Annotated in this window: 57 protein-coding genes and 1 other RNA gene (2 of these 58 cut by a window edge); 13 read left to right on the top strand and 45 right to left on the bottom strand. The window is 44.4% G+C overall.

Features of this window, described 5'->3' with window-relative positions:
• From ACWQAU_RS12030 to ACWQAU_RS12020, 3 genes are all read right to left on the bottom strand, one after another.
• Positions 1 to 97 carry the beginning of a bifunctional DNA primase/polymerase gene (locus tag ACWQAU_RS12030; RefSeq protein ID WP_027821886.1) on the bottom strand. It extends 704 nt beyond the left edge of the window, so the window shows 97 of its 801 coding nt (coding positions 1-97); its start codon is at positions 95 to 97; its stop codon lies beyond the left edge, outside the window.
• A 13-nt stretch (positions 98 to 110) separates the two neighbouring features.
• On the bottom strand, positions 111 to 341 hold the full coding sequence (locus tag ACWQAU_RS12025) for a hypothetical protein (protein WP_021357488.1): 231 nt from the start codon (positions 339 to 341) through the stop codon (positions 111 to 113).
• A gap of 270 nt (positions 342 to 611) precedes the next feature.
• Complete coding sequence (locus ACWQAU_RS12020) at positions 612 to 794, bottom strand: MerR family transcriptional regulator (RefSeq protein ID WP_027821885.1); 183 nt, start codon at positions 792 to 794, stop codon at positions 612 to 614.
• A gap of 177 nt (positions 795 to 971) precedes the next feature.
• Here ACWQAU_RS12020 and ACWQAU_RS12015 point away from each other — a divergent pair, with 177 nt between their 5' ends.
• From ACWQAU_RS12015 to ACWQAU_RS12000, 4 genes are all read left to right on the top strand, one after another.
• Positions 972 to 1,622, top strand: a complete 651-nt coding sequence (locus tag ACWQAU_RS12015; protein WP_050482352.1) for a helix-turn-helix domain-containing protein — start codon at positions 972 to 974, stop codon at positions 1,620 to 1,622.
• Positions 1,623 to 1,672: 50 nt separating this feature from the next.
• Positions 1,673 to 2,830, top strand: coding sequence for a site-specific integrase (locus tag ACWQAU_RS12010; protein WP_027821884.1), 1,158 nt, complete (start codon positions 1,673 to 1,675; stop codon positions 2,828 to 2,830).
• Between the two features lie 491 nt (positions 2,831 to 3,321).
• On the top strand, positions 3,322 to 3,555 hold the full coding sequence (locus ACWQAU_RS12005) for a hypothetical protein (protein ID WP_003642773.1): 234 nt from the start codon (positions 3,322 to 3,324) through the stop codon (positions 3,553 to 3,555).
• 24 nt (positions 3,556 to 3,579) lie between these two features.
• On the top strand, positions 3,580 to 3,852 hold the full coding sequence (locus ACWQAU_RS12000) for a hypothetical protein (protein WP_003642772.1): 273 nt from the start codon (positions 3,580 to 3,582) through the stop codon (positions 3,850 to 3,852).
• 48 nt (positions 3,853 to 3,900) lie between these two features.
• Here the strand turns inward: ACWQAU_RS12000 and ACWQAU_RS11995 are convergent, their stop codons facing one another.
• The 21 genes from ACWQAU_RS11995 to ACWQAU_RS11895 form a co-directional block, all read right to left on the bottom strand.
• The gene (locus ACWQAU_RS11995; protein ID WP_003642771.1) at positions 3,901 to 4,386 is read right to left on the bottom strand and encodes a MarR family winged helix-turn-helix transcriptional regulator; all 486 of its coding nucleotides are present in this window, start codon (positions 4,384 to 4,386) and stop codon (positions 3,901 to 3,903) included.
• 54 nt (positions 4,387 to 4,440) lie between these two features.
• Complete coding sequence (locus tag ACWQAU_RS11990) at positions 4,441 to 6,417, bottom strand: coiled-coil domain-containing protein (RefSeq protein ID WP_003642770.1); 1,977 nt, start codon at positions 6,415 to 6,417, stop codon at positions 4,441 to 4,443.
• A gap of 99 nt (positions 6,418 to 6,516) precedes the next feature.
• Positions 6,517 to 9,291 carry a MucBP domain-containing protein gene (locus ACWQAU_RS11985; protein WP_027821883.1) on the bottom strand — a complete coding sequence of 925 codons (2,775 nt, stop codon included), beginning with the start codon at positions 9,289 to 9,291 and terminating at the stop codon, positions 6,517 to 6,519.
• 314 nt (positions 9,292 to 9,605) lie between these two features.
• Entirely contained in the window at positions 9,606 to 9,737 is a 132-nt protein-coding gene (locus ACWQAU_RS11980; protein WP_003642767.1) for a hypothetical protein, read from the bottom strand.
• Between the two features lie 78 nt (positions 9,738 to 9,815).
• Positions 9,816 to 9,947, bottom strand: a complete 132-nt coding sequence (locus tag ACWQAU_RS11975) for a hypothetical protein (protein ID WP_003642766.1) — start codon at positions 9,945 to 9,947, stop codon at positions 9,816 to 9,818.
• Between the two features lie 32 nt (positions 9,948 to 9,979).
• Entirely contained in the window at positions 9,980 to 10,111 is a 132-nt protein-coding gene (locus ACWQAU_RS11970; RefSeq protein ID WP_011101806.1) for a hypothetical protein, read from the bottom strand.
• A gap of 32 nt (positions 10,112 to 10,143) precedes the next feature.
• Complete coding sequence (locus ACWQAU_RS11965; protein WP_011101806.1) at positions 10,144 to 10,275, bottom strand: hypothetical protein; 132 nt, start codon at positions 10,273 to 10,275, stop codon at positions 10,144 to 10,146.
• A gap of 32 nt (positions 10,276 to 10,307) precedes the next feature.
• On the bottom strand, positions 10,308 to 10,439 hold the full coding sequence (locus tag ACWQAU_RS11960; RefSeq protein ID WP_011101806.1) for a hypothetical protein: 132 nt from the start codon (positions 10,437 to 10,439) through the stop codon (positions 10,308 to 10,310).
• 30 nt (positions 10,440 to 10,469) lie between these two features.
• Positions 10,470 to 10,613, bottom strand: a complete 144-nt coding sequence (locus ACWQAU_RS11955; RefSeq protein ID WP_003639252.1) for a hypothetical protein — start codon at positions 10,611 to 10,613, stop codon at positions 10,470 to 10,472.
• Positions 10,614 to 10,784: 171 nt separating this feature from the next.
• The gene (locus ACWQAU_RS11950; protein ID WP_003642764.1) at positions 10,785 to 10,916 is read right to left on the bottom strand and encodes a hypothetical protein; all 132 of its coding nucleotides are present in this window, start codon (positions 10,914 to 10,916) and stop codon (positions 10,785 to 10,787) included.
• A gap of 636 nt (positions 10,917 to 11,552) precedes the next feature.
• On the bottom strand, positions 11,553 to 13,316 hold the full coding sequence (locus tag ACWQAU_RS11945; protein ID WP_003642763.1) for an ABC transporter ATP-binding protein: 1,764 nt from the start codon (positions 13,314 to 13,316) through the stop codon (positions 11,553 to 11,555).
• Positions 13,288 to 14,865, bottom strand: a complete 1,578-nt coding sequence (locus ACWQAU_RS11940; RefSeq protein ID WP_003642762.1) for a glycosyltransferase — start codon at positions 14,863 to 14,865, stop codon at positions 13,288 to 13,290. Before ACWQAU_RS11940 ends, ACWQAU_RS11945 begins: the two co-directional genes overlap by 29 nt.
• 17 nt (positions 14,866 to 14,882) lie before the next feature.
• A complete protein-coding gene (locus tag ACWQAU_RS11935) occupies positions 14,883 to 16,877 on the bottom strand; it encodes an ABC transporter ATP-binding protein/permease (protein ID WP_003642761.1) in 1,995 nt (664 codons plus the stop codon).
• 404 nt (positions 16,878 to 17,281) lie between these two features.
• Positions 17,282 to 17,473, bottom strand: coding sequence for a hypothetical protein (locus ACWQAU_RS11930; RefSeq protein WP_003646619.1), 192 nt, complete (start codon positions 17,471 to 17,473; stop codon positions 17,282 to 17,284).
• A 425-nt stretch (positions 17,474 to 17,898) separates the two neighbouring features.
• Entirely contained in the window at positions 17,899 to 19,251 is a 1,353-nt protein-coding gene (locus tag ACWQAU_RS11925; RefSeq protein ID WP_003642759.1) for a glucose-6-phosphate isomerase, read from the bottom strand.
• 220 nt (positions 19,252 to 19,471) lie between these two features.
• Positions 19,472 to 20,329: a GRP family sugar transporter gene (locus tag ACWQAU_RS11920; RefSeq protein ID WP_003642758.1), complete on the bottom strand. Its 858-nt coding sequence runs from the start codon at positions 20,327 to 20,329 to the stop codon at positions 19,472 to 19,474.
• 234 nt (positions 20,330 to 20,563) lie between these two features.
• Complete coding sequence (locus ACWQAU_RS11915; RefSeq protein WP_027821882.1) at positions 20,564 to 21,745, bottom strand: class I SAM-dependent methyltransferase; 1,182 nt, start codon at positions 21,743 to 21,745, stop codon at positions 20,564 to 20,566.
• 295 nt (positions 21,746 to 22,040) lie between these two features.
• Positions 22,041 to 23,564 carry a sensor histidine kinase gene (locus ACWQAU_RS11910; protein ID WP_003642756.1) on the bottom strand — a complete coding sequence of 508 codons (1,524 nt, stop codon included), beginning with the start codon at positions 23,562 to 23,564 and terminating at the stop codon, positions 22,041 to 22,043.
• A complete protein-coding gene (locus ACWQAU_RS11905) occupies positions 23,561 to 24,289 on the bottom strand; it encodes a response regulator transcription factor (RefSeq protein WP_003646617.1) in 729 nt (242 codons plus the stop codon). The genes ACWQAU_RS11910 and ACWQAU_RS11905 overlap by 4 nt, the downstream gene beginning before the upstream one ends.
• A 372-nt stretch (positions 24,290 to 24,661) precedes the next feature.
• Complete coding sequence (locus ACWQAU_RS11900) at positions 24,662 to 26,005, bottom strand: PFL family protein (protein WP_003642754.1); 1,344 nt, start codon at positions 26,003 to 26,005, stop codon at positions 24,662 to 24,664.
• A 9-nt stretch (positions 26,006 to 26,014) separates the two neighbouring features.
• Positions 26,015 to 26,284, bottom strand: coding sequence for an ACT domain-containing protein (locus tag ACWQAU_RS11895; protein ID WP_003646616.1), 270 nt, complete (start codon positions 26,282 to 26,284; stop codon positions 26,015 to 26,017).
• Positions 26,285 to 26,480: 196 nt separating this feature from the next.
• On the opposite strand from ACWQAU_RS11895, the gene ACWQAU_RS11890 reads away from it, so the two are divergent.
• Positions 26,481 to 27,419 (top strand): DMT family transporter, encoded by a 939-nt coding sequence (locus tag ACWQAU_RS11890; RefSeq protein ID WP_011101810.1) that lies wholly within the window; start codon positions 26,481 to 26,483, stop codon positions 27,417 to 27,419.
• A gap of 82 nt (positions 27,420 to 27,501) precedes the next feature.
• Positions 27,502 to 27,873, top strand: a transfer-messenger RNA (tmRNA) gene (ssrA, locus tag ACWQAU_RS11885).
• Between the two features lie 302 nt (positions 27,874 to 28,175).
• On the opposite strand, the gene ACWQAU_RS11880 is transcribed toward ssrA, so the two are convergent.
• The 7 genes from ACWQAU_RS11880 to ACWQAU_RS11850 form a co-directional block, all read right to left on the bottom strand.
• On the bottom strand, positions 28,176 to 28,736 hold the full coding sequence (locus tag ACWQAU_RS11880; protein ID WP_003642750.1) for an ECF transporter S component: 561 nt from the start codon (positions 28,734 to 28,736) through the stop codon (positions 28,176 to 28,178).
• A 75-nt stretch (positions 28,737 to 28,811) separates the two neighbouring features.
• Positions 28,812 to 29,129 (bottom strand): hypothetical protein, encoded by a 318-nt coding sequence (locus tag ACWQAU_RS11875; RefSeq protein WP_027821881.1) that lies wholly within the window; start codon positions 29,127 to 29,129, stop codon positions 28,812 to 28,814.
• A gap of 213 nt (positions 29,130 to 29,342) precedes the next feature.
• Positions 29,343 to 30,530, bottom strand: coding sequence for an MFS transporter (locus ACWQAU_RS11870; RefSeq protein ID WP_024521739.1), 1,188 nt, complete (start codon positions 30,528 to 30,530; stop codon positions 29,343 to 29,345).
• A 105-nt stretch (positions 30,531 to 30,635) separates the two neighbouring features.
• Positions 30,636 to 31,379: an NUDIX hydrolase gene (locus ACWQAU_RS11865; protein ID WP_079111827.1), complete on the bottom strand. Its 744-nt coding sequence runs from the start codon at positions 31,377 to 31,379 to the stop codon at positions 30,636 to 30,638.
• Positions 31,380 to 31,437: 58 nt separating this feature from the next.
• Positions 31,438 to 31,602, bottom strand: coding sequence for a hypothetical protein (locus ACWQAU_RS11860; protein WP_003642746.1), 165 nt, complete (start codon positions 31,600 to 31,602; stop codon positions 31,438 to 31,440).
• 561 nt (positions 31,603 to 32,163) lie between these two features.
• On the bottom strand, positions 32,164 to 33,027 hold the full coding sequence (locus tag ACWQAU_RS11855; RefSeq protein WP_027821880.1) for an alpha/beta hydrolase: 864 nt from the start codon (positions 33,025 to 33,027) through the stop codon (positions 32,164 to 32,166).
• A 66-nt stretch (positions 33,028 to 33,093) separates the two neighbouring features.
• The gene (locus ACWQAU_RS11850) at positions 33,094 to 33,987 is read right to left on the bottom strand and encodes a C40 family peptidase (protein ID WP_021356572.1); all 894 of its coding nucleotides are present in this window, start codon (positions 33,985 to 33,987) and stop codon (positions 33,094 to 33,096) included.
• Positions 33,988 to 34,208: 221 nt separating this feature from the next.
• Here ACWQAU_RS11850 and ACWQAU_RS11845 point away from each other — a divergent pair, with 221 nt between their 5' ends.
• Complete coding sequence (locus ACWQAU_RS11845) at positions 34,209 to 34,673, top strand: Lrp/AsnC family transcriptional regulator (protein WP_003642743.1); 465 nt, start codon at positions 34,209 to 34,211, stop codon at positions 34,671 to 34,673.
• 146 nt (positions 34,674 to 34,819) lie between these two features.
• On the opposite strand, the gene ACWQAU_RS11840 is transcribed toward ACWQAU_RS11845, so the two are convergent.
• A complete protein-coding gene (locus tag ACWQAU_RS11840; protein ID WP_003642742.1) occupies positions 34,820 to 35,041 on the bottom strand; it encodes a hypothetical protein in 222 nt (73 codons plus the stop codon).
• A gap of 25 nt (positions 35,042 to 35,066) precedes the next feature.
• Complete coding sequence (locus ACWQAU_RS11835; protein ID WP_003642741.1) at positions 35,067 to 35,297, bottom strand: hypothetical protein; 231 nt, start codon at positions 35,295 to 35,297, stop codon at positions 35,067 to 35,069.
• Positions 35,298 to 35,520: 223 nt separating this feature from the next.
• On the opposite strand from ACWQAU_RS11835, the gene ACWQAU_RS11830 reads away from it, so the two are divergent.
• Positions 35,521 to 36,711 carry a GGDEF domain-containing protein gene (locus ACWQAU_RS11830; protein ID WP_079111828.1) on the top strand — a complete coding sequence of 397 codons (1,191 nt, stop codon included), beginning with the start codon at positions 35,521 to 35,523 and terminating at the stop codon, positions 36,709 to 36,711.
• 260 nt (positions 36,712 to 36,971) lie between these two features.
• On the opposite strand, the gene ACWQAU_RS11825 is transcribed toward ACWQAU_RS11830, so the two are convergent.
• Positions 36,972 to 38,525 carry an ABC-F family ATP-binding cassette domain-containing protein gene (locus ACWQAU_RS11825; protein ID WP_003646605.1) on the bottom strand — a complete coding sequence of 518 codons (1,554 nt, stop codon included), beginning with the start codon at positions 38,523 to 38,525 and terminating at the stop codon, positions 36,972 to 36,974.
• 84 nt (positions 38,526 to 38,609) lie between these two features.
• Positions 38,610 to 39,197 carry a GNAT family N-acetyltransferase gene (locus ACWQAU_RS11820; protein WP_003642738.1) on the bottom strand — a complete coding sequence of 196 codons (588 nt, stop codon included), beginning with the start codon at positions 39,195 to 39,197 and terminating at the stop codon, positions 38,610 to 38,612.
• 968 nt (positions 39,198 to 40,165) lie between these two features.
• On the opposite strand from ACWQAU_RS11820, the gene ACWQAU_RS11815 reads away from it, so the two are divergent.
• On the top strand, positions 40,166 to 40,615 hold the full coding sequence (locus ACWQAU_RS11815; RefSeq protein WP_011101813.1) for a VOC family protein: 450 nt from the start codon (positions 40,166 to 40,168) through the stop codon (positions 40,613 to 40,615).
• Between the two features lie 86 nt (positions 40,616 to 40,701).
• On the opposite strand, the gene ACWQAU_RS11810 is transcribed toward ACWQAU_RS11815, so the two are convergent.
• The 8 genes from ACWQAU_RS11810 to ACWQAU_RS11775 all read right to left on the bottom strand — a co-directional run bounded on the left by ACWQAU_RS11810 (position 40,702) and on the right by ACWQAU_RS11775 (position 50,345).
• Positions 40,702 to 40,974, bottom strand: coding sequence for a hypothetical protein (locus ACWQAU_RS11810; RefSeq protein ID WP_235851286.1), 273 nt, complete (start codon positions 40,972 to 40,974; stop codon positions 40,702 to 40,704).
• 265 nt (positions 40,975 to 41,239) lie between these two features.
• The gene (gene nagE, locus ACWQAU_RS11805) at positions 41,240 to 43,228 is read right to left on the bottom strand and encodes an N-acetylglucosamine-specific PTS transporter subunit IIBC (protein WP_027821877.1); all 1,989 of its coding nucleotides are present in this window, start codon (positions 43,226 to 43,228) and stop codon (positions 41,240 to 41,242) included.
• A 189-nt stretch (positions 43,229 to 43,417) separates the two neighbouring features.
• The gene (locus ACWQAU_RS11800) at positions 43,418 to 44,392 is read right to left on the bottom strand and encodes a ketopantoate reductase family protein (RefSeq protein WP_013355767.1); all 975 of its coding nucleotides are present in this window, start codon (positions 44,390 to 44,392) and stop codon (positions 43,418 to 43,420) included.
• A gap of 605 nt (positions 44,393 to 44,997) precedes the next feature.
• Positions 44,998 to 45,894: a DegV family protein gene (locus tag ACWQAU_RS11795; RefSeq protein WP_003644677.1), complete on the bottom strand. Its 897-nt coding sequence runs from the start codon at positions 45,892 to 45,894 to the stop codon at positions 44,998 to 45,000.
• Between the two features lie 150 nt (positions 45,895 to 46,044).
• Positions 46,045 to 47,325, bottom strand: coding sequence for a homoserine dehydrogenase (locus tag ACWQAU_RS11790; RefSeq protein ID WP_079111829.1), 1,281 nt, complete (start codon positions 47,323 to 47,325; stop codon positions 46,045 to 46,047).
• A gap of 50 nt (positions 47,326 to 47,375) precedes the next feature.
• Entirely contained in the window at positions 47,376 to 48,662 is a 1,287-nt protein-coding gene (locus tag ACWQAU_RS11785) for an O-acetylhomoserine aminocarboxypropyltransferase/cysteine synthase family protein (RefSeq protein ID WP_003642732.1), read from the bottom strand.
• 2 nt (positions 48,663 to 48,664) lie between these two features.
• Complete coding sequence (locus ACWQAU_RS11780) at positions 48,665 to 49,540, bottom strand: homoserine O-acetyltransferase/O-succinyltransferase family protein (RefSeq protein ID WP_027821876.1); 876 nt, start codon at positions 49,538 to 49,540, stop codon at positions 48,665 to 48,667.
• Positions 49,541 to 50,210: 670 nt separating this feature from the next.
• Positions 50,211 to 50,345 (bottom strand): hypothetical protein, encoded by a 135-nt coding sequence (locus ACWQAU_RS11775; protein ID WP_003642730.1) that lies wholly within the window; start codon positions 50,343 to 50,345, stop codon positions 50,211 to 50,213.
• Between the two features lie 618 nt (positions 50,346 to 50,963).
• Between ACWQAU_RS11775 and trpX the strand changes: the two genes are divergently transcribed.
• The 4 genes from trpX (at position 50,964) to ACWQAU_RS11755 (ending at position 55,267) form a co-directional block, all read left to right on the top strand.
• On the top strand, positions 50,964 to 51,962 hold the full coding sequence (gene trpX / locus ACWQAU_RS11770; protein ID WP_003644679.1) for a tryptophan ABC transporter substrate-binding protein: 999 nt from the start codon (positions 50,964 to 50,966) through the stop codon (positions 51,960 to 51,962).
• Entirely contained in the window at positions 51,959 to 52,867 is a 909-nt protein-coding gene (locus tag ACWQAU_RS11765) for an ABC transporter permease (RefSeq protein ID WP_003642727.1), read from the top strand. The genes trpX and ACWQAU_RS11765 overlap by 4 nt, the downstream gene beginning before the upstream one ends.
• Positions 52,854 to 53,636, top strand: a complete 783-nt coding sequence (locus ACWQAU_RS11760) for an ABC transporter ATP-binding protein (RefSeq protein WP_003642726.1) — start codon at positions 52,854 to 52,856, stop codon at positions 53,634 to 53,636. Before ACWQAU_RS11765 ends, ACWQAU_RS11760 begins: the two co-directional genes overlap by 14 nt.
• 275 nt (positions 53,637 to 53,911) lie before the next feature.
• Positions 53,912 to 55,267, top strand: coding sequence for an FAD-dependent oxidoreductase (locus ACWQAU_RS11755; RefSeq protein WP_011101823.1), 1,356 nt, complete (start codon positions 53,912 to 53,914; stop codon positions 55,265 to 55,267).
• Positions 55,268 to 56,450: 1,183 nt separating this feature from the next.
• Here ACWQAU_RS11755 and ACWQAU_RS11750 read toward each other — a convergent pair.
• Both ACWQAU_RS11750 and ACWQAU_RS11745 read right to left on the bottom strand, forming a co-directional pair.
• Positions 56,451 to 57,311, bottom strand: coding sequence for an NAD(P)-dependent oxidoreductase (locus tag ACWQAU_RS11750; protein ID WP_033608051.1), 861 nt, complete (start codon positions 57,309 to 57,311; stop codon positions 56,451 to 56,453).
• On the bottom strand, positions 57,308 to 57,671 hold the final stretch of the coding sequence (locus ACWQAU_RS11745; RefSeq protein ID WP_003642722.1) for a TerC family protein. Its footprint extends 410 nt past the window's final position; 364 of the gene's 774 nt are visible here — the last part of the coding sequence; its start codon lies off the right edge, out of view; the stop codon is at positions 57,308 to 57,310. The genes ACWQAU_RS11750 and ACWQAU_RS11745 overlap by 4 nt, the downstream gene beginning before the upstream one ends.

The following is a 57,671-nucleotide window of genomic DNA, read 5'->3' as shown; positions in this document are numbered from 1 at the left end:
CTTTAGGTGGCTTCTTCGTATTCTCAATCAATGGGTAAACCGCATAGCCTCGCTGGGCCAGCTCAATGGCTTTATCAAGCGTTGCGAAATCTTTCATTGTTCATCACCGCCTAATCTTCGGGACAAATGTCATTGCTAACTGCCATAATCGAATCAGCAACATTTTGCATGTTTTCAACAACGTTTCCAGCGCGGTGGTCTGAGAAAAATAATTGTCCAGCCCATGTGTCCCCACTATTAACTGACGCAGATACCATATCTAAGTAATCAATTGCCATTTGCAGATTGTCACGTGCCGCTGATAAATTCTTAGCTTGTTCCACTAATTCACTATTTGTCATTTTCCATTCTCCTTATTCGTGTTAAAATAAGGGAAAGCATATTTTTGATTATTTCTTTCTGACCTACTACTCGCCAAAGTAAAGTAGGTCTTTTTTGTATGCTTTCCCATGCGACTGACCTCACATTCCAAAATACCGACGTGGGTTCTTGATTAACTTAACCACCACGTTGCCGACAAACGACACAATCATAAACTTGATTGCCCATAAGATTACTGTTGCTATCATGAAATCACCTCCTTAAAATTATTCTGCCCCCGCACGGTGCAATTAAACTTTATGTGCCTCCATGAACTTGTCTGCGTCCACTTGATCAATGCGTTTAGTACCATTGATAATTACAACTGGTAAGCCCTTGGCAATGAAATTTTTCTTCAAGGTATTACGTGATTTAATATTGAAATAATGCATGGCTTGAGAAATAGTTAAGTATCGTTTGTTATCATCTTTCATGAGCGCTCATTCCTTTTTTGTTTTTTTGACAACAATACTTGTCATTTGTTAACAAAAACCAGTATATAGACAATCATGATGAGTGTCAACTAAAAAAGACAACTTTTGTTGTCATTTTTTGATTTTTATAGTAATAATGGTTATAATATTGGTAATTTAGATGAGGGAGGTTTATAAATGATTAGAAATAGATTAGCTGAATTGTTGGCTGAAAGAGACTTAAAAATTAGTCGAGTAGCTGCACAGCTACCGAATTTATCCCGAAACACAATTACAGCTACTGCATCAAATACTGGTAAAATGATACAGCTTGAAACAGTAGATACTTTGTGCCAATTTTTGCATATTGAACCAACAGATTTTTTTGAATATCTTCCATTCAATATTGATTTTGACATTACAATCACTAAAAACGAAGCTCTCTTCACAGACGTGACTCGAGATACAGTTCATTTAAGGGATGAAGACATCAAATTTGATATCTATATCAAAGTAAATAACGTCAGTACCAAAAGCAAAATTTTTGGATATTTGGGCTCTAATGGTAACGGATCTGTTGGCACTGATATTCCTATTCTTTTAACAAGAGACGAGAATGAAAGTGCCGGCTTTGCAGATTTTTGGCACAAAAAAATTACGCCCGGTTTTCGTTCGATTGTGTGGGATCAATTGAAAAATAATTTAGCCCAAGCTATAAGTGAATCCTTAAACGAAAGATTAGCATACGAAGATGTCTCATTCTCATTATCGCCAAAAAATCTAATATTAGACACGGACTTCAAGTCTGATCTATTAAACGTTGATGATTTTGGCGAATTACCATTCTAATTTCATACATAACACTGCCCCCGCACGGTACGTTATGGAGGAAATTATAAATGGCAACAATCAAGAAGTATCAGGACAAGGACGGGAATACCCGTTATCAGTTTCAAGTTTATTTAGGCGTTGATCCACTAACGGGAAAAAAGAAAAATACCCGACGCCGTGGATTCAAGACAAAAAAAGAAGCCCAGATTGTATTATCAAGACTTGAACTTGATATTTACAATCATGGACTACCGACTAAAAACGATAATACAATTTTTAAAGATATTTACCAGCTGTGGTTCACACAATATAAACAAACGGTTAAGGAAAGCACTTGGGTAACTACTCAACGGCTGTTCCGGCTTCATATTTTACCAATATTTAGTGATTACAGGATTGCTAAAATATCCATTAAGGACTGTCAAAAAGCCATTAACCAGTGGTTTAATACCGGCTTAGTAAAGTATCATACTCTAATGAACTACGTTGCCAAGGTGCTTGATTATGCCATCAACATTGACTTAATCAGTGAAAATCCGGCTAAGCGTGTTATTGTACCAGTGAATAAAAACGATCGTTCACGCAAAAATTTAGAAAATTATTTTGATAAGGCTGAATTACAACACTTCTTTGAGTGTCTGAATGATGATGACAATACACCGCAAGCCAGTGTATTCTTTCGTTTAGCGGCCTTTACTGGTATGAGAAAATCTGAAATGCTTTGCTTAGAATGGTCTGACATTGATTTTAGCAACCACACTATACGGGTTAATAAAACACAATCCCGTGGTGATGGTGCCCGTCTGCTAGTACAAGCGCCCAAGACAGCGCGTAGCAATCGGACAGTGTATTTAGATCCCACTACGATCAAAATATTGCAACACTGGCAAGTTGATCAAAAAGAATGGCTACTACGTTTCGGCTTTAACATCAACCAAGGTAACCACTATGTGTTTGCTAATGAAAATAACGAGATGTTTCAACCATCTAAGCCACGTAAATGGCTTGAGCATACTCTAACTAAATATGACTTGAAGCATGTTACGGTTCACGCATTCCGCCACACTTATGCGACGCTTGCATTTGAAGCACATGCTTCCATCAAGTCAGTACAAGACCAGTTAGGGCATTCAAGCTATCGCACAACTTTAGATATTTACACCGCAGTTACTGCCAAGCAAAAAAATGAAGCCACCGAAAAACTGGCTAATTACCTTAATTTTTAATATTTAGACTGCTGAATTTGACGCATTTTACCAAGTGGACCACGTTGGACCACCATATGGACCACGTCAGGGGGTCTTTAAAACGTTGATATGTCAACATTTGGACCACCGGACCACGTGGACCACGTTAAAAAAAACATTTCCAGTTCTAGCAGAAAATAGGGTTAATTTATATGGTAGTCAGCCAAAAGGACAGCCAACTCAATTTCTTAATGGCCTGAACGCCTCATAATAGCTGGTATACAAGCATTTTTGGTGATATGGGGGTCGTTCCCAGTATACCCAATCAGAAGTACGGATAAAGCCACGCAGGTAAGATCAAATTTACCTGCGTGGCTTTTTATGAATTGTCACACCCTTGCCAGTGCAATTTTATCTTTTTTCACTCAAAACGGTTTACGGACTTGATTAGGGGTTTATAATAGATAGTGTAGACTGTCTGTGAAGCCTTGTAAAATTGTCACTATTTTAAATTCAATCCAAAGGAGATAATGTTGTTGGTATACAAAGATGTTTTTGGTATCGATCACAATGATTGTCACATTGTTCAGACGCGGCACGAGTTTAACCGGATCTTCATTATCGAAAATGAAGTTGGCTCTCGCTTTACTTGCATCAAAGATGATGCCCCACTCGAAAAGAAGATGTCTGGGCACTGGAAGTATGCAAAAGCTAGCGACGCCCCTAAGAACTATGCCGTTCCTTATAAGGCCCAGAAAAACTAAACAACCGTTGAAAAGAGGATTACGATGCGGCGCTATCAACCGTTAACCAAATCAAATGGCCGGGTCCCCCACTCGCTCAATCATAACACCAACCCCTACTATGGTCAGCATGGTGCTGATTGGGTCAAAGACACGAATGCTTCGCTATTTAATGCCCAACATGAGCATCTCCAATCAAAGAGCCATGTTGAGCGACGCGTGCGGCACAACGTCCGTCAAGTGTTGTGGGTGGTCGTGGCGATTCTTGCCATGTTACTTGGTGGTTTTATCTTGTTCTCATTAGCGATCAATATTTAACACTAAAAAGAGTCATTCAGCTTATACAAGTTGAATGACTCTTTTTTACTAGCCTTTAATTTCCTTGGTATCCACTAAAACTTTGCTGACCATCCGAAGCTCATCAGTTAATTCAGAGGTTCGAATCCGGCCAAATTCGTCGAGGAACTTGCCAAGGCGTTCTTCGTTAACTTTTTCAATGACCCGTGCTAACTTCTCACCTTTGGCGGTTAACGTTAGATAACGGTACCGACGATCATAAGGATCGATGTTCAACACAATCAAGTCATTGTTGATCAAGTAGGTCAGTTTCCTTGAAATCGCTGAAGAAGAGACGTGGCGGTCAGCGGCTAGCTCTTTCACCGTAATCCGGTGATCAGTGCTATGGTCAAGATAGTAGAGAATCAAGAACTGTTCGAATGACACGTCCGCATCAGTCACCATCGTTTGAATAATCTCGCGAAGATGGCTTTCAAGCCATGACATGCCCACTAAGACTTTTTCGAACAATTCCGCATCGTCGTACTTGGCCTTCTTAGTATTAGTCTTCATCATTATTTAAAACCCCATTCATGCGTCACGTTCAAGGCATCATCAACAACCCCGTGATTACGCACGGACTTCTGCAGCTGGCATAACGGTGATTTCAAGATCACGTGTCATTTGTTTCTCAATCGCAGTCTGAACATCACGATCCGTTACAACTAAGCTCGACAACTTACTCTTTCCGTTGATAATATCTTGGACGTGTTGATTATCCAAATCATCAGCAGAGACGATTGGTAAGAGATGGAAATTATCATTCGTTGCTTGTAAGCATTGGTCGAACAATGGGGCGTTAACTCCCATAACCAACACACTGTTTTGTTGTTGTAAGACTGATGCCAACCACCAGTTCAATAATTGTGCTTCAGAATGGAAGACATTCGTGATGGCTTCTTCCTTGTTCACTAATTGAATTGATAATTCGTGGTTACTACCATATTGCTTGACCATTGCTAAAGAGTGGTCTGGACGATAGAAGTTTTCTAGTGTCACTTGTGAGTTATTCGTCCGGTCAAGGTACTGAGTGACTGACAAGAACCCGGCAGCATCGTACACATCCCGACGAGTTGCTAATGACCCATTGAAGTAAGTCATGTACCAAATGGCACCATTCTTACGGTACTTCAATGTCATAATTGGGTTACCGCCGTCATCGGCAATTGACACAATCTGCTTATCAGCATTGCGCTTATATTGCCATGCAGGATTATCAGGTAATTCTGGTTTAGTCTTCGCAACGGCACCCGGTACCTTTGCCTGAATCGTGTAGTACATGTTGTACAAGCCAGTTCGTTTATCAACTAAGCCAGCTGATTGGTAACTGTTCCAAATTTCTGGCAAGCTGTCATTATAGTTAACCGTAATAACATTAGCTTTATCCTTAACTTCACTCTTCAATAAGCCCATGATCATTTCCATCGAAGCCTTTTCATCACCAGACAATGATTGAATCAGATCGGTGCTGAACAAGAAGTACTTTGCAGACTGGTCAAATTCGACGGGCGATACTAAGTGAGTCGTCCCGTAATCCGATTTTAACTTGGCATCAATGCTTTCAATCTTTTGTTGGAGCCCCTTAACAATCGTGGCATTTTGATCATAATCATGTTGTAATCGATTGATTTTCTGATTAATCAAGTTGAGTGAACGTTCTTGTTCGTCTTGAGCACTCTTCTTCTTACGATCATAAGCAACTAACGCATCTTGAGCGGTATGTAAGTCTTTTTCCGCACTCGTAATCGCGTGTTCCTTCCGCGAACGTTCACGGGTTTCAGTCTGTTCACGCTTCTGGAGTTTCACGAGTTCACTGTTGATTGCGTCACTCTTTTGATACAGATCCTGTGCTTGCTTCTCCTGTTGCTTCATCAACACGAATAACTTCTTAAGATCCTGTTCGCCCTGAATTGCTTTACGCATATCAGCTTCATTTTGCTTCAAATCAGCTAATGATTGTTCAGACTGCGTAATCTTCTTTTCCAACGATTTGATGGTTTGATCGCTCTTAGCAAGAGCTTTCTTAGCATCATCATAACGTTTTTGAGCAGCATTGATGGTCTTGACCATTCCCTGCCGTTCGCTATCGTTCGTGTTAACGACTTTGTCCTGTTTAGACAGAGTAACCTTAGCGTCCTTTAACTGTTGTTCTAAGTTTAACTGTTCGGCAACTAAAGTTTCATACTGTTGCTTTTCGTGCTTACGATCCTGAACTAATTGGACCTTAAGCTCCCCACGTAAAGTTTGGTATTGCTTGTTTAAGTCAGCCATTTCGCGTTCAATGGCCACACTGTTTTTGGCTGCTGTTTGGGTAGCACGCCGTTGGTTGACCCGGTTTTGGCCCTTAACTGGGGCACTAGTTGAAGCAGTCACGCTGCTACTAGTTGGCCGGACACCAGCAGATGACCGCACATTGGGGGTCGTACTACTTTGAGTCGCCTTTGGTTTTGGCTTTTGAGCAGCAACGGTTGAAGTCGCCGTTGCACGCTCAGAATGATTACGGTAATCCTCATTCTTATCTCTGCGCTTTTTATTGAACATCTTCATAATGCAACTCCTCCATAAACTTGATTGTTTGCTCAAAGAGTAGAAAGGTCATCGCTGACCTTTCTATCCGTTCAGCAAATAATCAAGCTATTCTAATTATTATGCTTCATGCTTCCGACGAGAAACGCCAAAGTATAGCGCTGAACCCATCAATAAGGTTGAAAGACCCAAGACAGCCAAGGCAGTCCCGTTTTCGTCTTCATCCGTTTGTGGTAACGTCTTTGCGTCTGAAGTCGTCGTCTTAGTCGTAACTACTGGCTTCAATGAGGCTGATGCAGGAACAACCCCACTAGTCCCATTGTTAGTAGTAGCCGTCGTCGTTGGCGTTACTTCATCATCAGAAACCGTGGTTGCTGGTGCCGTTGAAGTCGTCGTTGATGAACCGTTGTTTGATGAACCATTACCATTATCAACAGTATCGTCACTTGGCGTCGTAACAGGAGCAGTTGTAGTTGTACCAGTACCGCCACCGTTGACGTTGTCACCAGTGCCAGGTGCAGTCGTAGGTGCTACCGTTGGTGCCGTGGTTGGTGCTGTGGTTGGTGCTACTGTTGGCGCCGTAGTCGGTGCCGTAGTAGGAGCTACTGTTGGTGCTGTGGTTGGCGCTACTGTTGGCGCCGTAGTTGGTGCCGTAGTAGTACCACCATTCTTCGTATATACTAAGGTCACGGTGTTACCGTTATAACCAATTGTCCCGGCAATAGCATCACCAGTTGAGTGGTTGTAACTGTAACCAGCAATTTCTGGTTGACCAACAGTGTAAGCTTGACCAACAATATATTCAGTTACGTTGGATGCTTTGATAGTGTTACCATCAGCATCAACATAATTAATCGTCAAGTTAGCTTTGTTTTCAACTGGTGTCGTTGAATCCTTGGTGTAAGTTAAGGTAATCGTCTTATTACCATCAACCGTACCAGTCAAAGCGGCATCAGCTGACTTGTAAGTGTAACCATCGATCGTTGGCGTTTCAACCGTATAAGTTGAGCCGTTATCCAAAGTTTGGGTCGTAGCGGCCTTGATCGTGTTACCATCAGCATCAACGTAGTTTACCGTAACCGTTGATTGTTCAACTGGGGTGGCATTCTTGGTGTAAGTTAAGGTAATCGTCTTATTGCCATCAACCGTACCAGTCAAAGCGGCATCAGCTGACTTGTAAGTGTAACCAGCAATCGTTGGCGTTTCAACCGTATAAGTTGAACCGTTATCCAAAGTTTGGGTCGTAGCGGCCTTGATCGTGTTACCATCAGCATCAACGTAGTTTACCGTAACCGTTGATTGTTCAACTGGGGCTGCATCCTTCGTATAAGTGAAGGTAACCGTGTTACCACCAGAAACAAAAGTCCCAGTTTGGGTTGCATCACCCGTTAAGGTATAACCGTCAATCGAAGCGGCATTTACACTGTAAGCACCGCCAACTTCAGCTGCAGTACCATCAGCACCTTCTGTATAAGTCTTAGAAGGTAAGATCGTATTGCCATCAGCATCAACGTAGTTAACAGTCAAGTTTGAAGCTTCGGTATTTTGTGAGTAGACTAACGTCAATTCAGTACCAGCAGCCGTCACATTACCATCAGAATCAGTGGTGTCAGCGGCAACTGTTCCAGTCAAAGCACTGGACTTAGTCGTATCTAACGTGTAATTACTGAAAGTAGCAGGTGTAACGGTGTAAGTATTGTCAACATCGCCTTGAACAGTCGTGTCATCCGCAATCTTATTGCCGTTTTCATCAACGTAATGGACAACGACCGTACCAGCGGCAACAGAAGTATCCATTACTTGGGTTGCATAGCTCCAAGCCTCAATCTGCTGATTGGCATCAGTGTTGTTAGTATTAGTTGATAACTTATTAACTGAGGTAGTCCCTGTAAATTCCAAATATGCAGCCCGGCTACCCGTCGTCGCGTCGTCGTTAGCTTTGAAAGTATAGAGAACAGTGACATAACTATCAGCATCAGTTAGCTTCGTGATGTCCACAGTGGCAGTTGAAGCACCAGCTGCGTAACTGTATTCCTTACCGGATTCAGTTGCGTATTCAACGGCAGTCCAAGTGCCATTACTGTTGGAACCATTTGGCGCAATTGAAACTTGACCAGAAGCATTAGCCCAATCAAGCGCTTGGCTCTTGGTTAACCGGATGGCAACTGCGTACGTATGCCCGGCAGTAACTTTGATGTTCGTGCCATCAACATTTTCCTGAATGTATTGTGCTTGGTCTTGTAAGTTGCCCGAACCACCCGACTGAGTAGCACTCGTCAATGTTCCAGCGTCAACTGAGCCAGCAGCAGTTTGATTAGCAGCTTCAGAAGCTGGTGCCGTTACTGTTGGGGCTGTAGTCGCAGCCGTGGTCGTAGCAGTTGTGGTTGCCGTTGCTGCAGCAGAAGCTGGTGTTGCAACTGATGCCTTAGCAGCCGTTGCTGCAACAGTTGCCGTTGAAGTCGATGTCGCATCACTGCTTGCTGGTGTAGTCGCACTGACAGTTGCAGCTGAAGAACTAGCCGCACTCGTTGTTGACGTAGCAGCTGAAGAAGCAGTCGAGCTGGCAGCACTACTTGAAGTAGTAGCAGTTGAGCTAGCCGTACTTGACGTTGAAGTTGCAGTTGAAGATGCAGTTGAAGATGCAGAACTGGCATCCGTAGCAGCTGATGAAGTCGCCGTTGAACTAGTTGCAGCAGAGCTGGCAGCACTAGAAACTTGTTCCGTGGTTGCGTCTGAGCTAGCAGCAGTATCAGCAGAAGCATTAACGTTGGCAAATACTAAACCTGCAGCCAAAGCTAACGTGGTTGCGCCGGCATAAACCCAACGCTTGCCATCTTTATACATCTTTACCCGATAAACCGAATCACCGGTCATTTTTTGATTATCTTTTGACATATGGAATCCTCCCCGAGCACCCACGATTTTCTGCATTTATGTAAAATGATGGGCGACAAATCGCTTGCCAGCCCATCATCTTAGTCGTGCTTATCGTGTCGTGCTTAATAACACCATAACGATTTTGTTGGCATTTCAGTTATATTTAACGAATTAGCCCTTGAATGCGGCAATTACGTTTAAGATAAAACTGTGTAATCCACCAAAGATGTCGTTGGAAACACTTGATGTATATGATGATGTGTGTGTACCTGGTAAAATATGAAAATCATTGAAAAAACTCATGAGATTAATCCCCTTTAATTGTTAATTAATTAGCCTTTGAATGCAGCAATTACGTTCAATACGAATTGGTAGAAAGTACCAAGTGGTTGGTTGCTAACGTAGCTGGTGTGTGATGAAGTATGCGTACCTGGTAAAAAGTGTAAATCTGAAAAGAAACTCATAATGTATATCCTCCCTCATTATCTAAATAATATCAAGACATTAATTAATATATTAATTAATTAGTTTATCGAAATAGATTATCCCTTGATCGCTTTAATAACGTTCAAGATGAAGCTGTGCAAGCCACCAAAGATATCATTTGAAACACTTGATGTGTATGATGACGTATGTGTACCTGGTAATACATGGAAATCGTTAAAGAAACTCATAATGTAAATCCTCCTATGATTGTTTGACTAAATTACTTTTTGAATGCAGCAATCAAGTTCAAGACGAAGCTATGGAAACCACCGAAGATGTCGTTTGAAACACTTGATGTGTATGATGACGTATGCGTACCTGGTAATACGTGGAAATCGTTAAAGAAACTCATAATGTAAATCCTCCTATAATTGTTTGACTAAATTACTTTTTGAATGCAGCGATCAAGTTCAAGACGAAGCTGTGGAAGCCACCAAAGATATCGTTTGAAACACTTGATGTGTATGATGACGTATGTGTACCTGGTAATACGTGGAAATCGTTAAAGAAACTCATAATGTAAATCCTCCTATGATTGTTTGACTAAATTACTTTTTGAATGCAGCAATCAAGTTCAAGACGAAGCTGTGGAAACCACCGAAGATATCGTTTGAAACACTTGATGTGTATGATGACGTATGCGTACCTGGTAATACGTGGAAATCGTTAAAGAAACTCATGTTGAAATCCTCCTATAAAATTAACTATGATTATTTGCTGAACAAACTCTTGATTGCAGGAATCAAGTTTAAGATGAAGCTGTGGAAGCCACCGAAGATGTCATTTGAAACACTTGATGTGTATGATGACGTGTGGGTTCCCGGTAAGAAGTGCAAATCAGTAAAGAAACTCATGAATAACTCCTCCTTTTAAGTTAGTTAATGGTTAAATCCCCAAGCCTAGCCACTTGTATGGCAAGACTTGAGAGTTTGGAAAACAAATTAAATTCCGACAAACTTGATTAAACAGTTAGAAAATTCAACTAATTAATCATTGAATTCCCTAACACCCGTCTCTAGCAACGCTTAACCTTTGATTGCGGCAATCACGTTCAACACAAACTGATAGAAAGTACCAAGTGGTTGGTTGCTGACATAACTAGTATGTGATGATGTGTGGGTCCCTGGTAAGAGATGTAAATCACTGAAGAAACTCATGTTAATATCCTCCTTAGAAAATTTACAAATTGTTCACAAATTAGCAGCTCAATAATCATTAATTTAATTTAGTCTGTTAAATAACTAATATTGATTACTAATGCGAACGTGAAACAAGTAACCTCGTTTACGATTTAAATATTAACTAATTCGCCCCACAATCGTCAATAAAATTACTAATATTTGAATAAATACAGGGCAGTATCATATTCAATCAGTAAATGTGTATACTATGGACAACTTACGCGTTTCATTAACGGTCAAAATTTGTGTCCAATATCAATATTATTTATATTTATCACCAGTTAACTATGCCAGCAGAAAGCGTTTAAACCCCTGATAATATCAGCATTTCAGCGTAGTTGCTTGCTGCGACATCCCCTCTTTTTTTCCGAATTATGAACCATACCATCGGGAAATTTATTCCCTAAAAAATAATTATAAATATCGCTTTTTTCGACTTATTATTAAAATTATTAATACTTTTTATATTTTTTACGGCGGTTTTATTTCATGCCTTAACCCACGTTATCCAGTTGAATACATATTTTGGGATCAAAAAAGTGGCTATTGCCAACACTCAGCAATAACCACTTACTAATTTTAATAATCAAACAATATTTCACTAAGGCCTTTTTAACCGTGTTGATACTGCAGCCGATAAAAGTCACGATAACGTTCATGGGTTGCTAATAAGGACTCATGATTGCCATCACCCGTAATCTGACCATCCTCCATGAAGAGAATTCGCGGATAAGCTTCGATCTGGTTTAACCGATGGACAATCGTAATAGTCGTCAGGTCAGCTGGTAACGTCGCCAAGAGCTGGGTCACCCGTTCTTGGTTCTGATTATCAAGACTAGCCGTCGCTTCGTCTAAAATCAATAACGACGGGTGGCGGACGAGTGCCCGGACGATGGCCAAACGTTGCCGCTGTCCACCAGAAACATTCAAGCCCCGTTCACCGACGTCCGTATCAAGACCAGCTGACAGTTCAGCTAGCCAGTCCGCTAAGCCGACTTGTGTCAACAACGCACTCAATTGTTCATCAGAGACCGGTTCCGTCGAACCTAACAGGAGATTATCGCGAATCGTCCCGGGCATCAAGTCTACTTCTTGACTCACGTAGCCGATCTGATTACGAATCGAGGGAATCGTATAACTGGCCATTGTCTCGCCATTCACGTCCAGCTCACCACGAGTTGGCGTATAGTAAGCCTCTAAGAGCGAAACTAAGGTCGTTTTCCCGCTACCACTCTCACCAATCAAGGCAATCCGCTCACCGCGATGAATTGTCAAATCAATGTCCTTAAGCACCGGTTTATCACTTTCGTAGCCAAAATCGACGTGATCAAAGTCGACCGTATCGATTGTTGACAGCGTTTCGCCTGACAACCGCTTATCTTCTTCCGGACTATCTAAAATGTTGTCGATTCGCTCAGTTGCCCCGACCGTTTGTTGCAAGGCAGTCACTAAGCCAGTTACGCTACTCAGTGGTGAAATCATTTGAACGGCATACATTAAGAAAGCTACTAAACTTCCAATTGTCAACGCGTTCGTTTGTACCAAGATCCCACCATAAACAATGATAATGAAAATTGCGGCCAGTAACATGATGTTTAGCACTGGATTAAGCACCGAGATCAGCTTGATTTGACGGACACTGAAGCCTTTGATCCGATCAACTTGATCTTTTCCCTGTTTTTTCAGTGCCTTTTCAGCAACCATTGCTTTCACTAACCGATTTTGACCAATCATTTGTACTGCTGCACTATTTAAGTTGGCCGTTTCTTTTTGAATCGCTTTGGAGATCCGCGCTAACACTTGACCCATTGGCACAATGATCACGGCCATCAATGGAACCACAATTAAAATAATAATCGTTAAGCGGAAGTTTAATAACAACATTAACGTCAAGGAACCCACAATTGAGATGATCCCATTAATGGCATTCGAAAACTGACTTGAAATCAATTCAAAAATCGTCGATGTATCGTTAACTACCCGACTAGACAGTTCCCCCGTCCGGTTATGGTCAAAATACGGAATCGGCAAGTCCACGATATGTTGCCATAACGCGCTCCGCAACGTCGAAACGGCGTCGACCCCCGTATAACTAAGTAGAAAACTCGACGCAACACTTGCAAATAGCTGCACGACAATCACAGCGCCTAACCGAAGCAACAGTTGACCCGAAGTACCATGGTTAAAGGCGTCGATAAACTCCTTCAACATCAACGTAATGCCAAGACTACAAATCGTTGCGACAAACGACAACAGGATTCCAATCACAAAGAGTCCCTTCTTCGGGTGAGCATGGGTCATGATCAATCTCAATAAATCACGGGTCCCATACTTGGCATGTGGTTGTTTAGCCGATGACGTGATATGCGTTTCCATTGGTTGTAACTCCCCTCATTGCTTGAATATCAGGCTGAATGACATGATCATTCCACCGTTGCCAAATCATAGCCTCAGAAAAACGGCTACTGTTGCCATATGCCCGTTCACTCATCTTCGCCAACTGTTTAGGGTGTTGTAAGAGCGTTAAAATCACCTTGCCCAATTCAACTAAATTATTGGGGGTGATCAATCGCCCATTTTCACCATCCGTAATCATCGTTGCCGGACCATACTTAATGTCATAGGCAACCACCGGAACGCCATGACTTAACCCTTCTAAAATACCTAAGTTAAAGCCCTCATATTGGCTAGTAAGGACCATCAGTTGTGCTTGGTTATAGACCGGTGTCAAATCGCGCTCAAAGCCCTTAAACGTGATAAATGACTGCCAACGTTGCGAACTGACCAAGGCTCGCAACCGATTTTCTTCTTTAAATCCAGTCCATGAATCACCATAACCATAAATATCTAAGGTCACATTCGACTGTTTTTCATGAACATAGGCGACCGCCTTAATCAATTGTTCCAAATTTTTCTCTGCCGATAAGCGAGCAACGGCAATCACCTTGCCCTCAATCCGATCCTTAAAGTCAACCGGACGAGCTGCTAATTGTTCGTCACTTACACTACCAACTGGAATCGCTAAAGTTGGAATCACATTATGAATGTGGTTCGTCATATCATCACACTCTTCTTGCGTGGACATGATCAAACCAGCCATTTGACTGGCGTGATCTAACCCGATTTGAGTGTACGGCACAATTGGTGAGTTCACAACGTCAAGTGGGTCCAGCGTGAAATTACTGTGTAAGAACTCATACTTGCGCGCTGCTGTGGACATTTTAACAATCGGATTCATTCCAGCATCACTACGATCCACGATCATGGTTCCGTGACCGCCATACTCAGTATTTAACGCGTCTAAGAAAAAGGCAGTCAGCTGATCCCAGTCCTCAAATTCGTAATTATGCCCGTGATAGTTTAACAGCCGTTGATGAGTGGCAACTGGTTGTTGCTTCTCATTTGGCCGGAAAAACGTCTCTAAGACAGGCTGTTGTTGTAAATTACAGTGTTGCTCTAACACAATATTCTGCTTGTCATCAAAGTACTGGGCCACCGTTAAGAAGCCCCGCGTATCATAATAGTCTCGACGGCTGACCGCGCCCTGTGGATTGAGAATATCGACGTAATCAATATTCCCCTGCGCATTTAACATTAGTGCTTTTTGCCGTTGTTCCCGTTGAATGACGTCAAATTCATTAGCGCTGACCCGTTCCAGCGTTTCACCCGTCACCCGTGGATAATTGGCCGCAGTTAACGGTTCGCCTTCGTAATTCGTAGTGCCTTGAAAATAATCATACATATTGACCTGGAACTCATCATCATACCCAATGAGTTGCATATTATGATGTAAATCGCGTACAAAGTTACGGGTCACGATCAACGCAGGTACCCGGTGCTTTGTGAATAATTTTTGACGCTGAATCATGGCTAACTCAATAGCTGATGGCGTCGAATCAATTTTGCTCGTAATAAAGAAATACATTTGCTACGCCCCCGCTTTTATTCATGTGATAAACTCTCGACTGGATCCAACCGTGCCGCCATATGTGCCGGTGCCAAAGCAGCCAATAAACTGATGACAACACTGACTGTAATGCCGCCCAGCATTGCTGCCCCGGAGATTCGAACGATTGGATACTTAATTAAGCTATAGATGGCCATATTGCCTAAGAATTGCCAACCTTCTCCAAACAGTAACCCCATAACGGCGGCTAATACCCCGATAGTTAAGGCCTCAGCAAAGAACAAATGACTAATATCGCGTTTGCGGGCGCCAAGTGCGCGCAAAACCCCAATTTCACGAGTCCGTTCAGAAACGCTGACGTACAGGACAACAATGATCATAATTGCTGAGACTAATAACGCAATACCAGCCACCCCGGTCAATACGTTAGTGGCTAAACGAATATAGGTATTCAATGAATCAATTAAATCACCGATTCCGGTATAGTTATACTGTTGCTTCTTATTCGTTCCCTTGATTGCCTTGATTTGGTGTTCGACTTGCTTAACATTCGCCAATTTATCTATTTGAACAATGGCAAAATTTGGTCGATAAGCCACATTCTTAGCAGTTAACATCTTTTTGACGGTTTGTGGTAAGACCACGACGCTAGTATCATCGCTACCCGTAATTCCGCTGACGGTCAGCGTCTGACTGACCGTTACGGACTGATTCTTGCGATTAACCGTTGCCAATTTAACGGTCAACTTCTTATTGAGCGCTTGTTGATAATTTTTCTTACCCACCATCTTCTTAGCTAACTTACGACCAATCAAAACTTGACCATTTTCAGGACGTGAACCGTCCTTAATTGTCTTACTCAAAATTGTGGGGTTATCCGTCTGGAGACTGGCCGTCACGGTTGTTTTTTTATAACTCGCTTGTGTGCTCGTGTAATAGCCCAGCTTAGCAGACTTAACATGTTTGATAGCCGCTAATTGTTTGACGTTTGCAGTCGTCACTTCGGCATTCTTCGCGGCTGTGACTTGTTCTTGGTTAACCGCTGCTTTGTAAGCTGCTGCACTGGTTGCTTTTTTACGCGCAGCCGTGCTGACTTTCCCCGTCTTCTTCGATACTTGGACAGCGGTTGGATTAACTTGAGACGTAATCTGGTGATTCATATAATTTTGAATCCCTGATCCCAAGCCCAGCATTACGACGATACTACTGATCCCGATCGACGATCCAAAGATAATCAGCAGGTAACGAAGCCACATTCGACGCATATGTTGCATGGACATCCGGAACATCTGCCGAAAGCCAAGTGTTCGGTAACGCGTCGGTTGCTTATCGACCACGTCGAAAGGCGCCCCGATCACTAATTCGTCATGAATCTGGCCGTCATCCAAATGAACGATCCGCGTCCCGTAGTCAGCCACTTCCTGCGAATGGGTCACGGTGATCACAAGTTTACCTTCCGCAGCGATTGAGTATAAAATATCCATTACTTCTTGGGTATTTTCACTATCCAACGCCCCGGTCGGCTCATCTGCGATAATAATATCGGGGTCACTGGCTAGTGCGCGAGCGATGGCGACCCGTTGCTTTTGACCACCGGATAGTTCATTTGGATACTGGTGCGTCTGCTGCTCAAGTCCCACCCGCTTGAGTAGGTCCTGTGCTTGCTGGACTTGTTGCGCATGGGACGTCTTAGTCATCTTTAATGAAAGCATGACGTTATCCAAGACAGTTAGGTAACTTACCAAGTTAAAGTTCTGAAAGATAAACCCGATTGTCTCCCGACGATACCGGTCCATTTGCCGCACATTCATTGAACGCAAGGATTGGCCGTCTAACAAGACATCTCCATCATAATGATGATCCAAGCCACCAATAATATTCATTAACGTTGACTTACCACCACCAGACTCCCCAAGAATGGAAATAAACTCCCCCCGTTCGAAGTTTAGATTAATGCCCTTCAAGATGACATTCTCTTGGTGATTTAAGGTATAGGCCTTACGAATATCGTGTAATTCTAAAAAGCTCATATATGTACCTCCACTATTTTATTAACTACATTCCCCACAATGTATTTCCTCATTAATAACATTGCGATTTTTGGTGAATGATGTAAAGTGTTATTGAATACCTGTGGTCATCATTCATAATTAAAATTATAATCATCCTAAATCCTAATAAACCGCCTACTTGGTAGTTACAATTTGTAAAATATCACCCATTTTGCTGATTTTTACAATAAAATTTTTTCTATTTCGAACTTATTTTATGACGGCAATCACGACTTAACCGTCAGCAGAGATAAATCCAAGCACCCCACACATTCAAGGCATGAACTAAAAAGCGTCAATTACTAGGCACACTGACTGCCAGTAACGGACGCTTCATCGTATTAAATTACACCTAATGACTCCAACTTCAATCAGCAGGATTCCTACTTAAAAAAGGACCGCTTCGTGACCACGCGGTAAATCGCATCCGCTAAACCAGTCACAAATACGACAATCAGCCCTGCAAATTGCAACCATGGCAATTGTTGCCTGATTACTGTCACTTCACTCCCCAGCCAAAAGACTAGTAACCCGAGAACAATAATGATACTTTCGATAATGTTTAATTTACGCATCTCAAACTCCTCACGTACATCACACATCGTTGCGAGCAACTACCATGCATGACTATATTTGTCCTTTAACACCTAATCTATTATAACCCGTCTGCTGTTAAATCACATGCCAACCACTCACGATTAAACTCGAGATAGGTCGGCAGATTTTTCATTGCGTGATGTCATTCAAAGTTAGTGCGACCAGTGCGGTCAAAAATTACGAGCGTCACCATGTTAAATTAGGGTCATCTTGCGGACGTAGCGATTCATTTCGCCAACAACGTTGTGATTCATAAATTTTAGATTAGCGACGACGCTCAATAACAGCTACGAACACAGCGTCAGAAAGACAAGCAAAAAGCCCCCAAAACAAGCAGCCTATCAGCCAGCTGATAGTTGTTTGTTTTAGGAGCTTCCATCTTAATTTCTAAAGTGCTAGCACCTTAGTCACTAAGACGTGCGGTTAACTTCTTAGTTAATTCTTCGTAACCAGGCTTGCCAAGTAAGGCGAACATGTTGTTCTTGTAAGCTTCAACACCAGGTTGGTTGAATGGGTTGATCCCGTTCAAGTAACCAGAAATGGCAACTGCAGCTTCAAAGAAGTACATCGTGTAACCTAACGTATAGGCATCCTGTGAAGGAATGTTAACGACCATGTTAGGAACACCGCCATCAACGTGGGCCATAATAACCCCTTCGAAAGCTTTGGTGTTAACTTGAGCCATCGTCTTGCCTTCAAGATACTTTAACCCATCAAGGTTTTCGGTTTCCTTAGGAATGTCAACGTCACTAGTAGCGTTGTCAACTTTAACGACCGTTTCCATCAAGTTACGACGGCCTTCTTGGATATATTGACCCAATGAGTGTAAGTCAGTCGTAAAGTTAGCTGATGATGGGTAGATCCCCTTTTGGTCTTTCCCTTCAGATTCACCCATTAATTGCTTCCACCATTCTGAGAACATCGCCATGTTTGGTTCGTAGTTTTCAAGAATTTCAGTGGTGTAGCCCTTCCGGTACAAGATGTTCCGGTAAGCAGCGTATTGGTAAGCTTCGTTCTTAGATAAATCGGCATCTTTGTATTCATTTTGGGCATCCGCAGCACCCTTCATTAATGAATCGATGTCGCCGCCTGATACCGCAATTGGTAATAAACCAACTGGTGTCAAAACAGTGAAACGACCACCAACATCATCAGGAATAACAAAGGTTTCGTAGCCTTCAGCGTCAGCTTCTTGCTTCAACGCACCGCGCTTGCGGTCAGTTGTGGCATAGATCCGGCCCTTAGCAGCTTCTTCACCATACTTCGCGATTAAACGTTCCTTGAAGACCCGGAATGCAATTGAAGGTTCCGTCGTAGTCCCTGACTTCGAAATGATGTTAACAGAGAAGTCACGGTCGCCGATTAAGTGAATTAAGTCGTTGACGTATGAAGATGAGATTGAGTTCCCAGCAAAGACAACTTGTGGGAATTTACGGTCTTCACGTGAAAGTGATGACCAGAAAGTTTCGTGTAAGAATTCAATGGCTGCCCGTGCACCGAGGTATGAACCACCAATCCCGATTACAACGAGGACGTCTGAATCGTCTTGAATCTTCTTTGCAGCGGTTTTAATCCGTGCAAATTCTTCCTTATCGTAATCTGTTGGTAAATTTAACCAGCCACGGAAATCATTACCGGCGCCGGTTCCTTCACGCAGCTCCTTATCAGCAGCTGTGACCATAGCTTGCATTTCGCCAAGTTCGTTATTATGGACGAACTTAGTTAAATTAGAGCTGTCAAATGAAATGTGTGCCATTTACTATTACCTCTTTCTATACGTATTTACATGTCATATTATACAATAGCTCGCCTAATAATGAAAAGCGCTTCCTCCCTTTTTTCGTAAATTTTCGTCATTTGTGTAAAAAATAAATACAATTATTAACAAAAAAGGTGCTGATAACTTACCGTTACCGCACCTTCAACAGATTTTTTTAATCTGTAAATCAAATAATTAATTTTTTAGTAAAGCTTTACTAAGCCTTCATTAAGGATAACGCGACCCCACCAACAATGACCAGGATCGAGCCAATCACCACGTAAACCATTTCTCGCTTCGTCTTGTGCTCTCCTAAGAGGTAGATACTCCCAAACGTCGAAATAACAATTCCCATTTGCGAAAGGGAGTATGCGACAGCTTGTCCGATTTGGGCCATTGCCATAAACATGAAGAGATTCCCAATACCCCAGACCAGACCAGTGACGATATTACGATAAGTTGCTTTAACAACCCATGGCTTATCCTTAAAGGACCAGATCAAAGCACCCAGCAACATCCCAACAGCTTGAGGCATTACAACTGCCTGTGCATTGACGTTACCATAATGGACCACAATCGTATAGCCAGCGTATCCAATCGTTGATAAGATCAAGGCACGAATCCCAACACCCCAATTTTCAGAAGCACTACGGTTCGGATCAGTCTTATCAGTTAAGGAAGTTAAAACAGCCCCGGCAATCAACACAATTACAGAAGCGGAGCCAATCCAATACATGTTTCCGTGCCATTCATTGAATAACAGCACACCGGCCAACGCATTAGCAACCAGTTGCATCCCAGTTGAAATCGGCGTAGTCCGTGAAATACCAACCGCCTTCATTGACGTAAATTGTTGACCTTGACCAATACTCCAGAATAACCCAGAAACAATCCCAATCAACCAAATTTTGCTTGTTAAAGTTGGCTGTTCTACGGCCCAGAGTGCCAAGCCAAATACCAAGGCTCCCATGGTCATCCCAAGGGTCTGTTGCCGAGCGGTACCGCCCATTCGGCCACTAATTAAGCCGATACTGCCCCACGCAATCGCAGGAATCAGTGCAATTAGAATTCCCATTACTAATAATCCTCATTTCTATGTTTTCTCTCTTGCCTAACGACAAGGAATTATTTTACCAGTTAAGTAACCGTTTTACCAGTCACAACCAGGGATTCAGGGTTAAATATAATTATTTTTATATTTTCATGAATTCGTTTTCTTAGTGATAGGGACCGTTTTCAATTAATGAAAACGGTCCCCGAAATACCCTTTAAAATTTTTTTCTATTCCACTTAAATTATGGCGCACACACTACTTATCGAGTGTCAAAACCAGAACCTTCAAATAGTTGCTTGCCAAGTAAGCCTTGCGCGTCACGAAGTCTGCTGGTAACCGGAACGTCTCACTAAGTGTGAAGTGCCGATCACTGCCGACAAAGGCCGCCGTGACCGCGGCTTTAAACTTCTTCATTGAAAAATTATTCGCAGTCGTTGCAATCACTAATTGCCCATCACGCCGAACAACTGGTAAGGTCGCTGTCAATAAGTCAGTTAAATCAGTTGCAACTTGGAACTTCTGCTTTTTCACCCGCGCAAAAGTCGGTGCCGTTACGACAACAACGTCATAACTTAGTCGGTGCTTCTGGGCGTAATCTAGATAGCTGTTCACTTCGATTGCTCGAATTTCCTGCTTATCAGGGTCAATATTATTGACCGCCAATTGATCAGCGGTCTCTTTGGCACCCTTCTTACTTGTTTCAATGGAAATCGTCTTGGCAGCACCCGCAACGGCAGCAGCAGCCGTAACCCCATTTTCCTGGCTAAACAAGTTCAAGACCGTCTTACCTTGCAATTCGGCTCCGGCCAACCATTCCCGGATGGGACGCATATCTAATAGTAACCCGGTCGTTAAATCATCAGCAAGGTGTAATGGATACGTCACCGCGCCTTCAGTCACTAATAACGGCTCTGGTGCTGCTTCACCCGTGACGAGTTGACTCTTTAAGTTAGCTTCTTCGACATTAAATCGTAATTTCGCATAGATGCCTTTAAATTGATGTTCAGTAGCCGCTTCAAAAGCCGCATAGATCATTTCGCGTTGCTGGTAAACACCTTGTGCGTACCATGTAATGACATAGTAATCTTGATAACGATCGATTGCTAACCCGCCGAGACCGTCGCCATCCGCATTGAAGACCCGTTGTGGTAACTGTGGATCCATGCTCGTTGCTCGCCGGACCAACGCCTGTTTGAATAACTTACGAAAGTAATCGGTCGTTGGCGTCTCACTTTCATCCAAGCTCAAGACCCAGCCTAGTTGCCGACGATGCTTCGCAATCAGCGCGTAGCCCATAAATTGAGAACTTGCCATTAACGCCACAAAAGAGCCATCGGTTAGTTTCATACTCGGATCCTTGAGATCATCTTGTACGAGTAAAGGATAGCCGTCCTTGACTTTACGTTGCGAATTTCCCGTAATTTGTACTCTTTGCATAGTTGTTGTTTCTCCTATTCATTTCAAATCTTATCTAAACTATTGATAAATCGCTGTTTGCAGCCTTGTTAAGGGTAACATATTTAGCCTCAGAGTGCGAGGTAGAACAGTGTCAATCGCTGAAAAGTATTAGGCTTAAGGTCCGCAATCGATTACTATTAAACGTCCGTTCCTACTATTAATGATGGGTTATTGCTATGGCCCACCGTTACCCCGCATTAGCAAAACCGGGCCTCGAGATCATTACGATCCCCAAGCCCGGTCCGTACGGATTTACCCGCTTTAAACTATCACGTTAATCATCAATAATCGGTTTATCAAAACCTTCATCTGGGAAAGTAACGGTAAAGCACGTCCCTTCGTTCTCCACACTGTCAACCTTGATCGAACCACCATGTTGTTGGACTAATTGATGTGAAATCGCTAGCCCTAAACCTGATTCACCATACTTCGTATTCTTTCGTGATGGGTCAGCCTTATAATACCGTTCCCAAATATTTTTGACTTGGTCCGGTGTCATCCCAATCCCATGGTCTTGAATCGCGACAACCGTCGCATGATCCGTACGGCTACCCGTTACTTCGATCACGTTAGCTTGTGAAAACTGAATGGCATTCTGCATGATGTTAAACAAGACCTGAACAAAGCGATCATAATCGGCCCATACTGGCAGTTTCTCGGGAACCGTCAGCTTGAATTCATCATCCGCGGCGGCCGCTTTCTTTGTGAGCTGTTCAACTAAGTTATGCAAAACCTCGGCGCCATCAAAATTGGTCTTGTTCAAAGCAATCTGTCCGGTTCGAATTTTTTCGTAATCCAAGTTCTCATTGACTAGTCGAATCAACCGTTTCGTCTCATTTTGCATCAGTTCAATTGAATGACCCTTGTCTTCTTCTGGAATAGCATCGTACGCTAACCCTTCCAAAATACCATTGATCGTAGTCAACGGCGTTCGCATTTCGTGGGCCGCATCGGCCATAAACTCCCGACGCCGCTTTTCCTGTCGCTTAATTTCTTCATTGGAAGTTCGCAGGGAGTTGACCATGCCGTTGAAATCATCCGCCAAGTCATCAATCTCATCCTTATGATTACTGTCAACTTGAATGTCAAAATCACCATTTGCGACCGAGTGCGTCGCGTACCGCAATCGATTAATACGACGAACGGAATAACGTGCCAAAATGTAACTTAACAACAGAGCCGCAATCCCCGAGACTAACAGTGCAATGAACAGATTTTTTTCGATCTGCTGTTCATTGGCCTGCAAGGTCTGTTCAAACGACCCAATCGAGATGGCCCCAACAAACTTCTTCGTTGCTCCATTCTTATAGAAAAGGGGCACTAAAACGTCAATGGTTCGCAACGACGGTGTATTCACGGGTTGATCACGATTGCGTGTTCTGAACGTTACGTGGGGCGACTGCGTAATAATCTTATTCCGCTTCAGCTTCTTCCAATCTTTGGCTGAGATCTTGGGATCATAAATCGAGCCACCAGGGGTCCCACTCATTGTTGTCCCCATACCACTTGGATAGACCAACTTTTTGTTAGCATCATATACCGAAAAGTGAATATGTTGATCTCGTAAGATGACGGTCCCATCATTTAGAAATTGTTGATTAAACCCGACAACTTGATTAGTCTTCGTATTATACCGAATAGCTTCCTTTTCAATACTCGCGGCGTACTGCTGCAATTGTTGCCATGAGTTTTGATAAAGCATCGTTCTAGTCGTTCGAATAAATGAAAATCCGAGGACGACGATTACCGTAATAATGACGGCAAAGAACGCTAGCATTTGTTGATAAATCAGTTTCATTGAGCGTCAACTCCACTATCATCAAACTTGTAGCCGACCCCCCAAACCGTCTGAATAATTTGTGGCCCAGCTTTTTCAATCTTTTGGCGCAATTTTTTGATATGTGCATCCACAGTACGTTCGTCACCATAATATTCATAGTCCCAGACCAGTTGCAAAAGTTGTTCGCGTGAGAAAACTTGCCGCGGCTTTTGAGCTAAGGTCTTCAATAAATCAAATTCTTTGGGGGTCAAGTCTTGAATTTGTTTGTCTGCTAAATAGGCTTCCCGCGTCTTGGTATTCAGTTTAAAATGGTCCGTCTGAACATCAAAGGAACTCACCGTGCTGGCAGGTTGGTCAGCCGGCGTGGTCTTAGCCAAATCTGCTCGGCGATGAAGGGCCTTGATCCGAGCAATCAGTGTAATCGGTGAAAACGGCTTGGTGACATAATCATCAGCGCCCATCTCTAAGCCAAGTACCTGATCACTTTCCGAATCACGGGCCGTCAACATAATAATTGGTACAGTTGGGGAAGCCTTGCGAATATCCGCACTAACTTGCATGCCATCCTTGCCTGGCAAGTTCAAGTCGAGCGTCACCATATCCCAGCCATCGACATCTTCATTGAACATTTCGACAGCTTCATTGCCATCATAAGCAAAATGGGCATCCCACTTTTCCTTCTTAAAAAACATGGCCATCATTTCAGAGACCGATTTATTATCTTCAATCATTAATAATTTCATAGTGCAACGTCCTCCAAGTTAATTACGATTGCTAACTTTGTTGATTAATCATCATTTATTAACCTATCTATTATCATACCCTACTTCGCGCTAGGATTCAGGATTAGTATAACAACAAATTAATAACAAAGCGTGCACGATTTGTGAAATAACTGTGTCATCCCATCATTGAGGGACACTTAATAATCTTGGCACATCAGTCACACATCATACCAGAGTCATGCTCACTGACATAAAAAGCACGATTTTCTGCCGTTCATACCGACCAGGAAATCGTGCATCATTCAGTTACATTTCACGAGTTGCGAGCGTGAAGTCACCATTTAAGTTCAGGATGACTGCCGGTTCGCCCCTTCACAACGTCCACTGTGCCTAATTCTTAAAGGAGTGGATTGGTGCCGGAATATGACCCCCACGCTTAATGAACGTCGTTGGTTGATTGGTGTTGACCGGCATAACTGGTGCTTGACCGAACAAGCCCCCAAATTCAACCGCATCACCAACACCTTTGCCGGTAGCTGGTATGACGCGCACCGCCGTTGTTTTGTTGTTGATCATCCCAATCGCAGCTTCATCGGCAATCATCCCACTGATAGTCGCGGCACTAGTATCACCAGGTACTGCAATCATATCCAGACCAACTGAACACACTGCTGTCATCGCTTCAAGTTTTTCAATATTCAAACGACCAGCACTGACCGCCCGAATCATCTCAGCATCTTCAGAAACCGGAATAAAGGCACCCGACAGTCCACCGACATGTTCGCAGGCCATCACGCCACCCTTCTTCACGGCATCATTCAGTAAGGCCAACGCCGCCGTTGTTCCCGGCGCACCGACACTTTCCAACCCGATTTCTTCCAGGATCTCAGCAACCGAATCGCCTTCGTTAGGCGTTGGTGCCAGTGATAGATCAACAATCCCAAATGGGACGTGCAACCGTTCTGACGCGATGGACCCAACAAATTGCCCCATCCGTGTCACTTTAAACGCCGTCTTCTTAATTTGTTCCGACACAATGTCGATCGACTGACCGCGAACTTCTTCTAAGGCTCGTTTTACGACACCAGGGCCACTGATCCCAACGTTAATAACTCGATCAGCTTCACCAACACCGTGAAAAGCGCCCGCCATGAACGGATTATCGTCGACCGCATTGGCAAATACCACTAAACTCATGCAATTGACCGGATCGTCAGCCGCAATCTGCTTTATAATACGACCCATTTCACCGACCGCGTCCAAGTTGATTCCAGCCCGTGTCGACCCGACATTTACCGAACTGCAAACACGGCTAGTTGCAGCTAACGCGGCGGGAATCGATGCAATCAGTTTGCGGTCCCCACTCTGATACCCCTTCTGAACCAGGGCGGAGAAACCACCAATGAGATCGACACCTAGCGCTTGAGCTGCCCGTTCCATGGTTACTGCGTACGCGACATAGTCTTGATCCTGACTCGCAGCCGCAATCAATGCAATCGGCGTTACCGCAATTCGCTTATTGATGATAGGAATACCGTACTCTTCTTGAATTTGAGCGGCCACTTTGACCAGGTCCTTCGCGCTAGTCGTGATCTTATCATAGATTTTTTGCCGGGCCCGCTCACCATCACTATCAACACAATCAAAGAGCGAAATGCCCATTGTGATTGTACGAATATCAAGATTTTCCTCGGCCACCATCTGAATTGTTTCTAAAATTGAACGACTTTCCATGGCCGCCTCCTATAACTTCTGAATTGCGTCAAAAACCGCTTGCCGTTGAATTCGAATCGTTAACTCTGATGCCTCACCGAGCGATTCTAACGCCGCTTTGGCCGCCGCAAAACTTAATTGCTGGTCATCCCATTCCGCCGATAGCATCATGGTAAAATTATGATCCATCAAGGTTTGCGAAATATCGACAATATTGATTTTTAAACGTGCTAACTCGTTCGCTACTTTTGCGACAATTCCCACTTGGTCCTGTCCCACAACGGTAATAATTGCTTTCATCTTTATAGCCTCCGTTAGACGCATCATTATTCGCGTTTGATTGTTCATATCATAGCATGAGTTCTTCTGAAACGCACCCGTTACTTTTGATGAAGTAACCCATGAGAATAATAAGAGATTCCTCATAAACATAGGTTCCCAGACGCACCTTTGCTATAATGAAAATTGCTTATTATTTTCAGAAAGGAGTCGTAATTTGACACAACAAAATCATTTACGGGGCGTCTTACTCGCTAGTAGTGCCTGTATTCTGTGGGGTATCTCAGGGGTGGCTGCGAGTACCCTCTTCATCAATAATCCGCATCTAACCGCAATGTGGCTAACGCAGGTCCGCATGATCAGTGCAGGCTTGATTTTACTCGTCTGGGGGATGGTGGCTGGTAAACACCCCTTTAAAATCTGGCATCACCGCCATGCCGCTTGGACAGCGGTGAGTTACGGTTTGCTGGGGCTGATTCCGGTTCAACTTTGCTATTTCGAAGCGGTTCGCGTTGGTAATGCCCCGATTGCCACGATTATTCAATTTCTTGGCCCATTCATTATCAGCATCTATTACTTCTTATTTAAGCACGTGACACCCAGTCGTATCGAACTGATTGGTATGATCATGGCCTTTATCGGGACACTATTGATCGTGACACACGGTCACTTAAACAGTCTGGCAATTTCACCCGTCATCTTGTTCTGGGGCGGCTTATCCGCCATCGGGGTCGCCACGAACACCTTGATTCCGCGAACCATTTTACCAAAGTATGGCGCATTAACCGTCACTGGCTGGGGGTTACTGATTGCGGGTCTGTTTCTAACCTTGTTACAACCCATGTGGCGTGTCCACCTGACGATTACCTGGCCCCAATTAGGCTTGTTAATCGTCATTATTCTCTTAGGAACGGTGGCCCCCTTCCTGATGTTTGCGCGTAGTTTAAGCGATATTCTACCGACAACGGCCAGTTTGATGGACGCCTTCGAGCCCTTAGCCGCGACGGTTTTCTCGATTACTTTTCTAAACGTTCAACTCACTAGCTTCGATTTTATCGGCGGCTTACTGATTATCTTGGCAGTCATGGCACTTTCACTGAACACACATAAAATGTTGCACTTTTTGCGGCGCCGCCGAGCACACTCTTCATCTTAAACTGCTGTAATGATTGTCATGACCACTAGACAGATTAGTTGGCAGAACAGTTGAGCTGTGCTAAACTAGGATTGTTGAATTTGGGGATGTTCTGGATTCGACAGGTATAGTTTGAGTTCGGATTGCGCTTCGTAGGTTGTGTCTACGTAAAAACGCTCAGTTTAAATTATAACTGCAAAAAATAATAACAATTCTTACGCTTTAGCTGCCTAATAAGCGCTTAACGTAGATCCTCCCAGGATCGTCCATGTTCTGGATCTGGGTCCTAAATTTAGTGGACTTACGCTCAAAGCTTCCACCTGGAGTTGCGAGAAGAGACTAATCAGGTTAGTCATTGCTGGGTGCCCTGTCATACGGCGTTTGCAATGATGAAATTTAAATAGTATGAATATGAGCGTAGATATCCGAGGGGCAATATGCTTGGACGCGAGTTCGACTCTCGCCATCTCCATTACTAAGTTTCAAAGTGATGTAATAAGCTCCAGAACACTTGTTATATCAATATTCATTAAAGCTATCCTAACGGGATAGCTTTTTTTGTCCTATTTTGATTAGCGTGCTACTTCAGTAAAAAGCCCTTTTCCAAATTGGAAAGGGCTTTTTTTACCGATAATACAACCATGGTTAACCTGATCAACCAAAATCTGTCCAATAATTATAAACGCCACAGCCAACGGTGTTAAAGTGGATTGCAACCAGTCTGTTAAAATAATAACCGCTCACGGCACTAATCCAGCTGCGTTAGCATACGACCATTTAGACCGTACCGACCCGCTGGCGGTTAAACCCAACCTGTACTAAGATCCGATACAATAACGGCACAATGATGACACATGCCACCGCATTAATGGTCGCTGCTAATAAACTCGTGAAGGACCCAATCATGGCGACCTTGAGCGTTGTCCCCACCATTAAGGCTTCAATCACGCCTGTACACCACGAAGTGACGATTTTTGTGAGCCCTGCGACTAACGATACCCAGTAAAGCCGGCCGATACGATCTTCACGATAGCCGATTGACTTGAAACTCAGGTTGACCATCGCGGCCAGAATAATTGCTTCAATAATTGTTAACCACGAAGTTGCGGCATACCCATTCAGAATATCAAACAAGCCAAGCCCCACTGCACCAGCCGTAGCACCATAGCCAAAACCAAGCAGCATCACTGCGAGCACTGTCAAAATATTACCAAAATGAATAAATGGCCGCCCAACAATCGCGGGCAACGGAATTCGTAATACACTGATACCAATAAAAATAATGGCGGCAAATAACCCTGCCAAGACGAGTTTTTTTAATTGTTCAGACCTTCCCATTCAATTCCCTCCAATTTTGCACATCTATTTATCATTATATTCTAATATAAGTGTGAATCAATTGATAGTCCTAGTCTATTTTTTTCGTGACGGTAACTGAATAATAGTCGCTCGTGTGGGCGTCTCAACACTTACTTCATACGCAACTGCTAACAAATCATAAGCAGCTCGGGGCATTTTGTATTGATGACACACTAAATAATAACCTAGATCAACAGCGATTTGGTGCGCGATAGCAATACTGTCACCACTACGATTAAGCCGGCCACGAGCCCGCGCAACTAACCTGGTCAACACAACATCGCTTCGAATCTCAATTGCCATGCTGGCAAGTGCTAGTTGGGCACTTAATCGTTCATTCGGTTGGGTCGTACGTGCTTTTGCCTTTGCCATTTTTTTCAACTCCTCAGTGTAATCATAGGAGTTTCACTTTGGCTTCGCAACGAATGACACCCTCAAAGCCGCGTCATCACTGAGCTTGTTTAACTTTCACAAAAAATATTATTGAATCATTTCAATTCAAATTCAGCAACAGCGCCCACATCACTAGTCCATTCCATATAAGTAAATTTAACTTACGATTTAATTTATATCTGCCACCGATACTTAATCATCCGTCTCTTGATTCGGTAACCCGAATAGCAATACCCCAACACCGAGTAAGAGTACGGCCACGAACACCATAAAAATTGCCGGAATGCCAAATCCAATTGCCATCAGCGCACCAACTAAAAATGGGCCGATGGTTGCGCCAATGCGACCAATTGACTGGGCAACGCCCATACCAATTCCCCGTACCGCGGGCGCAAATTGCCCCGGTGTGAAAGCAATCATAATTCCCCACGCCCCTAGCGTAAAGAACGACAACCATGCACCACTAATCAGAATCATCGTTGGATTATTGGCCGTCCCAAAAGCTGCGGCACTGACGACCGTCCCAATCAGATAAGTTGCCAATACCGCCTTACGCTTGACGACGCCGATCAACCACGCAGCTAGATAATAGCCGGGAAGTTGCGCCAAGCTCATCAACATCGTATAGCCAAACCCATGTACTAATGAAAATCCGCGCAACACCAAAACGCTTGGAAGCCATAAAAACATACCGTAATAGGCAAACATAATCACAAACCATAGAATGCTGAGGCAAATCGTAGCTCGTCGATATTTAGCGGACCACACTTGCCGCAATGCCTGTCTAAAATCAACTTTTTGTGGCCGATTAGCCTCCTGTTCTGCAGGTAAGTGTCGGCGTAACAGCAACGCATACAACCCCATTAAGGCGGTGATTAAGACCGTCATCCGCCAACCAATGTGTGGCATCACTAAAAAGGCCAATAACGATGCTGCAATCCAACCAAACGCCCAAAAACTATCTACCAGGACTAGCATGCGTGAGCGCTGTGTTCCCGTATAATGATCAGCAATCATTGTCGCAGCAACCGGTAGTTCACCCCCCAGACCAATGCCAGTCAACAACCGAACGACTAAGAACCACTCGACGTTCGGGGTAATCGTCAATAACAAATTACCAAGCGAAAAGAGCAGTAGCGTCCCAATGAGGACCGGCTTACGCCCCAATTTATCTGCTAAATAGCCGCATACCAAGGCCCCAATCATCATGCCAAGCGTGGTGATCGCACTGACTGCTCCCAACTGTCCTGCAGTTAGCTGCCAACTTTCTTTAATAACCGGCATCACAAATGATAGCAGGGCCACGTCTAACGCATCAAAAAGCCAGGCCGTCCCGATGACCCATAATAGCTTAGCACCATTTCTTTTACTTTCGACCATTCCAATACTCCCCCAAATTTCCTAATTAGCCTTCCACTAATTTAGGTATTTTTTACCTTTATGGTGCTATAAAAGTAGCATACCGACTTGGACGTGTCAAATGAACTACTTTAGCCGGTATACCTTAGCGGGGCGTCCAGAAGAGCCAGGTCGGGCTGTCCCCACCTCTGTAAATAAATGAACGTGGGTTTTACGAAAGTTTGAATTGTCGATAGTTGCCACTGGCTGCCGCCACAAAATCGCATACAGCTGGCGCGCCTGTTTGAGTGTGAACTGCTCACCTAACACTAATAAGATCGTAGGAGCATAATCCAGGCGATTGCGCACACGTTGTAGGGCGTTTCTTAAGATCAGGCCATGATCGGCGGTTAACAACTGCTTGGCGATTCGTTGATAAAACTCCCGCTCCGTCTGCGAATCGGGAACACCATCAAATGCCAAACCATCAGCGACCAGATCATCACGATCCACCCGCGGCGTAATGGCAAACCACTTGACATCGCGCGCACCATACCCCGGAACTAGTTCCGGCTTGACTGGCAAATAAACCATATACGTCAACGCCAGTGAGCGTTCACCCGGCACGCGATCGACCGCGGTAAACGTCCCTAACTGTTCTGTATGGAATTGGGCAAGCTGGACGCCCAACTTCTCACGAACTAATCGCAATGCGGCTTCATCCGCACTCTCATCCGTGCTCAAATACGTCGTCGGTAATCCCCAGGTATTCTCAAAAGGAGCGTGATCACGCTGAATAAGCAGGACCAGCAGTTGCTTGGTCACTGCATCGAAACTCCAGATTACGTTCGTAATACTGATTAATGGCCGATAACTGACTTCATGCGCCATTCAAATCGTCCTCCTACAAAAACGGCCACTGGCAAATGCCGTGGCCGTTGTTTATTTTTTAATTCATTGCTTGTAGCGCTTGAACCGTCCACCCGTTAATGGCTGACTTTTCAATAATTGCTTTTTTTATTTCCCAGACATCCGCTTTGATATAGCGATGTCGGGCGGTCATTAAGGGAATATCAGTGTAGACCTCTTGACCGCGATTAATGGTAACGCGCATTGAATTACATCCTTTCCTAATGCTCAGGAAATCTGTAAATAATTCTAATACTCAATACTGGGGCAAGTACATGATACTAAAAATTAATTTATCCAAAATCTGAGGTAAATTTAATCCGGCAGCGTGAAGTCCACCGAACTAACAATTAACTTTATCATATTTTTGAAGTTATCGCTAACAGAATGCTCTTTCTTTGACTTAATTTAAATTTAGCCCTAATAATGAAGGCGTTTGCATTGTGTAAAAACAGATTCCGATTTACACTAAAGGTAATTTTATAAGGGAGGTTTTTACATGCGCAATTATAAATATGCCGTATATGGCGGTATCTCAGTTGTTTATTTAATTACCCTATATGCGTTGTACCACCTTATTCGAACGGCTTATATTCTATTCTTTCTCTAGCCCAGACCAACCCGCTGACTTCAGGATAACGATCATCAAACAAGCTCATCTGACCTGACTAAGGCCGGATGAGCTTGTTTGATTTTGATTCTAATTGCGTAACATGACTGACTCACAATCCCAAACCAACTACTGATTAGCAGAGCCCCAGTCATATCATCGATGCCATAAAAAGCGGTCAACTGCCAGTGCTACCTTAGCATTTTCATGTAACTGGCTGTGCTGCGCACGGGCCCCATAAAAGTCTTTTTCGGTGTAATCGACATCCCGCCCACGCAATAAATACTTGATGGAACGGGCCGACACGTTGGTGACCAAGCTGTCCGAATGACTACCATCGTTCAAGGTTCCCACGATATTCAATAGTTGCACATTTTTAGGAAAATTGTTCCGCTTGGCTGCCAATAATTCATAGGCTGCATGCAAATATTTCGGTTGCCCAGAAGTCAGAAACGAGTTCTGATTAGCAACATCATCTTCCCCGACCACCCCATCAAACGGGCCAGCGATCGTTACTAACTTATTGATCTTCGGAAAAGTCGTCGTTTGTTGCGTCATCAGCATATTAACGCTAGCGACACAGCCCGCAGAATGGGCGACGATATTATAACGTTTAAACGCGTGCTGCTGTTGAACCGTGGTAATCACCCTAGCCAGCCAAGCACTCTGTTGGTCATACTGGGCCAGATTGTTCTTGAACACGACTTGAATTATCGGGTTACGCACCCGACCACGCCATTTACCCGTCAACGTCACTTGACCACTGGTACTGACCGTTGCCACCAAAACTTTGTGAGCATGAGCAGTCTTTTCAGCATGCGCAATCAGGGTATTCGTTGACTTCGCACTCCCCTGAAACCCGTGGACGTAAAATGTGGGGGTCTGTTGATTCACATACGGCGATATTTTTTTAGTACTTGCCGCCTGTTGCGTTGCTTGTTTCTTAGTGGTTTGAGAACCACAACCGGTTAAGCCAACGACTAATAAGACTGCCAACAGCCACCATTTAATTTGTTTCACTTTATCCGCCCCATTAATATTTTGAAATATTCTACTTTAATTAAATCTAAGTCAATTGAACTCACATTACCAATTTCGTTTGACAGCGACCAACTCATCTTGTAAATAAGTGCTTGCTAACTGCAAGTATGTCACGTGTTTGCCAGGCGTGGGTGCATGTAATAGCCAGCCATCACCGGCATATAGGGCAACGTGGTGTACCGCACCGTTCCCATGATTATGAGCAAAGAAACACAGATCCCCAAGCTGGGCATTTGCTAAGTCGACCGCCACTCCTTGCTTGATCTGATCCTGAGCATCGCGCGGTAAGCAAATACCTAGACTGCGATGCAAGGTATAGACGAATCCAGAACAATCGAAACCATAAGCACTGATGCCACCCCATAGGTAGCGTAAATCCAAGAATTCTTCACCGAGTCGAACGAGTGTCGCTCCCGGTGTCAAGCGCGCGGTTCTAAATGCAAACTGCGTCGCACGTTTTGCAATTTTGCCCGTTCCGAGTGGGGTCTGGACCGTATAATAACGATGATCTTTGCTACTAATAACGGGTAGTTCCGTTCCAAGGCTAAGATTTAAGAACGTACGGCCATCTAAGCGTAGTAACGGCGTAAAACCACGCCGTATCGTAATCATCGGCCCAGTTTGAACCGGCAATGGGACGGTCGACAATTGCGCCGCCCATACCCATCCTGGATACCCCTGTGGATGCCGGGAGTCGGCCTGATTAACAACGTAACCATAGGCCCAGCCATTGACAAACTGTTCGACTAAAAAGACGTCGTTAAATAACGCCTGCGTCACGATGCGATTGTCGCGTTCCAAAGCCACAGTATCTTCATCTGATAACTGCGCCAACCATGGTTGTAAGCCGACATTTGCTAGTGCCGGAGTATCGATGGACGTATTGTTTGGCTGCCGCCACACGTTCGCAACGGCCGCAATGATCCGTGTTGATTGCATTCTAGTCACCTCATTTTTTCAGTTTACCATATCTCCGGAACCACGTCTGGCTTCCTGGTCAAACCTTGAAGTGATTTTAACTTTAATCGATCGCCCCACACCGCCGTGGCACCTCGGCACGTTAAGAAGCTATCCTTTCAGTAGAAACTTTACACTAAATATTAAAAATCACTGTGAAAGTATGCTATGATACTAATAATTACTTAGGAGGCGTTTTAACGATGGATAAAACCGATTTGAAGATTTTGAACGCCTTGCAGGCCGACGCGCGAATCTCCTTAAAAGCGCTCGCCGATCAATGCTTCATTTCTTCGCCCGCAATTTCCGCTCGCATCACTCGTCTGAAAAAGAGTGGCATCATTCGTGACTATCAAGCAAATCTTAACTTTGAAAAGCTCAATTACCACATAAAAGCCTATATTCAACTCCAACTTGAACCAACGCAAAAGGAGCGCTTTTACCCATTTGTTGCTGGCATTCCTAATATTCTGGAATGTGACTGTATCACGGGTGAATACTCTCAAATTTTGAAAGTGATTTTCGAATCAACGCAGGCATTAGACGAGTTTGTCAACCAATTACAAACATTTGGAAAAACGAGTACTCAGATCGTCTTTTCAACAAGTGTCCCTAACCGTGGCCTCACGTTGCCCGATGATCACGACATGTCTAAAATTAATCATTAATCCGCATGCACAGGGAAACTGTAGCTTAATAGGCGCACCGAGAAACCATGTTAGTTTCTCGATGCGCCTATTTAATGAATTCCAATTGCAATGTCAGAGATCGGTAGCCCGCTTCAAATCAAACCCAACTATCAGTTATGGGCACCTCAGGACCAATTCAATAACCTAAAAATCGCTTGTGGTGTCGTCACTTGATAATGACGCTTGAGAACTTCTAAGCCAATATTACAGCCTACCAATAGACTCCCACCTAAAGCCACGCCCACCCATAATTGTGGTCCCAACCAATGAATGGCAACTAAACTACACAAAAATAACACCGCACCAACAATCATTCCTAGCGTGTAACTCACAAACCATCGTCTCATTGGGCACCTCCACGACACAAACTAATTACGCGAATCGGTTCATCACATAAATTGCACCAAGTCCAATTCCCCATAAAACTAACAGCGGTAGTAAAACGAGCATGCCGAACTGGTACCAACCTAATACCATCATAAATAAAATCTCAACACTATGGCCGAACACTAATAATTGAAAGTATTCACGAAAATACCACTGCACGCCGATACCAATCAAGAAACTAATCAAGATCACACCATAGAACGTTCCATGCAGCATTTTACAAACTCCTTTTTATTGCGTTTGCTATCTAACCTTACATGGTAAGTATGCCGTATTGAGGCCTAAATCATCATCATATTTATGTAAAGACTAGGTTATTTTTCAGTAAAGACTGTTTGATGATTTTTAAATTATTGCAAACTGCTGTTAACAGTTACCTGCGTAACGTGTTATGATTAAAGGACAAATTAATTAAACGCAACAATTATGGGGGCGCACTGTGTTACATCTACTTACGCTATCGAGCTTAGGCCGAGATCTTTTTAATATCAAAATGCTAATTGTCATTCTCATTACAATTGGCCTGATCACCCTAATGACCATTCTGACCTACCTCCTAGAGCAACAGGTCCATCGTCGTCAAAATCGATATTGGACTATTGGGGCCCATGGTGCCGAGGCTTTAAGTGTCCTCATTAGTATGATCCTATTACGACAAATATTCATTACGCTGAATTCAGGTAGCATTATCAGTTGGACCTACGCAACGGTTCAATTAACGATTCTTCTGTTCAGCCTTAACACCATGCGCAACCTGGCCGTTGAAATTATTAACCTGTTAATGCCATTGTTCATTTATGGTCAGGCCATCTGGTTGGGCCACAGCACGCAGTACCTGCCAGTTTTTCTGGCCATGGCCATTATCTTGATTAGTACAGTCGTCTATATTACTCATAACTATCAAGAATTACACGCTACTCAATGGAAGTATCTCCTGTTCCAAATACTATATAGTGGCACTTGGTGGGGCGTTATTTGGTCAGTTCATCCGTTCAAATTGAGCCATACACTCGTCATCATTCTAGCCTTTGTCCTTTACATGTGGTTGATTCGTTTAGCAGTCAATCGCGTCCAAAAGTTTTTCAATGAAGTGCTCACCTTTGATCAACAAGTCAATTACGATGAATTAACCGGTATTCGTAACAGCGCCAGCTTTGACACGCATGCGCATGAAGTGTTTGCCGCGTATCAGCACCATCAAATGGGGCCCGTCACCATGGTCATGTTCGATATTGACCACTTTAAAGCCTTTAACGATCAGTACGGCCATCTGGCTGGCGACGTCGTACTCCGACACGTGGCGCATTTTGTTGAACTTGAACTTAATCAGCGCAGCACTCACGGTCAGATCTTCCGCTATGGCGGTGAAGAATTCGTCATCATTTTTCGTGGTATCTCAGCGCTTGAAACTGGTCAAATAATGCGTACGATTCAGCGTAAACTGAAAACAGTGCCAATCAAATTTAACGCTCAAACGTTGAACGTGACCGTTTCAATTGGTATTTCAGAATTGCAACCAACCGACCAGACTTTCACTGATTGGTTCGTCCGCGTTGACGACTACCTCTATCAGTCCAAGCAGGCCGGTCGCGACCAGACCACGGTTGAAAGTCAATTACTAACGGATTAATAATTGTTCCCAAAAGGCCGTTAATTTGTAAATTCGTTCCCGATTTACAAATTAACGGCCTTTTTGGGTTTAGCGATTACCGATGGGGACAATGGCGCGCTGACGGTCCAATAATTACTGAATCGCCAGCAGTCCATTTTCAAATTAACTAGTCAGCTAAAAATAATTTTCTCCTAATCAGGACATCCAAAAACAGTCCATGCTTGAATGTCTGTCCACAGACAAGCCCAAGCATGGACTGCTATTAAAAAGGATAAGAATTAGCCTTGTCGTTCTTTCAAACTGAGTTTCTCGACGTTCAATTCCTTGTCAACCCAGCCATTCACAAAACTGCTCTCATGACTAACCAAGATTAGATTACCTTGGAAAGCCTGTAATGCACGCTTGAGGCCTTCTTTAGTTTCATCGTCCAAATGGTTCGTTGGTTCGTCCATAATTAAGAAGTTACTTGGAACCAATTCAAGCAAGGCTAATTTAACCTTAGTCTGTTCGCCCCCACTGAGTAAGTGCATTGGCTTCATCGCATTCGCCGCATTAATCCCACACTTAGCCAACTTAGTCCGAATTGTCTTCGGTAACATCGTAGGGTATTCATTTTGAATCGTCTGTAACGGTGTCAACTGTGGGTTATCCCATTCCAAATCTTGATTGAAATAATTGATTTTAGCAGATGGCGAAAAATCTGACTTACCACTTAACGCTGGAATTACACCTAAAATTGACTTGATCAAAGTTGATTTACCAACCCCATTAAAGCCCTTAAACGCTAATTTTTCACCGTTGGTCATCGTAAAAGTCACGGGTTCCAACAACGGCTTTCCGTACCCAACAGACAGCTTCGTCACACTCAATGCATTTTGAGAACCCGTATCAAGGTATGGAAAGGCAAACTTAGCGTGTTCATTTTCACTCGGTGGATCAACCCGATCCAAATGCGATAGCATCTTTTCCCGTGACTTCGCCATCGTTGACTTTGAACCGGCCTTGTTCTTGCGAATGAACTTTTCGGCTTTTTCAATCACAACTTGTTGCTTTTCAAACGCCTTCAGTTGGGCTTCCTTACGTGCTTCTTTTTGCCGCATAGCCGCTTTAAAATCGCCCCGGTACTTAATAATTTTACCGAATGCCACGTCACAAATACAGTTTGTGACCTGTTGTAAGAAATCATAGTCATGAGAGATCACCATAACGGCCCCTTCAAAGCCGTTCAAATAATCTTCCAACCAACTGATATGCGCCGTATCGAGGTAGTTCGTCGGTTCATCAAGAATAATCACATCCGGGTTTTCCAGCAATAGTTTAGCCAAGATGATCTTCGACCGTTGACCACCAGACATCTCACTGATGACGTGATCCCGACCGATTTCATCTAATCCTAGTCCGGTAATTACCCGTTCCATTTCTGTCTCAATATCATAAAAATTATTGGCTTCCAAGGTCTCCTGAATCCGACCTGCACGTTCCAATAACTGGTCATCCATCTTTTCAGCATAATCCGCATAAAGTTGTTGCATCTGCGCATCTAAATCATACAAGCGTTGAAAAGCCGTTTTCAAAAAGGCGTATAGCGTCATGCCGGCTGGAATATCGGCGTATTGATCCAGATAGCCAGTTCGAACGTTGCGCTGCCACTTGATCTGACCAGATAATGGTAAGATCTGGCCAGTTAAAATCTTAATTAGGGTACTCTTACCCGCCCCATTTTGACCAACGATACCCATATGATCCGCTCGTTCCAGCGTAAAATTCGCATCGTCATATAATTTACGGTCCGCAAAGCTTTGCGATAAATCCGTTACTTCTAGTAAAGCCATGTTGTTTTCAACCTACACTTTCATTTTGACCCGTATTAAAACGGGCCCCGTCATATCACGAGGCCCGTTGCGATAGCCCTGATACTAAGCTAGCACCAAGTCTTTATCTAGTTCATATTGCATATGGAAGTACATCCGATCACCGATAGGCTTAATTCCTACCGATTCGTAATGATAACGGTCATAGAGCTTCTTAGCTCCTAAATTAGCCATGTCAACGTTCAAACCAATCCGCTTTTGACCAGCTTGTCGCGCGTATCTTGGCAGGGCGGCGAGTAACTTCCCGCCAATCCCATGACCCTGATAATTCGGGTCGACCGCAATCGAATCCAGGTACCATTCGTGCTCATAACTTTCAGCTTCAGCTTCAAATGCTGAACCAAACGCATCATTATTCGCAGTAACTCGTGCTAACACGTCGTCCACCGCGTCCTCATTTTTGTCAGGATAACCAAACGCTACCCCGACCACTTGACCATCGGCCTCGGCCACTACCGTCGTTGCCTTACCAGACAAATAATCAGGTGTCCGGTAAGCGGCAGTAATGGCCTGCTCTAAGTCAGGTTCAGGAATGTCGTCTAGTTCCTCAAGTTGCATTTCATCAAAAATCATATTAATTAGCGGTGCTATCTGGCCCGCGTCGTCTTGATCGGCTGGTCGAATTGTTATCACGAATAGCCCTCCTTCTTATAGTAACACCTACATTACTATGAAAAGCAAGCATTGTCAAAAGTCGCGTCCGGTGTGAACGGTTACAGTTGTTATTTTTTGAGTTGCTTCCCAAATACGGTCACATCCGTCCCATTATCAATCGTGGTATACTGAATAACACCGTCTTATACTCATTATTATTGGCATGAATCATGATTAAAACATACCAGTTGGGTAAGTTCAAAAGCAGCCAGCTTAGGCCCGCTGGAAAAGGATCTATTTAGCGTAAACTTGCTTAGTTAGCGACGTCCTACACCGACTTCCAGGCATTTCTGCCAATTGCTGGAACGCGGTGGACACAGATTTAAGCCGAAGACCACGTCTTAAATACTGGTCTTCCACTAACCAAGCCAAGGACGCTTGCTAAGTGGAATTTCACCGCTGAGCATTGGCCGAAACGCCTTCCAGTCGGGACAGTATTCGAATGGCTGACGAAGATGTACCCAACCTTTGATGGACTTATCATTGTTCCTCATAAACGGTAATTTTGTTAATTACCTGTCAGTCTGAAAGTGATATTGTGGGAGCTCACTACTCCTCAAGTGGCATAGTAATAATCGAACGTCTCGACAAAGTGGTTAATGGAACCCTGACGTTTCGTTTAAAGTTCCGGTGTCAAAATAGTCAGCGACAAATTTTACCAAGTTAAGTGGCCGTTAATCTGCCATTCGAGCGGGTTCCAAAAACGTGTTCGGTGCCACTAAAGCCTGTGCCTGCTACGCCAACGGACAATGCTCAGTAGCCAAATTATTCTTAGTCGGAAGTGTCTTTCTTCCGGCTTAGAATAAGACTCGTATTTGAGATGACGCGGGTTATGCGTTAGCTCAAATCGATGTCGGCTGCGTTCCAGCAATTGGCACCCAGCCCCGGAGGTCGGCATAGGACGCGCAACGGCTGACGAACAGCAATCTAACTGGTACATTTTAATCATGGTTCATGCCAAATCTGATGAGTACGACACGTTTAATAATGAATTATTTTTGAAGGGATTTGAGCTTGTGAATATTCGCGATATCGATCATTTGACCCTAACCGTTACTGACATTGCACGGTCATTACGGTTTTACCATGAAGTATTTGACCTTCCCATTGTGACCTTCGATGGTGACCGTCAAGCTGTCTTAGTGGGTAAACAAAAAATTAACTTTCAGACCACTAACCAGCCACACCAACCCATTGCGGCTAAGCCGACACCCGGCAGTGCAGATCTTTGCTTGATTGCGAAGGATAATATTGATGATATTCAGCATCACTTAAAGAGTTATTTCGTGGATGTGATTACCGGGCCGGTTGAAAGAACTGGTGCCCACGGAAAGTTGACGTCACTGTATGTTCGTGATCCTGATAACAACTTGATTGAAATTAGTAACTATCATTAAAAAACACCACAAAGACTAATCATTAAAAACGCCCAGGGCAACTGTTCAGTAACTTGCGAACAACTGCCCTGGGCGTTTTTTGATCGTTATCTGGATATTTTAGTCAATCGTTGATCAATCTGCACTGCTAGCTGTGTCATTCCAGCGGCTGTCAGTCCCGTTGCTTCTGGATAAATCAGAACTCGCGCACTAGCTTGTAAGTCCAACACGACTGCCCCTGGTCGACTGACGACCAGCAATTGGTGGTCGGTCACCGGTAAGTCGTCCGCGGTTGCAACCCTGACCTTAAGCATCGATTGAGTTAGCGCCTGCATTAGTCGCTTGACTAGTCGTGCATCAAGTGCCGCGTCAATCACCATGCTTCCTGAAACTGAATTCTGTAAAATCCCCGTTGGCGTTGAGTTCAATACTAATACTTAGTCAATCATGTTACCGCCCCCCTATAATGCCAATAGTATATCGTGGGAGTCAGCGGGAAGCAATCAAACGCACTGTCCCCGCATCAAGCTGTTCATTTGCTGTCATCCGTTGCCTCGATAACCAATGCGACAAAAAAAGTTCCGCCTAAATCGAAAAGATTTAGACGAAACTTTTTCAATAAACCCAACGTCGACAGCGCGTAACTTATTCAGCTGCGCCAATCAAATCACCGCTAGTCACATGACCAGTTGGATTAAGGGTTAGTTTGTTAACGTGATCCATATTGGTGATAACGACCATCATGGTTGTCGCTTTACCGGCTGACTTGATAGCAGCCAAGTCAACCGTCGCTACCGCAGTACCGGCCGCAATTTCGTCACCCGTTGCCACGTGTAACTTGAACGGCGTACCATTCATTTCCACGGTATTGATCCCCATGTGTAATAAGACTTCTAAACCACTCGTCGTCTTCAAACCGATAGCGTGTTTGGTCGGAAAGACACTTGTCACTGTCCCACTAACCGGAGCAACGACTTCACCATCTTCGGGTTCAACAGCGTAACCATCACCTAAGAGTTTACCAGCAAACGTCTCATCCGCAACCGCACTAATCGGCATTAATTGTCCCGTTGCCGGTGCCCGCAAAATCGTTGTCACCGGCGCTTCCGTTACAGTAGCAGTTTGCGGTTCAACCGGGGCCTTTGATTCAGCATCAGATGCCGGGGTCGTCGCCACCTGACCAGAAAATAATTTTTGTAAAGCCTCCGCGACGAACTGGACTTCCGTGCCAATCACAATGTGAATGTTATGAATATCCAGTACGTTCAAACCAGGCACGCCAGCAGCCATTACGGCCGGCTGATCGACTTTTTCCGTATCCTTAAGTTGTAACCGCAGCCGCGTCGTACAATTGTTGATCACACTAATATTGTCATGACCACCAATAGCCGCATAAAGTTGCTTTGCTTGGCGCATATACTTATCATCCGTTGCTGCAACGGCCACCGCTGGACTAGCAGGTGCACCCACCCCATCGACATCTGCAGACACAACTTCACGACCAGGCGTCTTCAAATTAAACCGTTTGATTGCAAAGTCAAAACCAAAGTAATAAATGACGGCCATCACCAGCCCTTGAACCAGTAACATATAGGGTTGGTTGGCTAACGGCATCCGAAAACTCAATAAATAATCGACTAACCCGCCACTAAACGAAAAGCTGGCGGTCCAGTGCATTAACGCGGCGAATCCTAATGATAGTCCCATAAAAACGGCATGTAATAAGTAGAGCGGCCATGCCACGAACATGAATGAAAATTCAAGCGGTTCGGTCACCCCCGTAAAGAACGACGCAAACGCACCAGCTAACATCAATGAACCCACTTCTTTTTTTCGTTCCGGTCGTGCATTACGATAAATTGCATACGCACCAGCTGGCAAGCCAAACATCATAATTGGGAAGAATCCAGCTTCATACATCCCTGTGATTCCTTTAACACCATGGCTGGCCCAGAAATTGCCAATATCATTGATCCCCGCAACGTTATACCAGAATACGGAATTTAAGGCGTGGTGCAAACCAGTCGGAATCAATAAACGATTGAAAAAGCCATATAGACCAGCCCCCACGAAACCTAATTTTGAAATTCCCGTTGCAAAGAGGACGATGGCATCGTAGACAAACGGCCAAACAAGGTACAATACCGCCGTCACAATCAGCATCACAAAAGCAGCCATAATTGGCACTAGGCGTTTACCACTAAAGAATGAGAGCGCCATTGGTAATTTTACTTCGTGGAACCGATTATAGAGCGCAGCCGCAATCAGTCCAGCACTGATTCCAATCAGCACATTGTTATCTAACGCGCTAAATGCTGGATTGATCTGACTCACTTTAACATTTAGCATCGTCGCTAATGTCGCTGGTTTTAACACCATCACCGGAACTTCAAACGCGATCAAACCAGCAATAGCTGCCGCGCCGTCCTTATTGACTGACATCCCGATAGCTAAGCCGACTGCAAACAGCAAGGCTAAGTTATTCAGGACAACGTTACCACCCTGAATCAAGTAATTTGCAAACAGCCACTGTTTTGGCAGGTAATTCCCAATCCCAACCAAAATCGCTGCTGCGGGCAACGTTGCAATCGGTAGCATCAATGACTGACCGATTTTCTGAAAATATGTCTTCATACCAATTTCTCCTCATTCTCTTTTTAAGCACGTTATAAATCCTATCACAACATGTTTTCATTGCAAGTTTACAAGGTCACCTAAGTGTATAGACCAATGTTAAAGAAACCGATTTCAACCTTACTAAATTAAGTTTTTCCGCCCACAAAAAAAGTTCTGAAAATACTCAGAACTTTTTCATTAATAATCTTATTTTTCAGCAACGGGGATTTCCGGGTGCCGGTATTGCCGCATCATTTCTGCTAAATGGACTTCGTGAGTCACAAACTCATGCACGCGACAAACGTAGTCATGTTCCCGCCCAATCTTAGCAATATAGCCATTAATATAATCAACTTCGGTTGGCCGTCCCTTTGAGAAGTCTTGATACATTGATGGATAATGGTACTTATAGGCTCGACTGACCGTTTCAACCGAGTCGATTTCTTCTTGCCGCGTCTCAATGAGTTTGATGCCTGCCCTTTCGCAAGCATCATAGGCTTCGTTGAACATTTGAGTCGCCATATCCTTGACGCCCGGATATTCGATGAATTGGCCCATCTGAATCTCGAACATCGTGCACAAACTATTGGTGACCGCGTTAAACACAACTTTGGACATGCACATGCCCATAAAATTATCAGACCAAATCGGATTTAAATCAGCCGCCTTAAAATCGGCCATCACTTGCTTGGTAGTCGTATCAATATGACCTGCATACTTACTCATATGCATCGCCTCACTACCCTTAGGCCCCATAAAATCAACCGTACCCGGACCATTCAAGACCGTTGCAATCATCGCCGTACCACCAATAATGTGATTTTCTGGGAAATATTGTGCAATCTTTTCAAAGTGCCCCATCCCGTTCATTGCGGCGAAAACGTACTGGTCCTCATGAAATAACGACGCATCGCGCTTGAGCTCATCGGCTAACTGCATTTGCTTCTTAAAAACAATCCAAACATCTGGATGACCCTGATATTCTTCAGGATAATAAATATTGATTGGAACGACATGGTGATTTTGATGATCACGCGCCACATCAACGCCGCCCTGCTCACGGACCTTTGCGACGTTTGGTTCCCACGTGTCGATAAAATCAACGTCAACACCGGCGTTTTCTTGTAACATTACACCATACCGATATCCCATTGCGCCTGCGCCAATAATGCCATATTTCATAAGTAAAACCATCCTTTCGTCTTGCCCACTATGTGTATATGTTCCCCGCTCGCTTCAGTGCTTTTCCAATAAACGGGCCCGTGCTTACGATCTACTATGTGCTGTCACGTGATGTCGAACAACTATGTGTTTACGATGATTAACCGCGATGCGCGACCTAAATAATGACTACTATGTGTTAACTAAAAAATAATGCTATGTGTCACTTGACGAAAAAGCGCCCTTTGAATAATCGATCAAATTATCCAAAGGGCGCTTACGCGCGGTACCACCTTATTGCTAACCGAACTCACATCCGGCTACTCATCGCGTTCACAACAACTAAACGCGTGCACAATAATGGGTGCTACCAGTGAATCTCGTAAAATTCACGCCAATCCTTTAACTTTTACTCACTTGTCATCACACCTTCACAGCAACGGCGCTTTCTGAGCATCACAAGTCAGTTACTCCTTAAAGCATTATAGCTTTTCATCAAGTTTTAATGTTATAACCATAATATCATTTTAGTAAAATGTCAACCTTCGATGCAAAACTTTTTTAAAACCCAGCTGTCTGTATACGACAGTATCATCAGCAAACCGCACACGGGCAACCCCAACGGCCTATTGTTTTTGCTCCTGATTGAGGGTCGTCAACAATGGCTTCCAATCTAATGACCAGATCATTCCGAGCGCATGGTCTCCAGTCAAGACGCCTAAAACTGGACCGATAACCCCAGTCTTGACCCGGACTGCTGGAAACTGATAACGTAGTTCGCTCGCCCAGTCTTCGGCAATCTGCGCGTCATTAGCGCTGATGACGTCCAGCCGAACTGGTAATTGACTGTTCATCACAAACTGACTAAATTCATCTTGAACAGCCTGTTGTGCATTTTTGAGCGTCCGTTCCTTACCTAAAAGTTGAATCTTCCCATGCCCATTGAACGTAATAATCGGCTTATTGCGCAACACCATCGTTCCGGCCAGACTACTATTGTTATAAATCCGGCCATTTTTAACTAGATGGCGCATCGAGTTAACGATTAAGACCGTCGTCGTAGCCGCCCGCAAGCGCGTCAGTTGCGCAATAATTTCATCTAAGGTGTAGTCCGCCAATGCCATGGCCGCAGCCAGCTTAACCATGTTCGCCGTCCCCGCGCAAGCAGTTCGTGAATCAAACACCCGCACGTCAATACCGTCAACTGAAGGCGCATAGGTCTTCAAATTATTGATCCAGCCACTGATACCACTACTCAACCCAATAACTAGAATTTGGTCATAGCCCGCCGCTTGCAGCTGATCAAAAACGACTTGCATCTCTGGCATTGAGATTTGAGAAATCGTTGGAATTTCTTTTTCAACTTTTAGTAATCGGTAAAATTGATCCGTCGTGATATCTACGTTCTCGTGGTAAACATGATTACCGAACATAATCGGGTCGTTCACCACCGTAATTTGGTAGTCTTTCACCGCCTGCGCTTTTAAATTAGCAGAACTTTCGGTCACCACCGCAATTTTCATAATTTCACTCCTCATCGTGTCAGTCAACCAACTGCCACGTCTCGCTAACTCATTTCAATTAGCTCATCCACTTAGCCATGGGTATCCCATGGGAACTTAGCATCAAAAAAAGACGCTCAGATACAGTATACTGTACCTGAGCATTCTTTTTCAAATTGCAACATTTATGGGAGATGTTATTGAATTTTCGGTCACTTGCTTCCAGTCCGTTGTACCGGCAATTGGTATCAAAGTCAGTGGCAAGTTCGCACGCAGCTTTTTGCGTTTCACCGCACTTAATCCAGTAATCTGATAACAATCATCGGCAATCGTTTTTACTGAGAAATCAGCTTCATTAGCGTAATATTTCACGGCTTCTGGTGCGACCGGACCAATGCCTAAGTATGTTTGTGGTAACTGGTCAAATCGAGTGACCGTTAACGAGACACTTCTTTTCTGGTTACGAATCATTCGATAACCATTGATAAGGTGCTTGGCCGCTACTAAGACGTCATTTAGAACACTATTAGCCGTCGCCGTACTTCCCGCACCCGGTCCGGTATACAAGCTGGTACCAATGGCTTCACTTTGAACAGCTACAGCGTTTTGGACCCCATTGATCTGACTCAGGGGTTGATCAACCGGCACGGCCACTGGCGCCACACGACAATACAAACCAGATCCGTGTCGCTGAATCTGCGCGAGCAATTTAATCTGCCAGCCATTTTCAGCTGCTAATCGACAAACCGAAGCGCTTAAATGCGTGATTCCCGTGGGTGCAATCTGCGGCAGGCTCAACTCTTGCCCAAAAGCAAAGCGACTGAGGATCATCAATTTGTATGCCGCATCAATGCCCGCAACATCATTAGTCGGATCAGCTTCGGCGTACCCGGCTACTTGTGCAGTAGCTAAAGCTTGTTCGTACGATTGCCCGGTTGCCATTGCACTTAGCATATAATTAGCCGTCCCGTTGATGATTCCGCTGACCGCCTGCACATTGTCCGTCACGTAACTATCTGTTAATGTCCGCAAGATCGGAATCCCCCCCGCAACACTAGCCTCGTAAAATAAATCACAGCCCTGTTTTTTGGCTAACGCAGCCAATTCAGGTCCCGCCGTTGCAATTAAGTCTTTATTAGCGGTCACGACAGCCTTACCCTGATTAAGTGCTGCCACAATGGCCTTTTTAGCAATTGCGACCGTCCCCATGACTTCAATGACTAGTTGGATTTTTCGGTCACAAACAACGTTCGTTAATGAATCGGTCAAGCGCGTCCCAATCGGTAACTGAACAGTCCGAGGCGCGTTCAAATGATTAACGGCAACTGCTGCTAGGTGCAACCGAATACCCTGCGTTTGTTCAATTTTGGCAGCCGAGCGGGTCAACCGTTCAACCACCCCACTACCCACAGTTCCTAACCCTAACATGCCCACTTCAATTGTCGTTGTCATTGTCGCACCCTCCGTTTCACATACTTTCAATCATCGACCATTCCGACCTATTAAACCTGTGCCAATGCTTGATCCAAATCAGCAATTAAATCATCGGCGTTCTCGACCCCCACTGAAATTCGAATCAAGTCAGGCGTTACACCAGCTGCTAACAATTCCTGTTCATTTAATTGCGCATGCGTGGTGGAAGCGGGATGGATAATTAATGATTTAGCATCAGCGACGTTTGCTAACAATGAAAAGAGTTGTAGATGTTCAATTAATGCCTTACCAGCAGCCTCACCACCAGTCAAGCCCAGGGTGAAGATCGAACCAACCCCATTCGGGAAGTACTTAGTTGCTAAGTCATGGTACGGGCTATCTTCCAGTTCTGGATAATTGATCCAGGCAACTTTTGGATGTGCTTTTAAGAAGGCAACAATCTTGCGTGTATTGGTCACGTGTCGTTCTACTCGCAATGACAAGGATTCTAGACCTTGCAACAACAAGAAGGAATTAAAGGGACTGATAGTTGCACCGGTATCTCGCAGCGTTTCCGCCCGGACCTTAGTCGTAAAGGCTGCCCCGCCCAAATCGGCAAAAACGAGGCCGTTATATTGCGGATCTGGCGTTGTGAAATCTGGATACTTGCCACTCGCACGCCAGTCAAATTGGCCGCCTTCAACAATAACGCCACCCATGGTCGTCCCGTGACCACCGATAAACTTAGTTGCTGAATGTACGACCACGTCGGCCCCATGTTCAAGTGGCCGAACTAGGTATGGTGTCCCAAAGGTATTATCAACAATAAAAATAATGCCATGATCATGAGCGATTTTTCCAATGGCTTCAAAATCAACTAAGTTAATGCCAGGATTACCGATACTTTCAACGTACAAGGCCTTAGTATGATCGTTAATTGCCGTCTCAAAATTTGCCGGTTCGTCAGGATCAACAAAGTGCGTTGTGATGCCCAACTTCTTTAACGTCACGCTAAACAGGTCATAGGTCCCACCATACAAGGTGTTGGCCGCCACAATTTCATCCCCCTGTTGCGCAATGTTTAAAATTGCCGCGGTTATCGCAGCAGAACCCGTTGCGAGCGTTACCCCAGCCGTCCCGTGCTCCAAGGCGGCCACTCGTTTGTCGACCACGTCCGTCGTTGGGTTCGTCAGTCGTGTATAAATATTGCCGGCATCAGTCAGGGCAAAGCGACCCGCGGCTTGCTTGGCATCCTTAAAGACGTATGAAGTCGTTTGATAGATTGGCACGGCCCGTGCGCCCGTTTCATCAACCGTCTGGCCCGCATGGACTTGTAACGTTTCAAAGTGATAATTTTCAGGATTCGTTGTTGTCATAATTAATAACCTACTTTCGTTAAATTCAAAGTTGCTAACCAGTTTTGATACAGTTGATTGCTTGAAGTTTGCCAACTGTAATCAACTGTTGTTAATTGTTCAGTAGCAAAGTAATGTTCAGGTAACTGAATCGGCAAGTGCTTACGTCGGTCGCGCAAATATTCATCGGCAAGCGTGCGGCGCTCGTATTCAGGATGACCGGTCACATAGACCGCGTGCAGCTTGGGGGCAGATAAGACGAGCGGTCCCACCTTCGGATTGTCAGCGACAACCTGCAATCCAGCGGGTAAGCGTTCCGGCATCACTAGTGCTGTATGCCGTGACTGTGGCATTTTTAGCAAACTTCCTGCATTCAGTCCACTAATCAGCGGTGACTTAACATCAGTACTAGTCGCACTATAAATACCGAATATCTTGTGAGCAACGGCGCGCTTTGCGATTCCAAACTGTGCGTATAGCCCTGCTTGTGCTGCCCAGCATTCAAATAAAGTCTGGCTAACGTGCTGTCGTGACCAATCAATGATTGTTAACAATTCGTTCCAGTAATCGACTGCTTCAAACGGTAACGTCTCAACTGGTGCGCCGGTGACGATCAAGCCATCAAAATACTGATCTTGAATATCAGCCAACGTCACGTAATGTGCCGCGACCACTGCTTGTGGCAGGCTCTTGAAATGGTGACTCGCGGGATACATAAACGTCACAGCCACATCTGTGTTACCGGCTGCAAAACGCTTTAGGAACTGCCGCTCCGTCGTTACCTTAGTCGGCATCAAGTTTAAAATTAAAATCTGTTGTGCCTGATGACTTTCTTGACACGTTGCGTTCGCCCATTCTCCACGGGCCGCTAATAATCCATTATTTGCTGTGACTGTCATCTAACCGCTCCCTCTCACCTGTATTGAAACAAAAAAAAGCTCCCATCCATTAGTCTCTAATATGTTAGAAACTAACGGACGAAAGCTTTCGCGTTACCACCGTTGTTCGCTGCCATCTCACGATCACAACCTCGACGAGTACCCTGAAAAATCTAGGAAACCCCGCAATATATCGGTTGCCACCGCATGCGTAGCCACTACGACCCGCATCATGACTCCAAGCTCATCTTCACCGCACTCCTGAATACTTCTCTCACCATTACGAAGCTCTCTGCAAATCAGTGATGCGATTACTCTTCTCTTCAACGTCTTAATCTGTTTTTAATTTAAAACTAATTTAACACCGCCTTTATTCATTGTCAACTCATTTTATTGTTTTTTCGTTATGTTTTACTTGAATGCTTATTCAAAACTTGCTGAATAACTAAAATCAAAAGCAGCTAGCTTAGGCCCGCTGGAAAACGTGCGAGTTAGCGTAAACATGCTTTGCTGGTTCGTCCTAAGCCAACTTACAGGCATTTCTGCCAATTGCCGGAACGTCTTCCAGTCGGGATAGTATTCGAATGGCGGACAAAGATGTACTCAACTTTTGATGAATTCGTCGTTGCTTTTTATAAACAGTTATTTTGTCAATCAACTGTCAGACTGAAAGTGATATTGAGATAGCTCACTAATCCTGAATCGGTGTAGTAAGATTTAATCTCTCAACAGAATGCTTTAATGAACCTAACGCTTTGTTTAAAGTGCCAGTATCAAAATAGGCACCGATAAGTTGCGCTAAGCTCGGTGGTCGTTCATCAGCCATTCGAGCGGTTTCCCGAAACGTGTTCGGTACCACTAAATTCTGTGCTTGCTACGCCAACAGACTAATGTCAAAACCGTATTAATCCGTTACTAGACAATGTTCGGCTTCAACCGTGGCCCCTCACAGGCTTGAGACCAGGCGGGTTTTGCTCGGGCTTAAATCGACGTCGGCTGCGTTCCAGCCATTGGCACCCCGCCCCGGAGGTCGGACTAGAACGAACAAATGCCGACGACCAAGCATCCGCATCTCACAAGATTTTCACCACAAATTTTAATATTTGGTGAAATTTATCCTTGACACTTTTTTCGACTTTGCCTATACTGAACTCATTCAATAACGAAAGCGAGGAACCAAGCATGTCAAAGTCAGTTACTAACTTGAACAGTTCATGGCAAAGCCGGCCGTTCAGATTGTAGTGCCGTCCACACGGATACAATCTGGCAAACAGTTTGTATCTGTGCCGGCTCACTTTGATATTCAAAGAAGTCTGCATGGGTTTTAACACAGCAGGCTTCGGTTCCGTAAAGGGCAAACCAGAGCTTACTGGTTTGCCCTTTTTTATTGGCTTTGAACTTGCCCGAGCTTAAGAAATTTTTTGAGGTGATTAGATTGAAACGTATGATTGCATTCATTAGTGCCTTGATCGTCTTTCTGGGAGTGGCCTTTGTCATGACAGGCAAAACCACCGCCACGAAGACGACCAGTACAAAGAAAGTGCCGACGGTCGGCATTCTTCAACTCCAGACCCACCCCGCACTCGACGCGATTCATCGTGGCGTGGTCGCTGGTCTAAAGGAATATGGTTATGTCGATGGCAAGACGGTCAAAATCGACTATCAAAATGCCCAGGGCGATCAAAGTAACTTGAAAACCATGAGCCAAAAATTCATGAACGAAAACGCCGCGTTAACAGTCGGAATTGCCACCCCCGCCGCGCAGGCCCTCGCTTCTGCGGCTAACAAGCAAACCCCTGTTATGTTAGCAGGTATTACTGATCCATCGGGTAGCGGCCTAATTAAAAGCGACCAACATCCCGGTGCCAATATTACGGGGACTTCTGGTGAATCTCCATTGAAATCCCACTTAGACTTGTTGCGGAAGCTCGTTCCCAGCGCTAAAACAATCGGAATTATTTACACCACTTCAGATCATGGTGGTGAATATAACGCCAAAAAGTTTGCACGGATTTGTAAACAAGAAGGTGTGAAATACAAGTTATATACTATCTCTAACACCAACGATATGCAGCAAGTGGCTGAAACCATGGCCGCCAATGTCGACGCCGTTTATGCGCCGCAAGATAATGGCGTCGCAAGTGCCATGAAAACGCTAGTCTCCGTTACAAATAAGGCTAAGGTACCAGTCATTCCAGCCGTTGATACGATGGTTAAAGCGGGCGGGCTCGCAACCTTATCCGTTGACCAGTATCAACTTGGTAAACTAACTGGTGAAATGGCAGCCCAAGTTTTAAAGGGCAAAGCAACTAGCGACTACCCAATCAAAGTCATCACTAAGGGTAAGATGACCATCAATTTAAGTGAAGCTAAAAAGCTCGGCATCAAGTTCCCAGCAAGTGTCCTTAAAGAAGCCAAAGCGAAAGGGGTTATTTACAAATGAGTATGATCGTATCGAGTATCGGCCAAGGCCTCTTGTGGGCAACCTTAGGCGTCGCATTATTTTTGACATTTCGAATTCTTGATTTTCCTGATATGACCGTCGAAGGGACGTTTCCACTCGGTGCGGCCACTGCTGTCATGGCGATTAGCCATGGAATGGGCCCCGTTACCGCTTCCCTGTTAGCCTTCGTTGCGGGCGCGATTACCGGCCTGGTCACCGGCCTACTTTATACCAAGGGTAAAGTGCCCATTCTCTTAGCCGGGATTCTAGTGATGACCGCGTGCTTATCAATCAATTTGCGCATTATGGGCGGCAGTTCCAACGTTTCATTGCTAGGCAAACAAACTATTTTTTCTAATCACTTTTTGGAATCACTGCCTAAATATTTTGACAGCGTCTTTGTTGGCCTAGTAGTGATCAGTATCATTACCGTGCTTCTAATTGTCTTCTTGCAAACTAACCTCGGCCAAGCCTTCATTGTCACTGGTGACAATCGTGAAATGGCACGTTCAATTGGTATTAACACCGATAACATGACCATCATGGGATTGATGGTCTCTAACGGTATCATTGGCCTGGGCGGCGCATTAATTGCGCAAAATAACGGTTATGCCGATGTCAGCATGGGAATCGGAATCATCGTAATTGCGCTAGCCTCGATCATCATCGGTGAAGTTGTCTTTGGTGAATTAACGTTGAATCAACGACTCGTTGCGGTTACCCTCGGCAGTATTTTGTATCAGTTCGTGCGCCTGTTAGTCCTCCAACTGGGCTTCAACACCAACGACATGAACCTGCTATCCGCATTAATTCTGGCAATCTGCTTAATGTTACCGCAATTCAGTAAAGTTCTACATCTTAATCACGTTTTAAAGAAGGGAGTGGCCCGTTATGACGAACAGTAGTGCCCCATTATTATCATTAAAAAATATCGTGACCAAAGTTAATTCGGGAACCCCGAATGAGGTCAAAATTTTGCGGGGCCTGAACTTAGACGTCTATGATGGTGATTTTATTACCGTACTTGGTTCAAATGGTGCTGGTAAGTCGACCCTCTTCAACACGATCAGTGGCGAGTTGCCGGTTGATAGTGGCACCATCCAGTTACGTGACCAGGACATCACCCGACTATCCGTTGAAAAGCGGACCGCTTTCCTGGCGCGCGTTTTCCAAGACCCCAAGATGGGCACCGCACCCCGGATGACCGTTGCCGAAAACTTACTGCTTGCCAGCCAACGTGGTAAGCGACGTACGTTAAAATTACGCCAATTGAAAAAGCACCTGCCCCACTTTCAAGCCTTAACGGAAACGATGGATGGCAACGGTCTTTCAGCTCGGCTCAACACGGCAACAGAAAATTTATCTGGGGGGCAGCGCCAGGCTCTGAGCTTTTTAATGGCTACCGAGCAGCGCCCTGATCTCTTGTTACTAGATGAACACACAGCCGCACTCGATCCTAAGACCAGCGCTCAACTAATGACACAAACGAATCAACGGGTCACGGAGGAAAAGTTAACGTGTCTGATGATCACCCACCATTTAGACGATGCGCTTCGCTATGGTAATCGCCTGATTGTCCTTGATCAGGGCCAGATTAAGTATGATGTTCGTGATGAGGAAAAAGCCCAATTGACCAAAGAAAAGTTGCTAAGTTTCTTCGATATTATTGAATAATCATTAAGTCCATCCCTATTAATACTGACACCCAGTCATCAATTTTTTGATGATTGGGTGTTTTTTTGCAGCTAATTGTAACCGTTTTAGTTGTGAACAATTTATTTTAGTGCTATATTCTAACTAGAATATTTCTAAACTAAATGGTGTCGACGGGCACAGCTATTTTTCACTGATAATTTAGAATAATTACAAACTGCCCTTGCCGACAAACTTAGTTCGTGTTATATTCTATTTAGAACAGTTCTAAACTAAAATTTGGAGGCTTTACAATTATGAAAGTTATTGTCGTTGGTTCTTCTCATGGTGGTTATGAAACGGTTCGCGGTATTTTAGCCGCTCAACCAGATACTGAAATTCAATGGTATGAAAAAGGTGATTTTCTGTCATTCCTCTCATGTGGGATGCAATTATACCTCGAAGGTGCCGTTAAAGACGTTAACTCCGTCAGCTATGCCACTCCTGCTGGCATGCAAGCCCAAGGCGTCCACGTTTTTGTAAATAGTGAAATTAGTAAGGTCGACCCTGCTAGTCACAGTGTGCACGTCATTGACCACGCCACTGGTGACGAACGTGATGAAACTTATGACAAACTAGTCCTAAGTGTCGGCGCGGTACCATTTGACCTACCAGTACCCGGCCATGACTTAGCCAACATCTACGCAATGCGTGGACGCGACTGGGCCATCAAATTAAAGGCCAAGACCGTTGACCCTAGCGTTAAGAATGTGGTTGTCATTGGCTCCGGTTATATTGGGATTGAGGCGGCTGAAGTCTTTGCCAAAGCTGGCATGCACGTCACGGTTATCGACCTATTACCACGTTTACTTAGTCTTTACCTTGATCAAGAATTCACGGATATCTTGACTAAGACGATGGCCGATCACGGCATCTATGCTGCAGTTGGCCAAGGTATTAAAGCGTATGAAGGTGTTGACGGCCACGTCACCAAAGTAGTGACCGATCAAGGCGAATATCCAGCTGACCTGGTCGTAACTGCCGCCGGGATTCGGCCAGCAACTGGTTTCTTGAAGGGCGTTGTCGACTTAGATGATCACGGTTTGATCAAGATTAACGACCACCTCCAAACGAGTGACACTGACATTTACGCCGTCGGGGACGCGACCTTAGTCCCATTTGCCCCAACTGGCAAGGATAACCGCATTGCGTTAGCCACTAACGCTCGTCGGCAAGGTCGGATTGCCGCTAAGAACTTACTTGGCGAAAACGTACCAATGCCTGCTGTTTCTGGTTCATCCGCACTTTCCGTCTTTGACTACCACTTTGCTTCCACTGGTGTTAAAGAAGGCACGGCTGACAAGCTGGGCGTTAAGACGGCATCCGTGTTAGTCACCGATACCATTCGGCCTAAATTTGTCTCTGAAGATGCTGGCAACACCAAAGTTTGGTTCAAACTAACCTTTGACCCAACTGATGGTCGCGTGCTTGGTGCGCAAATCATGTCGAAGTACGATGTTACTGCTAACATCAACGCCATCTCAGTGGCTATTCAAGCTAAACTGACTGTTGCTGACTTAGCTTACACGGACTTCTTCTTCCAACCAGGCTTTGACCGTCCTTGGAATATCATCAACGTCGCTGCCCAAAAAGCAGCCGCAACCTTAAACTAAATCAATTAGGCCTTAATTAAGCCATGAAACATCAAACGGATCCCTCAGCCACACATCGCTGAAGAATCCGTTTTTTAATGCATCAAAATGCTAGTCATCAAGATTGACAGTATACCAAGTTTATTTTCAGATATCGTTTCATAAAATACCATGCTAGACGTTGTACTAGTTATTACTTAGCATGAATCGTGATTAAAACATGCCAGTTAAATTACTGTTCGTCAGCCGGTGCGCGTCCTATGCCGACCTCCGGGGCTGGGTGACAATTGCTGGAACGCAGCCGACGTCGATTTGAGCTAACGCATAACCCGCGTCATCTCAAATACGAGTCTTATTCAAAGCCGGAAGAAAAACACTTCCAGCTAAGAATAATTTGGCTACTGAGCATTGTCAACCAGCCCCTCCAGTCGGGAAGCCGCTCAAATGGCAAATGAACAGCCACTTAACTTGGTACAATTTTTTACTGGAAATTTAAACATAACGTTAGGGTGGCGTTAACCACTTTGTCGAGACGTTTAATTATTACTATGGTGATTTGGGAATAGTAAATTATCACAATATCATTTTCTGTCTGACAGTTGATTGACAAAGTTATCGTTTATAAAAAGCAATGACAAGTCCATCAATGGTTGGGTACATCCATGTCCGCCATTCGAACACTGTTCCGACTGGAAGGCATTTCGGCCAATGCTCAGCACTGCCAAGAGTGTGAGGTTCAGACGGGGTGAGACTGAGGATTAGCCTAGCTAGGGCGTTAAGCGGTGAATTTCCGCTTGACGTCATAGCGTAGCTAACCGGAAGTCTCAGTCTGACCCGAGCACGTTTCACCAATATGGCATTAAAGCGTGGAAGACCAGTATTTAAGACGTGGTCTGCGGCTTAAATCTGTGTCCACCGCGTTCCAGCAATTGGAAGAAATACCTGGAAGTCGGCGTAGGACGCGCCAACTAAGTAATTTTACGCTAACTCGAACTTTTTCCAGCAGGCCTAAGCTGGCTGCTTTTGAACTGACATAACTGGCACGTTTTAATCACGATTCATGACAAATTAACTCGCATAATGCGTATCATGTTAATAAAAGACGGGGATTCAGAAAGATTAAACTCGCTGAATCCCCGCCTTGATAACTATTATTTCAATAAATATATGATGTTTGAGCGACTTTCATCAAGTCAGCCACGCGCTAATAAATATTAATCAATCCCTGAGTTCCTTGATCACCCAAGCCTTTGACATCGACCATTACTTCATAAAGTCGTTTAGCCTGCGCCGTCGCAACCAGATTAAGTCCCATCGCATCCGCCTCACTCAAAGCAATCCGCAAATCTTTAAGAAAATGGCGGGCAAAAAAGCCGGGCGTGTAATCGTCCTTCAGAATCCGGGGCACGTAATTATCCATGCTCCAGTTGTCAGCACCACCGCTAGATAACGTTGCCAAGACTTTTTCCGGATCAAGACTGGCTGCCTTGGTATACAATAACATTTCAGTTAACCCAGTCATCGTCCCTGCAATCATGATCTGATTGGCCATCTTGGCATGTTGACCAGTACCAGCATCCCCAAAATGATTGACCTTGTGACCAAGCACATTAAATAATGGTAACATCGCCTCGTACGTATCGGCATCGCCACCGACCATCACCGTCAAAGTGGCGTTTTGGGCGCCAATATCACCGCCGGACACGGGCGCATCCAAAGCGTGCATGTCATGTTCACGCGCGTACGTCGCAATTTTAACGGCTAACTTGGGTTGGCTCGTCGTCATGTCAATTACCGTTTTTCCAGCGGCCAATCCACTGAAAATCCCGTGATCACCAAAATAAACTTGTTCGACGTCCCGTGGGAACCCAACCATGGTGAAAATCACGTCACTCGTTTCTGCCACGGCAGCCGGTGTATCAGCCCAAGTGGCCCCCGCCGCAACTAGCGCATCCGCCTTACTTTTTGTTCGATTATAAACCGTTACGTCATAGCCGGCCGTCATCAGGTTACGGACAATCGCTGCCCCCATGACGCCGGTACCAATCCAACCTAATTTCATCATTTACGCACCTTTCCTTCCACGCACTGTTCATTGCGGCGCCGACGCCAAAAATGAATCAGCAACGTAATAATAAATGCTACTAATACGATACCACCAAAAGCCGTTGCGGGAATATCCCAACCAATGGCAGGAATTGAGATAAATAATTTGATGGCAATCAAGACAATCAAGCAATACGCCATGGTTTCCAACTCGGGAATCTTGCGCATTAAGCGCATAATGACCTCGGCAATGCCCCGCATGCAGGCAATCCCAATCATCCCACCAATCAAAACAATCACCGGATTATCCGAAATTGCCAATGACGCCAATACAGAATCAATTGAGAAAATGATATCCATCATTTCAATCTGAATGACG

The sequence above is a fragment of the Lactiplantibacillus sp. 3062 genome, from assembly GCF_055413545.1.
The sequence above is the reverse complement of the archived record's forward strand: the minus strand, read 5'-3'. Positions and strand labels throughout refer to the sequence as shown.

Bases quoted from the DNA above. Each gene is read 5' to 3' on its own strand.
- ACWQAU_RS12025 (WP_021357488.1), bottom strand. From the start codon at position 341: ATGACAAATAGTGAATTAGTGGAACAAGCTAAGAATTTATCAGCGGCA.
- ACWQAU_RS12020 (WP_027821885.1), bottom strand. From the start codon at position 794: ATGAAAGATGATAACAAACGATACTTAACTATTTCTCAAGCCATGCAT.
- ACWQAU_RS12015 (WP_050482352.1), top strand. From the start codon at position 972: ATGATTAGAAATAGATTAGCTGAATTGTTGGCTGAAAGAGACTTAAAA.
- ACWQAU_RS12010 (WP_027821884.1), top strand. From the start codon at position 1,673: ATGGCAACAATCAAGAAGTATCAGGACAAGGACGGGAATACCCGTTAT.
- ACWQAU_RS12005 (WP_003642773.1), top strand. From the start codon at position 3,322: ATGTTGTTGGTATACAAAGATGTTTTTGGTATCGATCACAATGATTGT.
- ACWQAU_RS12000 (WP_003642772.1), top strand. From the start codon at position 3,580: ATGCGGCGCTATCAACCGTTAACCAAATCAAATGGCCGGGTCCCCCAC.
- ACWQAU_RS11995 (WP_003642771.1), bottom strand. From the start codon at position 4,386: ATGATGAAGACTAATACTAAGAAGGCCAAGTACGACGATGCGGAATTG.
- ACWQAU_RS11990 (WP_003642770.1), bottom strand. From the start codon at position 6,417: ATGAAGATGTTCAATAAAAAGCGCAGAGATAAGAATGAGGATTACCGT.
- ACWQAU_RS11985 (WP_027821883.1), bottom strand. From the start codon at position 9,291: ATGTCAAAAGATAATCAAAAAATGACCGGTGATTCGGTTTATCGGGTA.
- ACWQAU_RS11980 (WP_003642767.1), bottom strand. From the start codon at position 9,737: ATGAGTTTCTTTTCAGATTTACACTTTTTACCAGGTACGCATACTTCA.
- ACWQAU_RS11975 (WP_003642766.1), bottom strand. From the start codon at position 9,947: ATGAGTTTCTTTAACGATTTCCATGTATTACCAGGTACACATACGTCA.
- ACWQAU_RS11970 (WP_011101806.1), bottom strand. From the start codon at position 10,111: ATGAGTTTCTTTAACGATTTCCACGTATTACCAGGTACGCATACGTCA.
- ACWQAU_RS11965 (WP_011101806.1), bottom strand. From the start codon at position 10,275: ATGAGTTTCTTTAACGATTTCCACGTATTACCAGGTACACATACGTCA.
- ACWQAU_RS11960 (WP_011101806.1), bottom strand. From the start codon at position 10,439: ATGAGTTTCTTTAACGATTTCCACGTATTACCAGGTACGCATACGTCA.
- ACWQAU_RS11955 (WP_003639252.1), bottom strand. From the start codon at position 10,613: ATGAGTTTCTTTACTGATTTGCACTTCTTACCGGGAACCCACACGTCA.
- ACWQAU_RS11950 (WP_003642764.1), bottom strand. From the start codon at position 10,916: ATGAGTTTCTTCAGTGATTTACATCTCTTACCAGGGACCCACACATCA.
- ACWQAU_RS11945 (WP_003642763.1), bottom strand. From the start codon at position 13,316: ATGGAAACGCATATCACGTCATCGGCTAAACAACCACATGCCAAGTAT.
- ACWQAU_RS11940 (WP_003642762.1), bottom strand. From the start codon at position 14,865: ATGTATTTCTTTATTACGAGCAAAATTGATTCGACGCCATCAGCTATT.
- ACWQAU_RS11935 (WP_003642761.1), bottom strand. From the start codon at position 16,877: ATGAGCTTTTTAGAATTACACGATATTCGTAAGGCCTATACCTTAAAT.
- ACWQAU_RS11930 (WP_003646619.1), bottom strand. From the start codon at position 17,473: ATGCGTAAATTAAACATTATCGAAAGTATCATTATTGTTCTCGGGTTA.
- ACWQAU_RS11925 (WP_003642759.1), bottom strand. From the start codon at position 19,251: ATGGCACACATTTCATTTGACAGCTCTAATTTAACTAAGTTCGTCCAT.
- ACWQAU_RS11920 (WP_003642758.1), bottom strand. From the start codon at position 20,329: ATGGGAATTCTAATTGCACTGATTCCTGCGATTGCGTGGGGCAGTATC.
- ACWQAU_RS11915 (WP_027821882.1), bottom strand. From the start codon at position 21,745: ATGCAAAGAGTACAAATTACGGGAAATTCGCAACGTAAAGTCAAGGAC.
- ACWQAU_RS11910 (WP_003642756.1), bottom strand. From the start codon at position 23,564: ATGAAACTGATTTATCAACAAATGCTAGCGTTCTTTGCCGTCATTATT.
- ACWQAU_RS11905 (WP_003646617.1), bottom strand. From the start codon at position 24,289: ATGAAATTATTAATGATTGAAGATAATAAATCGGTCTCTGAAATGATG.
- ACWQAU_RS11900 (WP_003642754.1), bottom strand. From the start codon at position 26,005: ATGGAAAGTCGTTCAATTTTAGAAACAATTCAGATGGTGGCCGAGGAA.
- ACWQAU_RS11895 (WP_003646616.1), bottom strand. From the start codon at position 26,284: ATGAAAGCAATTATTACCGTTGTGGGACAGGACCAAGTGGGAATTGTC.
- ACWQAU_RS11880 (WP_003642750.1), bottom strand. From the start codon at position 28,736: ATGGGAAGGTCTGAACAATTAAAAAAACTCGTCTTGGCAGGGTTATTT.
- ACWQAU_RS11875 (WP_027821881.1), bottom strand. From the start codon at position 29,129: ATGGCAAAGGCAAAAGCACGTACGACCCAACCGAATGAACGATTAAGT.
- ACWQAU_RS11870 (WP_024521739.1), bottom strand. From the start codon at position 30,530: ATGGTCGAAAGTAAAAGAAATGGTGCTAAGCTATTATGGGTCATCGGG.
- ACWQAU_RS11865 (WP_079111827.1), bottom strand. From the start codon at position 31,379: ATGGCGCATGAAGTCAGTTATCGGCCATTAATCAGTATTACGAACGTA.
- ACWQAU_RS11860 (WP_003642746.1), bottom strand. From the start codon at position 31,602: ATGCGCGTTACCATTAATCGCGGTCAAGAGGTCTACACTGATATTCCC.
- ACWQAU_RS11850 (WP_021356572.1), bottom strand. From the start codon at position 33,987: ATGCAATCAACACGGATCATTGCGGCCGTTGCGAACGTGTGGCGGCAG.
- ACWQAU_RS11845 (WP_003642743.1), top strand. From the start codon at position 34,209: ATGGATAAAACCGATTTGAAGATTTTGAACGCCTTGCAGGCCGACGCG.
- ACWQAU_RS11840 (WP_003642742.1), bottom strand. From the start codon at position 35,041: ATGAGACGATGGTTTGTGAGTTACACGCTAGGAATGATTGTTGGTGCG.
- ACWQAU_RS11835 (WP_003642741.1), bottom strand. From the start codon at position 35,297: ATGCTGCATGGAACGTTCTATGGTGTGATCTTGATTAGTTTCTTGATT.
- ACWQAU_RS11825 (WP_003646605.1), bottom strand. From the start codon at position 38,525: ATGGCTTTACTAGAAGTAACGGATTTATCGCAAAGCTTTGCGGACCGT.
- ACWQAU_RS11815 (WP_011101813.1), top strand. From the start codon at position 40,166: ATGGTTCATGCCAAATCTGATGAGTACGACACGTTTAATAATGAATTA.
- ACWQAU_RS11810 (WP_235851286.1), bottom strand. From the start codon at position 40,974: ATGGTGATTGACGCGGCACTTGATGCACGACTAGTCAAGCGACTAATG.
- nagE (WP_027821877.1), bottom strand. From the start codon at position 43,228: ATGAAGACATATTTTCAGAAAATCGGTCAGTCATTGATGCTACCGATT.
- ACWQAU_RS11800 (WP_013355767.1), bottom strand. From the start codon at position 44,392: ATGAAATATGGCATTATTGGCGCAGGCGCAATGGGATATCGGTATGGT.
- ACWQAU_RS11795 (WP_003644677.1), bottom strand. From the start codon at position 45,894: ATGAAAATTGCGGTGGTGACCGAAAGTTCTGCTAATTTAAAAGCGCAG.
- ACWQAU_RS11790 (WP_079111829.1), bottom strand. From the start codon at position 47,325: ATGACAACGACAATTGAAGTGGGCATGTTAGGGTTAGGAACTGTGGGT.
- ACWQAU_RS11785 (WP_003642732.1), bottom strand. From the start codon at position 48,662: ATGACAACAACGAATCCTGAAAATTATCACTTTGAAACGTTACAAGTC.
- ACWQAU_RS11780 (WP_027821876.1), bottom strand. From the start codon at position 49,540: ATGACAGTCACAGCAAATAATGGATTATTAGCGGCCCGTGGAGAATGG.
- ACWQAU_RS11775 (WP_003642730.1), bottom strand. From the start codon at position 50,345: ATGGCTGATGAACGACCACCGAGCTTAGCGCAACTTATCGGTGCCTAT.
- trpX (WP_003644679.1), top strand. From the start codon at position 50,964: ATGATTGCATTCATTAGTGCCTTGATCGTCTTTCTGGGAGTGGCCTTT.
- ACWQAU_RS11765 (WP_003642727.1), top strand. From the start codon at position 51,959: ATGAGTATGATCGTATCGAGTATCGGCCAAGGCCTCTTGTGGGCAACC.
- ACWQAU_RS11760 (WP_003642726.1), top strand. From the start codon at position 52,854: ATGACGAACAGTAGTGCCCCATTATTATCATTAAAAAATATCGTGACC.
- ACWQAU_RS11755 (WP_011101823.1), top strand. From the start codon at position 53,912: ATGAAAGTTATTGTCGTTGGTTCTTCTCATGGTGGTTATGAAACGGTT.
- ACWQAU_RS11750 (WP_033608051.1), bottom strand. From the start codon at position 57,311: ATGATGAAATTAGGTTGGATTGGTACCGGCGTCATGGGGGCAGCGATT.